The following is a 57,671-nucleotide window of genomic DNA, read 5'->3' on the forward strand; positions in this document are numbered from 1 at the left end:
TGGCATTTATATTTACGCCTTTCCTGTACAGCAAATAGTAATTAATATAATTACCCAGCGCTTTTGGTTAAGTATGGCTATTTCAGTGGCATTGACGATTTTCATCGCAATTCTGTCCTATCGCTTTGTAGAAAAACCATTTTTATACGCTAATGCGCGCAACAAAAAACGGGAGCAAGCTGTTGGTAAGATAGAACGAAGTGGTATGACCAATTTAAAGGCCTAGTTTGATTGCTACAGCAACTGTTTTGGAAAAGGAATTGAGGCAACCTAGTAGCAAATAACTAGGTTGCTTAAGGTTTATGCGGAAGCCTGAATCTGATTCCTTCGTGAGCGAATAAATGGTTCTACCAATAAAATGAAACCTGAGAGCAAAATACCAAAAACAATTCCTAACACCAGAATTAAACGCTTTTTTGGCTTAATTGGGGTAGTTTCCACAAAAGGTGTCCCATCAATATGGTAGGCCTTGACACTGGATAGATCAAAAGATAGAGCTTTAAGTCGTTTGATTTCAATTTGTTTGCCTATGATATTTTTGACATAGGGCTTATCATCAGTACGATTTTTTAATGCATAAATATGTTGATCATTTTTAATAAGCTGCATTTTTTCTTGAATTATAGATAACTTCTTGCCATAACTTCCCGTGTGTGCGCTTTTTTGCGCTAATGTAAGTGCATTTTTTAAATAAATTGTTCCTAACAAATATAAGTCATCACGGTTAATAAGATTTTGATCATCAGCTAAATCGGATGTTTTAGGCGTTGTAATTCCTAACGAACTAGCAAGCGTTAGCGCCTTATTTAGCTCTTGTATTTGTAATTGGCGATCACGGACATCGCGTTGCTTTAAGGCGTCGATTTGCGTGTTAATTTGGGCTAACTTTAGTGCTTGCTTATTTTCCAATCGCTTAAGCATTAAACTGCGCTTTAGAGCTTCTTCAGATAAAGCTATTTGAATTTGGCGTTCAAGTAGTTTAATTCTTTGCTCTGTTGCGGCACGTTGTTCGCGCGCAATTTCCTTTAAAACTTGCTCATTCGTATAAGCAATATAGGCTTTATTGTTTTTAGCACCTAAATCTAGCTGAGGGGACAGTGTAGTTAATATAGTCTCTTTACTATTATCTTTAAAGTTATCTCTTAGATCATCAACACGATGATGAATAAATGTAGTTTGATAATTAAGGGCCAGTTGATTTAATATATTTGTTTTAGTTTCCGATGAGATTGGTTTTTTGGCATTTTTTAGCGCTTCATCAAGTAGTTTACTATCCTCTAAGAACGACACAATATTGCCTCTTTGAGATAATTTTTTAGTAAAGATATGAAAGATTTCGTTATTTGTTAATGAGCTATCGGCATTCCAAAAAAGTGCTTTAAGTTGAGCATTACCTGGAACTGATAAGATAGTTTGCGTTCGATATTGTCCAGGCATCATATAAACAATAAAAGCAGCGAATAAAAAACTTAATGAGGTGACTGTCAAAATTAACTTGTATTTGCTCCGTATTTTAGAAAATAACTGTCCCAAAGTGGGTTCATTTATATGATTATTTTCAGCCAAGCGTTGCACTACTACGTTCAATGGCCCATTAATTTGAAGCGTAGATGGGTTTACATCATCTTTCATAGCACCTGTCCTTACAAAAAAGTTTATATCTAGTTTTTTTCCAATAGAATATTGTTATAATCCCCTCTAATTGCTAAAATCACACAGATGAAAGCAAAAAAAAGTTGATCTTTAAAACGGCGGCGGCATTTGAATGAATGAGCTGCAAGTCGCAGTAAACTCGCTCGCTTTTGCGAGGTCCAACCGCGTACAAATGAGTCATGGCCTAGGCCAATCAATTTGGCAACAAGATAAGCTTGCTGTAACCACCAACCACTGGTTATTTGTTTAATTCGTGTAAGACGTGCTTTGGTACCTACATTAACGCCAACCTGATTATTCCCGTGTTGCCTGTAAAGCATGGATGGATTTGGGTCTATGTACCAGTTATAACCTTTTGCACGGGCAAAAGCATAGCAGTACCAGTCATGCAATGTAACCTGCTGTACTATATCCCAATTTTCCCGCAAATTGGCCTTAATGGAACTCATGAGCTTGGTGCTCATCACATAGGTACATCCAGGACCAGCCGCCTCAAAAATAAAGTCCCATTTCTTTTGGGGTTGAGCTTTATTAATTAGCATTTGCCGGCCATCAGGCCAAAACGCAGTTACATTGCTTGAGTAAGCATCATAGTTTGATTCATGTAAAATTGTAGTGGCTTTATGTAACTTGTCTAAATGCCAAAGGTCATCTTGATCTGAGAATGCAACATAATCGAATGATGAGAAATCGACATCATGGATCAAACGAAAGAAGTTTCTGGCAGCGCCTCCAAATTTTTCACCATAGGGTAGTACAACGACGCGAGAATCCTTCATTGCCAGTTCTTGAAACCAAGATAAGCTATTATCTGAAGATACGTCGATGCTTACAAAAACGGTCACACAAAGTCCCGCCTGGTCAAGAATACTCTGTGTTTGGGCTTCAATATATTGCATGCCATTATAAACAGCTAAGAGAACAGCAATTTTGGGTTGTTGTGGAGGAGTTAATTCCATAAAAAACACTCTGCCAAGTAGAAATGTAAACTGATCCTAAAGAATGCGAAATTATAACTCAAGATTCAGCAAGAGTCGATTGGCAAAAGTAGGGATGGCTTGTTTTTACAAAATATAGTGCGCAAAAAATTAGGTAAAAACTGTAGTTGGTTGCATAGGCATAGGACAAGCCAATTAAGCCAAATTTATCCAGGAAAAAACAGGAAAATAAATAGAAACTTGTACCAAACAACAATTCCGATACCAGAAATATAGCCGTCCTACGTTTAACCAGCATATGATACGCAAATACCCAAGCGGCAATTTTGATTACACTTCCTATTAATTGAAACGCTAGAATATCTGCTACCACCGCAAAGCTACTTGAGAATAAAAGACTCACAATCCAGTGGCGAAATAAATAGATGCCTGCTGCTAAAAAACACGCGGCAAGGACACCTAGAACAAGCACTTCCTTAACGATATCCAGCTCAGCAAACTGGCTTTTAGCCTGGCTCAGTTTAGGGACATAATAGGTCATTAAGGCAGTAGTAATAACCAGCAAATACAATTCCGACAGTTTCCAGGAGGCTTCCCAGATACCTGCCGTCTCCCAACCTAAATTATTTGCAGTGTAACTCCTAACTAACATAAGAATTAATGGGGTTGAGATAAGGGTTACAAAACTCATTAACCAATAAGGTAAAAACTCTTTAAATACAGCAAAATTAAATGTAGGTTTTAACCATCCCCATCTAAAATCTTTGATTCGTGTTAGAAAGCCAATGCCAATAAATGCAGATAGTGCTTGCATGGCAATTAAGGCGACTAATCCTCCATACAAGCCATAAAGACTAACTAATAAAAGAGAGGACAGCAGCAATAATATGCTGGACATGGACTTGTATGTAATTAGTGTAGGTAACTCCCCCCAGCCGTTAAATACGGCAACGAGCACTTGGAAGATCATAATTAAGACGCCACATAGTGCAAGCAGATAAAAGATATTAGTATATTCTGATGATTTAAGGATGAGCATGGAGAGTTGTGGGGCAAACAAGCAAATGCCACCGCCAACGACTAGCGCGGCCAATAATCCTAAGCCCAACGCATTGCCTAAGTAGTTACGGGTATTATCGTGCCCCGATTTTTCCTGGGCGCTATAACGAACAAGGCCTGTTGTAAAGCCACCAGTAACTAAAATAACAAAGGCAGCAATAAAATTTTGAAATTGGCCAAAAAAAGCGACCCCCTCTGGACCTACTTGCGTTGCAATAAACTTAATTACTACAAAACCAGAGGCCAGTTTGATCGCTGTTTCAATCGCTGAAAGAAAAGAGGTTTTGACTATATTCATTGGAACTTATTTATCACCTCGATTACTGCCGTAACTTCTGCATCAGTATGTACAGGGCTCATCGGCAAGCTCAAAACCTCATTATGAATTTTTTCAGTAATCGGTAAGTGCAGCGTATTATATGCTGGATAAGCGGGTTGCTTATGTGGCGGCAGTGGATAGTGAATTAAATTCTGAATTCCCGCTTCTTTGAGATAATGCTGTAAGGCTTCGCGCTGTTGGCATGCCACGACAAATACGTGCCAGACATGATTCTCAGCTTCTAATTTAGGTAATTTAATAAGCGGATTATTAATGTTTTCAATATAAGTGCGAGCGATTTCTTGACGACGTTTGGTTTGTGCATCGAGATATTTTAGCTTAACGCGTAACATTGCCGCCTGTATTTCATCTAAGCGACTGTTGATACCTTGATATAGATTTTTATATTTTTCGTGGGAGCCATAATTACGTAAAGCACGTAAGACGTCCATTAACCTGGAATCATTCGTGGTAATGGCGCCAGCATCACCAAGAGCACCCAGATTTTTCCCGGGGTAAAAACTAAAACCGGACGCATGCCCCCAGTTTCCTGCTTTGCGTCCATCTATATGTGCTCCATGCGCCTGGGCTGAATCTTCTAACACTAAAAGATTATAACGTTCAGCAATGGCTAATATAGACGGCATATCGGCCAAACATCCATAAAGATGTACGGGTAAAATCGCTCGCGTTTTAGCGGTAATGTGCGCCTCAATCTGATTCACGTCAATATTGTAGCTGTGTACATCAGGCTCGATAAAAACCGGAGTTAATTTATTCTCCGTAATTGCTAAAATACTGGCAATATAAGTATTGGCGGGCACCAGAACCTCATCACCCTCGTGGAGGTAGCCTAGCTCTTTCCATGCACGCAGAGTAAGAATTAAGGCATCGAGTCCATTGGCTACACCGATACAATATTCAGTACCGCAGTACGCGGCAAATTCTTGTTCAAAGCATTCCAGCTCGTTTCCGGTAATATACCATCCAGACTTAATTACTCTGGAAGCGGCTTCACAAAGTTCTTCTTGCATTTGTTGATTAACCTTTGCAAGGTTTAAAAAATCAACTTTCATTTATGTTCACCTCATAAAAATCCAGAGCAACTGCGCGCGCTCCAAAGCTTTCCTTTTGCGCCACCAGCCCTTCATTTAAGTAACGCCCATTTTGTTCTGTAGATATGCCAAAATTAAAGTATTCAAATCCTTGGCTGGCACTTTCTTGGATGATGCTTTCTAGCAAATAATCAAGTGCACCTAAATCCTTGCCGATAGAGGAAACAGAAAGATATTGAGTATGAACTACATTCTTAAATTTGAATAATAATGCCGCGGCAATGATTTCTGCTTCATGTTCCACTACTTTAAGTTCAATATTTTGCGGGAATCGGCTATGTAATAAGTGCATTTCCGCAGCCGTATGTACCGGTCTTGCATCATGTTTATCAAGTACAGAGCATAATAAATCGTAAAAGGTATCCCAATTTGTTGAGGTAGATATACTCAGGTTACTCTTTTTGGCCCGAGCAATTAACCATTTCCGACCTTTTGATAAAGGCAGCCGTCGATCAAGTTGGATTACACTAGAAAGATCTCTACGAATTAATTTAGCATTGGCACGGTTAAAAAGTGCATAACTATCTTCTTGATTAGGCTGATGATGAAAGATATAAGGAATTGACTTATATACTATCTTCTTGAATCCGTTTTGCTGCGCGGTTACTAACAATTGCTCAACAATAGCAATTACCGTCTCAATGCGTACTTTGGGTGATAAAAGCAAGCCGCCATAAGTCAAGCCGCCATGAGACATCAAGGTATCATCATGCTTACTGGCAGGAAGAACGGCAACTAAAGCGCCTTCCACATAAAACATTAAGGAGTTATCGATAAAGCGATCGGCATGATACTCCATGAAGTCCCGTTTAAAAAAGAATAAAGGCGATTTACAAGACTCTATAAAGCGGTCCCAATCCCCTTTAACATTCTGCGTATAAACTTCACATGTTACCATTCTAAAAGCTCCGCTACACCAAAACCATCAACGCCCATGTTATTGCCGTTATAAAAGCAATATGTTTTATCCTCAGTCTGTACCAATCGTGGATAGCATAAATGGATTGAATCAAAATCAGCTGTAGATAAGCTCATGCCAAAGTCATCATCTTTTCTGGTCCAATTGACCCCATCTTTGGAGAGGGCAAGCCCTGGGAAATAATCTTTACCGCTAATACTACCCTTGGTATAAAACATGTAGTATTGATCATTTTTTTTATATACCGAAGGTCTTCCAATACGGTATTCTTCACCGTGTACATCCACACATAGGACACCGGGTTTGCTGATCAAAATACCATCCTCAGACTCTGTGTACCAAATGTTGTATTTTGGATAGGGTTTATCATCAATTAACTGCCAATCATCCCCTGCAGCATACCAAATCTTCCAGCGCCCATCTTCATAAATTGCGCTATGGATTGCTCTGATTGTTGTCGCCCCATGGGTGCGATCTAAAACGGGGGTTTCCATCAGGCGTACAAAAGTTTCGCCATTATCGGTGCTTTCAGCAATACCCGTAAATGCCAGAAACTTGACTTGTTTCACCAATTGAAAGCCAACGTAATACATACGTAGTACGTTATTATGACGAATGATATCCCCTAAGATGATGCCATTATCATCAAAGCAGCCAGCACGTCCTACATCTAAAACAGGTTGTTGTGAAACAGCTTTTACTTGGGTTGGATCATGGGCATCTACATCGACATAGCCAATACGGCTGACGCCTTGACTATCGCGAAATCCCGCATAGACACGAATCGTATCATCATCTAACAGAATGGGGGTCGGTGTTAGTGCTGAATTTTCTCGCCAGCTCTGTTCTCCTTGTTGGCGAAAAACAAGCCCTAGTTTGTTCCATTTCAACATTAAATCCTCTTACAATTTTGTAGTTAAGGCGCTTCGTTTAGGCATTTCTTTTGCGGGTGCGCCATAATAAATTTTCTCAGGTTCTTTTAAGCTTTTAGAAACTAAAGCTCCCGAAGCAATAATACAGTCACGCGGAATTTCAACATGATCATTAAAGGTTGAATTCACGCCAAGGAAGCAGGATTCACCAATGCGGCAATATCCAGAAACAACAACATGGGATGAGAGGAAGCAGTTATCTTCAATAACTGTTTGGTGGCCAATATGATTACCACTCCATAAAATGACGTTATTTCCAATTTTGACAAAAGGTTGTACGGTATTATTTTCAAAGATGAAACAGTTTTCACCTATTTCTACATTTCGCCAAACAAAGGCATGGGAACTAATGTAGGTTGCACAGGTGTAACCAAGTTGCTTCACTGCCTGATATAAGCGGGTACGCAAGCGATTTAGTTGTGATGCAGGGATCGCCACAAAAGCTTCATGAGTATCTGGGGAAAAATGCTGAGTTAATTCTTCAAAGGCAACAACAGGCTTCCCGTAAAGCGTTGTCTCTTTGAGGTAGTCTTTTTCTACAGAAAACCCGACAACCTCATAGTTTGAATCATAGGTAAAGTATTCATAAGCAATGCTTGCCAGTTCTCCGGCACCTACAATAACCAGCTTTTTATTTTTCTCCATTTGTTACTTCCTTAATAAATTGATCATAATCGCGAATATAATCGGACTCATTATAATGTTCACTAGCAAATACTACTAAAATACAATCTTCACTGAAATCATGCATTTCACGCCAGGTTAAATTGTTGATCAGCAAGCCTTTAGTTGGCGAATTCAGGACAAAATTCTCGCGTGTTTTGCCATCATCCAGTAGTATACGGCATTGGCCGGCGACACAAACAGCAACTTGCTGCAGGTTCTTATGGGCGTGATATCCTCTACTTACTTCGGGTTTGGTATCAAAAATGTAATAGGCTCGTTTAAGATCAAAAGGAAGATTAGAGCCATTTTCCAGGGCAATTAAACTGCCGCGCTCATCACCAATTACGCGTAAATCAAAAAGGCCTTGAACTTGCTGCTTTGCAGCAGGCATTTTTTTTACTGCTGAAAGGAATGGGGCTTCATTGTCCTTTTCATTGAGAAGAGGCTCTCCGTTTAAAGGCCAATCAATATTTAAATCTGCATCATTCCAATACAGGGATGCTTCCGATGCTTTATGGTAAAAATTGGTGGTTTTATAAAGAAAATCAACTTCTTCCAGTGCAAGGAAGCCGTGAGCAAAACCCTCTGGTATCCACAGCATGCGTTGATTTTCTGCACTTAAAGTCACTCCTACAGAACGTCCAAAGGTTGGAGATCCTTCACGAATATCCACAGCGACGTCGTAGGCAGAACCTTTGGTTACACGCACTAATTTACCCTGAGCATAGGGGGGTAGTTGATAATGTAATCCTCTTAATACCCCTTTTTTCGAGTATGAGTGGTTATCTTGTACAAAGCGGGGAGGGATTGGCAGCCCCAGTTGCTGTAGTTCGCGATGGAAGGTTTCCTCATTGAAACTTTCCATAAACCATCCGCGGTCATCATGAAACACGGCGGGCTCGATAATTACGACATCAGGTATCGCTGTCTGTATTAATTTCATACGGAGATTCCATCCAGTTGGCGAAGTAAATATTGACCATAAGATGTTTTCTTAAAGCGCTCTGCCTGTTGGCAAAGCATTTCGGCATCAATCCACCCCGCATGATAAGCAATTTCTTCCAGGCAAGCAATTTTTAAACCTTGCCGCTGCTCAATAGTATGCACAAAGTGGCTTGCCTCCAATAAGGAATCATGGGTTCCAGTGTCTAACCAGGCAAAGCCACGGCCAAGGAGTTCAACATCAAGGCTTTGATCTTCAAGATAAAAGCGATTTACATCGGTAATCTCTAATTCACCACGGGCAGAAGGCTTAATATTTTTGGCTATATCGACTACGCGATCGTCATAGAAATACAAGCCCGTTACGGCATAATTTGATTTAGGGAATTTAGGTTTTTCTTCAATGCTAATAGCACGGCCACTTTTGTCAAACTCTACGACCCCAAAAGCCTCTGGATTAGAAACATGATAACCAAAAATAGTTGCCTTGCCTTCATTGGACGCTGCTTTACGTAAGTTTTCAGAGAAGCTTTGACCATAGAAGATGTTATCGCCGAGGATGAGACAGCTATTATCACCATTAATGAAGTCTTCTCCAATAATAAATGCTTGGGCAAGACCGTCAGGTGAGGGTTGTTCTGCATAGCTCAGTTCAATACCGAACTGCTGGCCATCACCTAAAAGAGCCTGATATTTAGGCAAGTCTTCAGGGGTTGATATAACCAGTATTTCACGTATGCCAGCAAGCATGAGCACTGACAGTGGATAGTAAATCATGGGTTTATCATAAATCGGCAACATTTGCTTTGATACACCGAGAGTAATCGGATGCAGGCGAGTACCTGAGCCGCCAGCTAAAATAATACCTTTACGTTTCTTCATTATTACTTCCCTAAAATTTCTTTAATCATCCGACTCACGCCTAGCTCCCAGTCCGGAAGGTAGATGGAGAAGGCATCAATTAATTTTGTTGTATTTAATCGAGAATTCAGTGGACGCTTCGCCGGTGTAGGATATGCTTCACTGGAAATAGGAATAATCTGCTCAACGAGTAACTGCTCACCTGCGTTAGTGATTTCATCAACCAGAAACTTGGCATAATCATACCAAGAAGTTTCTCCTCGAGGGGCGAGATGATACACGCCCTTTAGTAAGGGGTTTTGTACTACCATCCGCAGTGTATGCGCCGTAATGTCTGCTAATAAATCGGCACCTGTTGGTACGCCAATTTGGTCATTAATAATACGTAATTCTTGGCGTTCACGGGCTAAGCGTAAAATTGTCTTTGCAAAATTAGCTCCGCGCGCAGCATACACCCAGCTTGTACGAAAAATAAGGTGCTTGCAGCCAGAGGCTTGGATGGCTTGCTCGCCTGTTAGTTTACTTTTTCCATAACAATTAAGAGGAGCTACAGGATCTGTTTCTTGCCAAAATTTGCTACCACTACCATCAAAAACATAATCGGTAGAATAGTGAATTAACCAAGCATCAAGGGCAGTTGCTTCGGTGGCTAAAACTTCTGTAGCAGTTGCATTCACAAGCATTGCTAACTCGGGCTCACTTTCAGCCTTATCCACGGCAGTATAGGCTGCCGCATTAACGATAACATCAGGAGCAAGATGGCGAATGGTCCGGGCTAATAATTCCGGCTTGGTTAAATCGCCACACAAGGGAGCGGCATTATTGCGATCCAGGGCAATGAGCTCTCCCAGTGGCGAAAGAGCACGTTGGAGTTCCCATCCCAGTTGGCCATTTTTTCCTAAAAGCAAGATTCTCATGCGGGAATACCACATGCGGAAGCATTTTGCTTGGTTTCAGTGGCATGAGCCTGTTCTTTAGTATTATTCACCCAACTAAGGTTATCAATATACCAGGCAACGGTTTTGCGCATTCCACTTTCAAACGTTTCTGCGGGTGTCCAATTTAAATCCTGCTGAATTTTGCTGGCATCAATAGCATAACGCTGATCATGACCTGGTCTATCTTTAACGTAGGTGATTAAATCAGTGTAATTCGCGACCCCAATAGGTTTTGTTGGTACTAATTCTTCTAAAAGAGAGCATATCGTGTGCACTACATCAATATTTCTTTTTTCATTATGGCCGCCGATATTATAAGTCTCTCCAACGGCCCCCTGTTTTAATACGTGATAAAGAGCACGAACATGATCATCAACATAGAGCCAGTCACGAATTTGCAAACCGTTACCATAAACGGGTAAGGGCTTGCCTGCGAGTGCATTAAGTATGACTAGTGGAATCAATTTTTCAGGGAATTGGTAAGGTCCATAATTATTCGAACAGTTGGTAATTAAAACCGGTAAGCCATAAGTTCGGTGCCAAGCTCGGACTAAATGGTCAGAGCATGCTTTGCTCGCAGAATAAGGCGAGCTTGGGGCATAGGGCGTGGTTTCCGTAAATAAGTCGGAGGTGTTTTCCAGATCACCATAAACTTCATCAGTAGAAATATGATGAAAACGAAAAGACTCTTTGCGTTCTAGTGGGAGTGACTGCCAATATTCAAGTGCTGCTTCCAAAAGCACATAGGTACCAATGATATTGGTTTGAATGAAGGCAGAAGAACCCGAAATGGAGCGGTCAACATGGCTTTCCGCAGCAAGATGCATAATGGCATCTGGTTGGTAGGTTTTTAATAGTTGTTTTATTTTATCAGCGGAGCAAATGTCCACTTTTTCAAAAAAAAACCGCTCATTGCCCGAAACACTTTCAATGGATGCAAGATTTCCAGCATAAGTCAGCTTGTCAACATTAACTACTACTTCAGATGTTTCATTGATAAGATGACGAACCAATGCAGAGCCAATAAAACCTGCACCTCCAGTAATCAGAATTTTCATATTGACCAACCAAAATATATTAGATAACGAATAAGTTATAGTTTCCTGAGCCGTCGCGTGGCACTTGCGGCAATCGGGGCGACTTTATCATACCGAATAAGCTGTCGCAAGGGTTAAAAATAAACCAAAATGAGTTGGTATAGCCTGGTTGCGTGCAACCAGGTAACCGTTAAACCGATGGCAAAGCTTCCGCTTTTTCACAATACTCAGGTACCAACTGCACCAATAATTTACGCAATTCCCGTTCATTCATGGTATGACATGCTTGCTCAATCGCATCAAAAGTATGAATTAATTGTTGCCAATCCATAACGCGATGTTTTGCTTGTAGAATTTTTTCATGCATTGTTGGACGTAATTGCTCTGTTTCATGAAAAAGCTCTTCATAAAGTTTTTCGCCTGGGCGCAGGCCTGTATATTTGATTTGAATATCGCGGTGTGGTTCTTTCCCGGCAAGCCTTATTATTTGCTCCGCCAGATAGTTAATTTTAACGGGATCACCCATGTCCAGCACAAAAACTTCTCCACCATGCCCATTCACCATTGCTTGCAAAATGAGCTGGCAGGCTTCCGGAATGGTCATGAAATAACGTGTAATATCCGGATGAGTTACTGTTAACGGCCCACCTTCTTTCAGCTGTTTTTTGAATAAGGGGACTACACTTCCTGCGGAGCCTAACACGTTACCAAAGCGCACGGTAATAAACTGAGTTGCAAAATGCCCATTGAGATTTTGGCAATAAATCTCCGCTACCCGCTTAGTCGTACCCATTATATTGGTTGGATTGACCGCTTTGTCAGTAGAAATCAGAATAAATTTATTTACATTAAAATCCACACTGGCTTCAGCAATCGCCTGGGTGCCAAGCACGTTATTCATGACCGCGATTCGTACTTGTTCTTCGAGCATGGGAACATGTTTATAGGCTGCGGCATGAAACACTATTTGCGGCTTAAATTTTTCAAAAAGCTGTTTAATCGCATGTTTATCCAGCACCGAAGTCAGGCTAATATGCAGCGGTAGATTTTCAAATGTGTGGCGTAATTCATGTTCAATTTGATAGAGATTGAACTCCGAATTATCAATGATGATTAATTTTTCCGGCTTAAGTTGCGCAATTTGTCGGCATAGTTCGGAGCCGATGGAGCCGCCGCCACCGGTTACAACCACTCGTTTTCCATAAACGGCAGTAGAAATTTCATTCCATGCTAATTCAATTTGCTCACGCCCCAGCAAATCTTCTAATTTAATCTGCTCTAGGGCCGTAGGGCTTGAGCCTTCAAGAATTTTCATTAATGACGGTAATATTTTTACCGGGTATGCGGTGGCGCTGCATTTTTTATAGATGGTTTGCAAATGCTCCTTAGGTAAAGATGGAATTGCAATTAATAACTCATCTGCGGGATAGCTTTGTATGAACTTAGGTGATAATAATAAGTCAGTGGAGCCGATAATGGGATAGTTTTGCATTAAGGTTCCATGCAATAAGGGATTGTCATCAAGTATGGCGACAATTTTGTAAGGTTTTAATCGAGTATCATTTTCTCGTAAAAATAAATTTGCTCCAGCCCCGGCGCCAATCACTATCAAACCGGTGCCCGTAGCACGTGTTCTAGGAGAGGATTGTAAATATTGCCGATAAAAATAACGGCTTGATAGAATTAAAATTAAGGTTAATTCTGGATAGAAAATAATTTCTGAACGTGAAATTAAGGTAAGTCTATTGCTGAGGAACTCTAGAAAGAAGAATAAAATCGAGCCAGACAATACGGTATAAATATTTCTTTTTAAATCTTTAGTGGAAACATTTTTCCAAATAACCGCATAGACACGAAAATATTTGATTGAAATAGCAAAGGCTACCGAAATACTTAACCATTGGGTTAGTGAAAATGTATCAAGTTGTCCTGAAATTAATGAATGAACAATAAACCAACTAAATAGTGCCATGGCTAAATCATGGCCCATGACGAACCAGGCCCTTGAATTCCTAATCAAACTTTTTTTCATCTATGTCTCTCTTGACGCCTGCATTTTCACTAGGGGCTATTTAGTGCCAACAGTCCCAACATCGCTTAATTTATGAGGTACTTTACCATATTCTTAATAGTTCTTGCGATTTTTTTAGAGGAGAGATCTTTATTTTATGCGGCATATCATGGGTTACAATAGATTAAGCTCTTGATTTTAAATTTAATTGCTGCACCAACTTACATTTACTCACAAAACGTTCACGGGGTAAATTTGTTGGTGCAGATGGTGCGCGCAAAATGAATGATTATTAACCTGCTAAAGTGACTCGTTGTGGCAGCTCCTCAACAAAGGCTTGAGTAGCGGTTTTCTCATCTTTGGGTGCAAATAATCGGTGCTGGTTATATGCCGAGTTAGTTTTGGCAGAAGTAAGTACCCCTTCTATATCTTTAGCATCAGCACGTAGTATTTGTTGCTGTAATGTTCGAAGCTCAGCTTTTTTCTTCTCCGCTGTTTCAGCACCAAACCATACGCCATTTAAATGTTTTTGTATGTGTTTTTCAATTAAGCCCACCGTATGTTCTGCTTGCCAAGTGTCAGATAAAGGAAGATTAAGCTCGGGTTGAGGATTTTCGACTACAGGTTCGATCAGTTGTGGTTCCATAGGAATTAACCAAGCAGCCAGAGAGTCCCATTTGGAGGCCAAAATATCCAATGGTATTGCTAGGGTAAATAATATTTTTGCCGGAATATCGAGCTCGTGGCTGTGCCCACCATGCCCACTGAATCGTTTTTTTAGTATTTTTTGGGTTACGGCATTTATATCGTCAGCATCGTCTTGCTCAGTTTTTTTCTGTTTGTGGCCATGGCCAATAAAGTAGTGCGCATCTTCAAAGCCCTCACTAATAAAGGCGATGAGTGCAGCCCAAATTTGCGGTACTCCAGGCATCCGATCTGCGGTTAAGGCAATGCTGACCAAATGCCCCATGAATAGCATGATGCGTAAGGGGGTAATCGTCAACGCCTTAATGATACGGAATGGATTGAATACCTGCAGCCAGTTTTTATTTTTCCAAAGGTCATTCCACGTTTCTTTTATTGAGTCATAGAAGCTGGTGGATGAATCTTTCTCTTCTGCATAGATGGATTTGTCAAGCTCTTCAATTGACTCAGCGGTATTTTGAATGTTAAAACTCAATGCTGACAGCCCAGTAATCAAGGGGTTTATGCCTCCCATGATAAACTTGGGCATTCTACCCATCCAGTCGAATAAGGGACGTGCATTCGTTGCAATAGTCCACCAGGTGCCGGCAGTGCAAACCGTAAGCGCAATGGCTAACCCAACCAAAAGCGCAGACATTGATGCCATAAATAGATTACGTAAAGAAAAGCGTTCTTCTTTAAAGTGCGTGTGAATTCTCGTAAGCCAATTGCTAATGGTGTTATTATTAATAAGGTCAGTAACGGTATTGAACGTTAGCAAACCGTAAGCAGCTCCCGCAACTACAGCCATAGGTACAATCATGAACGGCCAGTAGGCAAAGGGAATGACGGCAATCCAAGGAATGGCACTAAAGGCCTCCATAATAAGGTAAGTACTGCCTAACCCCATAAACAAGGCAGAAAGCGAGCTAAATACGGCAGCGATTTGGAAATTGCGACGGCGCTTATGGAAATCGGCTTGCCATGTTACTTGATTATTTTGGCTTAACCAGATGCGTAATTGTTCAGCAGCATTTGAAACAGGTGTATTCCCGTGCTCTGAATGGGAGAATAATTCTAAGGCGAGTTGTTGCTCCATCTCTTTGAGCAATTTCTGAATCTTTTTCTTTTCGGCTTTATTGGCCGGCTTTTTAAGTTTTAATTGTAAGGCTGCATAATTAACAAAGAATGATGGGCAGTCAGGGTCATTAATATCTTTAGGGAAGTGCTCCAGTAAAAACTCCTTCGCAAGTTGATTTTGTAAGTAGTTGTGCTTAAACAACTTTCCTAAGGCGCCTTTGATATTTTGTAAATAAATTTCAGCTTCATAAACTACAGAAAGCACGAATGTTGCAATCGCAAAAGGTAAAACGGGGATAAGCGCAAACATTCCGCTAAAACTTAAAAGACCAAGAATTAAGCTAGCACCGGCAGTAAGAAGGATTGGAATAAGGTTGTAAGGTTTTTTTTTTATATTCATTGTTAATCATTTAACCTGTTAGCGAGCGTGAATAGGACTGTATCGCAAATGAGAATGATTATCAATAGCATAAAGATTAAAAAAAGGGCATAATAGAGTGGAATTGCTCGAAAAAGCAGGCCGAGCAAAGGTTTTTATGGGTGTAGCTGTAGATTCAATAGATGATTTTAGGTAAAGTGAAACGTCATGATTTACCTCATGTAGTTTCTTTTGTTTGAAACTCAACATTAATTAGGAGAGGATATGCGTTTTAATCAATGGATGGGCTTTATTGTTGCTGGTTCAATGTTAGCAGGTTCCCACGTTTCTGCTGCAAGTGTTCCTGTGCATGAGCAATTGCAAGTTTCTCAATGTCTTGCTGCAAAAATAACTACTGCATATGATGTTTTGGCAGAAAACAAACAATTTCGAATTATAGATGTTCCCAGTGCCGATGTGGAATCACTCAGCCATTTAGCTGATAAGGAACATTGTGGTCGTTTTGTGAATGTGAGTCAGCGTATCGCAGGAAATTCACTGGTTGCAAAACAGCGTGCTGCTAAAAATCTTTTAGAAAAGAAAGCAGTGCAAGCACCCACCAAAGAAAAAGCTTCCTATGAAATTAAGCATCAAGATGAAGTAAATGCTGCGTTGCAAAATGTGGTTGCTGATAATATTTGGCAAACATTGACTCATTTGACTTCATATCATAACCGTTCAGCAACTAAAGACACAGGTGTTGATGCTGCAAAATGGTTAAAAGCTAAATTTGAAGCAATGGCAACCGAATATGGTCGTACCGATGTAGCCACTTATTTCGTTTCTACTGGCTACTATAAACAACCTTCTTTAGTGACCGTTATTGGCAAAGATATTAAGGCTCCAGGTATTGTTATTGGCGCTCATATGGATACTTTAGATGGTCGAATGCCAGGTGCTGGTGATGATGGTAGTGGATCTTCAAGTATCATGGAAATGGCTCGTGTTTTGTTGTCGTCTAACACCACATTTAAACGGCCTATTTACATTATTTGGTATGCCGCAGAAGAACGTGGCCTGGTTGGTTCTCAGCATGTAGTAGAGCATTTCCAAGCGCATGCGATTCCAGTTAAAGCTGCGATTCAATTTGATATGACTGGTTATCGTGTTGATCCTAAAGATCCAACCATGTGGGTGTTTACTGATTACACTGACAAAGGATTGAGCAATTTTGTGGCGAAGTTAATTGATACTTATGTGAAGGTCCCTGTTGATTATTCACGCTGTGGCTATGGTTGTAGTGATCATGCTTCATGGACTGAAATCGGCGTTCCTGCAGCATTCCCCTGTGAGTCAAACTTTGACGATCACAACCCCTATATTCATAGCTCTTCAGATACTATGGCGCTTTTGAGCTTAGAGCATATGACTAATTTCAGTAAGTTAGCGGTAGCTTTTGCTATTGAATTAGCATCTGAGTAATTTCCTCTAGCCTCTTTGGTTAAGCCAGAGAGGCTTCTTAATTGAAACAATAAGTTTCCATCTTTCTATTTAAGTCTTGGAGTAGATCATGAGCAAGTTCGCCATTAAGGCCCAGTTATTTTTAGCGATACTTTTTTGTTTTTGGGTAAATACCAGCTTATTTGCGGCAATCCACAGGTTAACTCCGCCTTGGGAATTATTACACAGTCAATTAAGCGCAGCTTTAGAAGCTGACCCATGTGTGCACGTGAAGCCATTAACCGGACAAGGGCTGGATATGGAAATTAGTGTGATGGTTTGCAATGATAAAAAAGCTTTAGCCCTTGCTGCCTTTCTAACTAAACGCCATGAATTTGGTGAGCACTTGGCTGTTACGGTGAATGTATATGCACCGAATTTACTGCCAGTAAATGCAACACTTCCAAGTGATCTTGAAGCTACTGCCAAGCTGTTAAGTCGAGCGTTGAACGGAAATAAATATTTTATAAAAACAGGAATGGGGACTGGCCCAATGGCTCAGCCAGTAGCCTATGCAATTTTTCAACCTGTTGTCATCCAGTATTTTTCTGATGATATTAGCGATTGGTATTCCAATACGAATGAAGTCGCCGCAAAAGTCTTTGGTGAGGTGTTTAATTTACATCCTTTTGATGATACCGCAATACAAATATTTCCTACGACGGCACCGATCCCGAAAAAGTAATTTTGCATTGTTTAAAAATTGCCGTTATGGACAAGATAATAGCTAAGCTCAAATGTTTTAATTTAAATTCCCATGCTGTCATTGCGAACGAAGTGAGGCAACCCAGGGTTCTGTGCTTTGACCATTAGATTGCTTCCTCCCTTCATTCAGGTCGTTCCAACAACCCTTTCAATTTTTCATACTTCGCCGTTAACCGCGCAATTAACTTTTCCGGCTGATGCTGCTGTAACTGTGTCTCTAATTGGCTAATCCCCAAATTTAGCTTTTCTAGCTTTCGGGCTAAGGCAGAGGAAGGGTTGGTTTCATATTCTTGGGTGAGTTGCTCATAAAGAGCTTGTTGTTCGTTTAAAAAAGTATTGATGCCCTGAAGTTTATTCACTCGGTAATCAATATCTTCTTTTAATTTCTGCAGGGTCTGTTCAGCATGGGTTACACGCTTCCTGCGTGTAACATGCTCATTGTGTTGTATTAACTTTCGGGAAATAGAGGCTCTCTTTTTATCATCAAAAAAAATAGCCATTTCTACCTCACTTTTTAACGTACGCTAATCAGGTTATTGAGTGTAGACGAGTCAGCGTGTTCCACGGTTGAGGTTGATGTTAGATCCCGTTGCTGTTCTTGACTAGCAACCACAATCTCGTGCGCATGTTCTTCCTGCTGAATCACTCTATCTACTTCTCTTTCTAAAGAACCATCCACCACACTGATTTCTTCTACCAGTTGTGTCTGAGATTCAAATAATGAGCTTATAATGCCATACACTTCATCATTATCATTAACCAATTCATCACCTGGTTGTGGACTTGGTTGCATTTTCTGAGCTAGTTTTTCGAACTCTTGCTCACTGAAATTGGCATGGAGTACTGCTTGCACCAGCTGGGTTTGGAAATTAGCAGCTTGAAGCGCCTCATCTTCTGGAAGTTGTTCCATTGCTGTGAGCGTGTTGATGCTTTTTAATTTCTGATTATAAATTTCTTTCGAACTCCATTCCATGTGCGCCTTTTCAGCTTGGTATGTAGATAGACGGTGCTCATTAAGCCCTATTTGGGTGGCACTTGTAATGGTAGCAGTTAACGCCAAGCCTGCACCAACGGCACCTAAAATTAGCTCAGTAGTGCCAACCAAGGCAATACCTAGTGGCGCAAGTACCCCTGAAAGTACTAACGCAAAACCGATTAAGGTGACTACTGCCGCCACTGCTGCAAAAATGCTACTGCTATTCCTACGCCAAAATGACTGTTTACTTACTGTGTCTAAGACTGGATCAGTTACGCTATTTATTTGCTTAGTATGCCATTGAGCATACCATTCATTCAATTGCTCTATGTTTTTTTGGCGTTTTTCTACTAAAGCTGCTTTAACATGACTGAATTGTTGTTTCGTAAGATCCCAAGTTTTCACTTTCTTTTTTTGTTTTTCTAACTTATCAACCACAGCAGTATCGTAAGGATATTTGCCTGTGTGGTATTTGGCATGAAGCTTATCCAAGTTATCAAGATTGAGCTTTCCATCTTGAGTGAATAGGCCGCAATCCTTTATTTGTTGAGCTAAAGTTTTTGATTTCAAAAAATCAAAAAGAGCTTTTTGAGCCTCATTAGTGCTGACCAATCCCTTTTTGCCCAGATCAAGTATTTCTGCTGATGAAAGCAAGAACACTTGTCTCTCTTCAGGGGCTGCGGTGGTATTACGGATGATGCTTATAGTCCATAGATTAGGATCCAGAATGGAATAATCAATGGATATTCCGCAGGGGACACCATTGTCATCAAAATAAGCAAGACCAATGTCTCTTTTATTGTCTCTGTGAACGTATGTGAGGCGATCTTGTATACGATCAGGGGCACCCTCAGCTGTTTCGTGCTCTTCAAAGCGAGGCTCAAGCTGTATGTAGAAACCTAGTAACATGCTAAAGAAGGACGCGGTTAAATTGCCTTGGTTATAAGCAACTGATGTTGCTGGGTTCATCCAAGTGGCAACGAACTCGTCAAAGCTTCTATCATTAGTAGATACATATTGGTCACGATCCAAGTCCAAAAGCAACTGTCCTGTGAGGTCTGAACTGGGGCTAGTATAATTTTCAACATGTCCTTCTTCTGTGGGATAAAACGGCATTACAGGATACATTACTTTTAATATATCTACGTAATTTCCTGTTAACTTTCTAACTTTAGCCATAATCACATTACCCCTTTCGTTTCATTGATACTATAAATAATACCATGAAAATCTTAACTGAACATTAAATGGGCATATTTACTGGAGTTTATTTGTTTGAGTGTAGGGCTGAGCGCAGGAAGCTACGCTCAACAATTTATCAGGGTAACTTATTTTTCATAACCTTCAGGTTTTGACTGGCTCACTGGCGGGCAATGGTATTCCGCCGAAATTTTATTATCATCATCAACCGCTTGCAAAATTACCGGGAATTGCCACAAGCTATGAAGATGTTTTAACACTGCTGAAGTTGTCTCTCCTAGGGGGATGCGATTCTGTTGTGTATATCTTAGGGTGAGTGAACGATCCCCTTGCAAGTCCACTGAATAAACTTGGATATCTGGTTCAAAGGTACCCAAATTATATTGTCTGGATAAGGCTTCTCTAATTTTTTGATAGCCGGCACTATCATGAATGGCATTGACATAGAGTTCGGGGCTACGATCATCATCTACAATATGAAACAATTTTAAATCGCGTATTAATTTGGGCGATAAATATTGGGCGATAAAACTTTCGTCTTTGTAATTCCGCATAGCGGTATCAAGACTTTTTAACCAGTCGGTGTTTGCTAGATAGGGGAACCAGGCTTTATCTTCATCGGTGGGATCTTCGCAAATACGTTTGATGTCTTGCATCATATGGTATCCCAAAGTATAGGGGTTAATCCCACTATAATAAGGGCTATTATAGGACGGTTGCATAATAACATTTGTATGACTTTGCAACACCTCCAACATAAACTCATCAGTGACTAAGCCTTCATCATACAAAGCATGGAGCAAGGTATAATGCCAGAAACATGCCCATCCCTCATTCATTACTTTGGTTTGCCCTTGAGGGTAAAAATATTGCGCCATTTTGCGAACAATGCGCACGATTTCTCGTTGCCAGGGTTCAAGCAGAGGCGCATTTTTTTCAAAGAAGTATAAAATATTTTCTTGTGGTTCGCTGGGGAAGCGTTTTTTCTTGCTTGTTTCTACTGCGTGTTTGCTTTGTGGAATAGTTCGCCATAATTCATTAATTTGCGATTGCATGTAAATTTCACGGTTTTGCTGGCGAATTTTCTCTTCCTGAATGGATAAGGGAGCCGGATGTTTATAGCGATCAACGCCATAATTCATGACTGCATGACATGCATCCAGAATCGACTCAACCTCATCGATGCCATAACGCTCTTCGCAATCAGCAATGTATTTTTTTGCAAAGACTAAATAATCAATAATGGCATCGGCCGAAGTCCACATTTTAAAAAGATAATTATTTTTAAAAAAAGAATTATGACCATAACAGGCATGTGCAATAACCAATGCCTGCATGGCAATGGTATTTTCTTCCATTAAATAGGAAATACAGGGATTTGAATTAATGACCATTTCATAGGCCAAGCCCATTTGTCCCCGTTTATAACTTTTTTCTACCCCAACGAAGTGTTTACCAAAAGACCAGTGGTTATATCCTATAGGCATGCCCACAGAGGAGTAGGCATCCATCATTTGTTCTGCAGTAATAACTTCAATTTGATTGGGATAAGTATCCAGGCCAAAATCTTTGGCGATACGTGCAATTTCACGATCATAATCCTGGATTAATTCAAAGGTCCACTCAGCACCAGTGGATATAGGCTTCTTCTTTCTCATGCCGTTTTCCTTTTAAATAATTCATGAAATACTGGATAAATATCTGCAACAGTATCAATATTTTCCATCGCAAAATTAGGGTATTGTTCTTTAACCAATTGATAGACTTCCCATAAGCTTTGATGATGGCGTGGCATAATTTCAATATACGCAAAATACTGTAGTAGAGGCATGATTTTTTCTTGCAGCAATTCCTGGCAATAAGGCGAATCAGCATTCCAGTTATCACCATCAGAAGCTTGAGCCACATAAATGTTCCAGGCTTCTGGTGGATAGCGTACTTCAATAATGTTATTCAATAATTCCAGCGCGCTAGAAACTACTGTACCCCCGGTTTCTCGCGAATAAAAAAACTCCTCCTCATTAACTTCTTTTGCTGAGGTATGATGACGGATAAAGACCAATTCGATTTTCTCGTAATTTTTAGTAAGGAACATGTACAACAGAATGAAAAACCGTTTGGCTATATCTTTTTTTGCCTCATCCATAGAGCCTGAAACGTCCATAACGCAGAACATAACCGCCTGCGTAGAAGGAGAGGGGACGCGTAGTCGGTAATTGTAGCGTAGGTCAATCGTATCAATAAAAGGCACGGCCTGTATTTTCTTTTTTAAATGTTCAATATGTAGCTTTAATTCTTTTAGGACAACCGTATCAGGTACCGGTTCTTGTAATAGCTGCTCTAATCGTGTTTCTGCATCTTTTAATTGGCGTTTATAAGGCGAGGCTAAGGCAATACGACGACTGGTTGCTTGCTTCATTGAGCGCAACACATTAATGTTATTAGGAATACCACTGGTAGTTACGCCAGCACGAATGGTTTTAAAGGTACTAATACGCGCGAGTTCTTTTTTTACTAAATCAGGTAATTCCAGATCTTCAAAATATAAATCGAGGAATTCTTCGCGCGATAATTCAAACACAAAATCATCTTCGCCTTCACCGCTATTACTGGCATCCCCATCACCGCCACCATCGCCACTACCGCTGCCGCTAGGTCTTTTAATGCGGTCACCGCTAATAAAATTATCGTTTCCTGGCAAAACACGCTCGACGTGCCCACCTCGTCCTTGATGAAATCGTGGTTCGGAAATGTCTTTAGCAGGAATAGAAATCTGTTCGCCTTGATCAATTTCCGTAATACTGCGTTTGCCTACCGCATCGGAGACTGCTCTTTTTATTTGGTTTTTATAACGACGGAGGAAGCGCTGGCGATTCACCGTGCTTTTTTTCCCCGCATTTTGTCGTCTATCAATCAATTGCGACATGATTTTAACTCCGCGACTTTACGTGCCAATTTGTTCTCTCCTCTGGGGCCCAATGTCTGCTTCATAAGGGAGCAAACATTGGCCATTATCCTTGAGCCCCCGCATTATCGCGGGGAAAGAGAAGAGGATTATTGAGTCGTTTTTATTATTGTGATTTACGTACTCGTAAATACCATTCACAAAGCAGGCGAACCTGTTTGCGTGTATAGCCTTTCTCGATCATACGAGAAATAAACTCCTCATGTTTTTTCTTGTCATCTTCTGATGCTTTGGCATTGAAGGAGATGACTGGCAGTAAATCCTCTGTGTTGGTGAACATTTTCTTTTCAATGACCGATCTGAGTTTTTCATAACTATTCCACACGGGATTTTTACCGCGGTTATTTGCCCGTGCACGTAAAACAAAGTTTACCACTTCATTACGGAAGTCTTTAGGATTAGAAATACCTGCAGGTTTTTCAATTTTTTCCAATTCTAAATTAAGCAAGCTGCGGTCAAAAATTTCGCCGGTATCCGGATCGCGATAATCTTGGTCCTGTATCCAGAAATCAGCATAAGTAATGTAGCGGTCGAAAATATTTTGTCCGTATTCAGAATAAGACTCTAAGTAAGCTGTTTGAATTTCCTTACCGATAAACTCAACGTACTTGGCCGCTAAATATTCTTTAATGAAGCCCAAATAAGTTTCTTGAACTTCTTGCGGGAATTGTTCTTGTTCAATTTGGCGCTCCAATACATACATTAAATGTACGGGGTTAGCCGCAACTTCGCTATGATCAAAATTGAATACTTTTGATAATATTTTGAAGGCAAAACGAGTCGAAACCCCACTCATTCCTTCATCAACACCGGCAAAATCACGATATTCTTGATAGGATTTTGCTTTAGGATCAGTATCTTTTAAGCTTTCACCATTATAAACGCGCATTTTTGAATAAATGCTGGAGTTTTGTGGTTCTTTTAAACGGGTCAATACTGAAAATTGAGCCAGCATATCCAAGGTTCCTGGAGCACAATGAGCCTGAGTTAATGAGCTGTTATCAATAAGTTTTTGATAAATTTTTATTTCTTCAGAAACACGTAAACAATAAGGAACTTTTACAATATTAATACGGTCAATAAATGCTTCATTATTTTTATTGTTTCTAAATGTTTGCCATTCTGACTCATTCGAATGCGCTAGAATAATTCCTTCAAAGGGTATGGAAGATAAGCCTTCAGTGGCGTTATAGTTCCCTTCCTGGGTGGCCGTAAGCAAGGGATGCAGCACTTTAATTGGCGCTTTAAACATTTCCACAAACTCTAATAGGCCGCGGTTAGCTCGGCACAGGCCTCCAGAGAAACTGTATGCATCGGGGTCATCCTGGGAAAACTCTTCTAATTTACGAATGTCAACTTTCCCTACCAGTGATGAAATATCCTGGTTGTTTTCATCGCCAGGTTCAGTTTTTGCCACCGCAATTTGCTTCAAACGAGAGGGTTTGACTTTAACCACTCTGAATTTGCTAATATCACCATTGAATTCATGCAAGCGTTTTACGGCCCAAGGGGACATTAGGTAGCGTAAGTGACGTGCAGGAATACCAAAGCGCTCCTGCAATAATTCGGCATCTTCAACTGGATTAAATAAAGATAAGGGTGACTCAAATACGGGGGAGCCTTTAATTGCATAAAAAGGAATATTTTCCATTAAATCCTTTAGCTTTTCGGCAATAGAAGATTTACCGCCGCCCACTGGGCCAAGCAGATACAATACTTGTTTTGTTTCTTCCAAACCTTGGGCTGCATGTTTTAAGAAGCCAACGATTTGTTCAATGGGCTCTTCCATGCCATAAAAATCTTTGAAAACATTATATCGTGGAATTATTTTATTGGAAAAAATACGTGATAATACAGGGTCGTGTCGTGTATCCACCATTTCAGGTTCGCCTATGGCCATCAATAAGCGTTCCGCTGGATTAGCATATGCTGATGGATCGTTTTTACACAATTCCAGATACTCATCCAAGCCCATCTCTTCTTCTTTGTTATCAACAAAGCGCTTGGTATAGCCGGCTAAAAAATCTTGAGTGTTCATGAGCCATCCCCTTAACTTATCCCTCGGCAGGATATAACGTGATTTCCGGTATCTCTGCTTCTTTTTATTTGCATTGCAAAGAAACTTCTTACATCAAGTATAGGCATTAATTTAAGTAGTTTTCCAGATAACTCAATAAACTTAAATGTTTTTTTATGAGCGGAATGCTAACTACATTAATACAGCAATCGATTTTTGCATTCTCTGACCTATAATTGACAAATATTTCTATTATTGCTCAATGCTTTTTTACGATGCACTCATTGATTTATAGACGACTTTAGGTGATTCTTATCCACAATTCGCGTTATAAGGGAAAATGATGACCACATCAGACAACACTATTTATTTAAAAAATTATCAGCAACCTCGGTTTGTCGTTAATACGGTAAATTTAAATTTCGATTTATATGATGATCATGCTTTAGTGAGCAGCGAACTTAAATTAACGCGCCAGCATGCAGGCGCTTTGCATTTACAAGGTGAAGAGCTGGAATTAGTGAGCTTCCATCTGAATGGCCAGCAATTGGAGCCATCAGCCTATCAGCTCTCTGATGATGGGCTAATCATCGAGCACTGCCCTGATGAGCTGACTTTAAAAATCGTTACCCGTATTTACCCCCAAAATAATACGCAATTATCTGGGCTCTATCGTTCTAACCATCTATTTTGTACTCAGTGTGAGGCGGAAGGTTTTCGTCGTATTACCTATTTTCCTGATCGCCCCGATGTGTTGGCAACATATACCACACGTATTTCTGCAGATAAAAAGCAATATCCCATTTTATTATCTAATGGAAATTTAATTGATTCCGGGAATGAGGATAATGGACGCCACTGGGTTGTATGGCAGGATCCCTTTAAGAAGCCTTCTTATCTTTTTGCACTAGTTGCTGGTAATTTGGCTCATATTCATGATCAATTTGTCACGTGTTCTGGAAGAACCATTGATTTATACATCTATGTTGAGCCAGGCAATGAGGATAAATGCGGCCATGCAATGGAGTCGTTAAAAAATTCCATGCGTTGGGATGAAGAGGTTTATGGTCGCGAGTACGATTTGGATATTTTCATGATCGTGGCAGTAAGCGATTTCAATATGGGGGCGATGGAAAATAAGGGATTAAACATATTTAATTCTAAATACATCTTAGCTCGTCCTGATACGGCAACAGATCAAGATTTTGCTGATGTGGAAGGTGTTGTCGCGCATGAGTATTTCCATAACTGGACCGGAAATCGTGTTACCTGCCGTGACTGGTTTCAATTAAGTTTGAAAGAAGGATTAACGGTTTTTCGCGATCAAGAGTTTTCTCGCGATATGAATTCACGTGATGTGAACCGAATTACCGATGTAAAGGTTCTGCGTAGCAGTCAATTTCCAGAGGATGCCAGCTCTATGGCACATCCTGTAAGACCCGAGTCATATCAAGAGATTAATAATTTTTATACGGCCACAGTTTATAATAAAGGGGCGGAAGTTATTCGCATGCAACATACCTTATTAGGTAAAGAGCGTTATCGCAAAGGGATGGATTTATATTTTGAGCGTCATGATGGCCAGGCGGTGACGATTGATGATTTTGTTGCAGCAATGGAAGATGCCAATGGTGTTGATTTAACGCAATTCAAACGCTGGTATAGCCAAGCAGGAACTCCAGAAGTTAAGGTAAGTAGTCATTTTGAGCAAGGGCAGTTAACCCTGAAGATGATGCAAACTTGTCCAGCAACACCGGAATGTAAAGAGAAAAAGCCATTTCATATCCCTATTCGCATGGCATTATTTGATGCCACTGGGCAATTAATGCCAACTGAGCAAGAAATTCTAGAGTTAAAAGAAACCGAACAAAGCTTCACTTTTACTGGTTTACGTGAAAAGCCCGTAATTTCTTTATTACGGGAGTTTTCAGCGCCAATTAAGTTAAAACATGAGCTCAGTTGCGATGAATTAATTTTCTTAGTGCGCTATGAAACAGATGGCTATGCAAAATGGGATGCGGCTCAACGCTTGGTATTAAATTGTCTGAGCGAGTGCTTAAATTCATCCGCAGATAAATGGCAAATATCAGAGCCGTTAATTGGCGCATTGCGACATGTGCTATTAGATGCCTCTTTAGATGCTGATTTACGAGCAGAATTACTCACGCCTCCAGGCTTTGAAGAGGCCGTCTTATTATTAGACGCTGTGGACGTGAGTAAGGTCGAAGCCGTGCGTGATTATTTTAGAGCCCAATTGGGGACAAAGTTATATGCTGAAATCCAATCGCTTTATCAACAGTTGTGGCAAGTAGAAGACCATAGTATGAATGGCCTAGCTTATGGCCGTAGAAAGTTACGCAATGTGTGCTTGTGGCTCATGATGAAGGCGAACGAGGCGGCGGCGATTGATGCCTGCCAACAACAATTTATACATGCCAAAACCATGACGGATCAAATTGCAAGTTTTGCATTATTAGTTAATTGTTCGAACCAAAAAATGCGTGAGCAGGCCATTAATGATTTTTATAAGCAATGGTCTAAAGATGAGCTGGTTTTGGATAAATGGTTTGCCATTCAAGCTACCAGCGAGCTTCCGGATGCTTTAGAACGGGTGCGAAAATTATTACAGCATCCTGATTTTAGTATTAAAAACCCCAATAAGGTGCGTTCGGTAATTGGTGCATTTTGTATGGCTAATCCACGTAATTTCCATGCTCCCGATGGCAGTGGCTATCAATTTTTAGCGGAGATGTTGGTGACTTTGGATAAGCTTAACCCGCAGGTTGCCGCTCGAATGGCTAGCCCATTCACCCGCTGGCAGCGGTATGACAAACCACGCCAGCTACTAATGCATCAACAACTAGAGCAATTAGCCAAGCAGTCTTTATCACGTGATCTTGCTGAGGTCGTCTCTAAAAGCTTAGTAACAGAAATATAATAATCTAACCTGGTTGCGTGCACCCAGGTTTTCCTTAAACAGTAACCAGATTGCGACCCGTATTAGACCGCGTAATACGGGAGCAGCGTCTACTCCAATGTAAATGATTTCAACTCTTTTACAATTTGTCCTTGCGAATCCGCAATTCCCACTCCAATAGCAAATGCGGTAGCGCGCACCTGAATTTGATGATTTTTAGCAAATTGAGAAATTAATTTTTGCAATTGATTATACAATTGCCCGCTTTCAAACTTATTCAAATGATCCGCCGTAAGCACGGAAAAATGTGGATTATAATAATTTAAAACAGCGGGGCTGCCATATTGATTAAAGAGAATTTGCCGCTCAACATTTCGAGCTGCCCAAGCAGGAATATGGGCTTGTTTATCCCGTAAATGTGATAATGCCTCTAAAGCTTTGTTACTTAAGCCTTGTATTTGTGGATCATTGGTTACGGAAAGCATAACATAACCATTAGTTGAAGGTACCAGGCGTGAAGTTAGGAGAGGAACTTGCTTTTCTTGTTTCGCTAAATTTTCCGCACGTTTAATAATATTAGGAATTTGCTCATCGTTATAATTGGCCATGTATAAGGTAATATGCAAAGGGCTTTTGTCAATGTGGGGCGTGATTTGATAGGTATCAAAGATCTGTTCCTGGGCTAAAAATTGATTAAAATCTTTTATTAAGGCGACTACATCGTTATCCGGTTTCAATTTAAGATAGACATTAATTGATTGACTGCCGGCAAAAGATGTGCTGGCTAAGAAAGAGCAGATTAAGAGGAGGGCGTAGTGTTTCAGCATTTTGCAGTGATGGGTAATCCTATAGACCATAGCTTATCTCCAATAATTCATCAGTATTTCGCAAAGCAAGCGGGTATTCAACTTACTTATGCAAAAATTAAAGCAGAGGAACAGTCCTTTGAACAGCAGCTAACAGATTTTTTTCACCAGCAAGGCGTAGGTGTTAACGTTACTTTACCTTTTAAACAGCGTGCTTTTGCCATGGCCCAGCAGACTACAGAGCGCTGTAAACAAGCAGGGGCGGCCAATACTCTCTGGATGGATGCCAATCAATTGTGTGCGGATAATACTGATGGAGTTGGCTTAATTCGTGATTTACATCACCATATTGATTTGCCTGGCAAGCGGGTAGCCATCCTAGGGGCTGGGGGGGCGGTTCGCGGTATCATTCATCCCTTATTACAAAATAAACTGGCTGAATTAGTTATTGTCAATCGCACTTTAGCTAAAGGTATGGAGCTGCAACAGCTATTCCCAGAAATTCAAGTATTGAGCATCAATGAGCTAGCCGGAGCCTTTGATCTAATCATCAATGCAACTTCCGCAAGTCTCGCAGGGGAGTTACCGTCTTTGCCTCACGAATGTTTCGCCAACAAACCTTTTTTCTATGATTTATCTTATAAAAAACAAGAAGATACGGTATTCGTACATTATGCAAAAGAAATGGGATGCAGGGCTGTCGATGGCCTGGGAATGCTCGTCGAACAAGCAGCAGAAGCATTTTTTATTTGGCATGGCTTTAAACCAGAAACCAAAACTGTTTTAGAATTATTAAGAATCTAGAGCATAGCCCGTATTAGCGCAGCGTCATACCGGCTACAATCAAAATGTAATTGTCTATTACTCAAAAAAATTCTCAACCGTCTTGGCATTGTTAATTGTATCTTGAAAACCCAACTCCAGCAGTTCCCGCGTAAATTCTCGCTCAAACAATAAGAAGCTTAAGAGATCCCCCGAATGATTTTTAGCGCCTAAAATATTAAGCAAATAACGCAGTAGTACCGGTAATGAAGTAAAATGGGCTTGCGCAATAGAGGCAACATCAGTACTCGGACGTAAATGTACCGTATTGATTGGTCTCCAGGGAGAATAACGTTTTCGCCACATGGATAAGAGCATGGAGATCTCGTTCATGCGATTAACCATTTCAATATCGCGGTCCAGGTTGTCCAGGAATAGGCCATTTAACATGCTGCCAAGGATATGCGCAAAAGGAATGTCGCTGTGATTAGGCATCTCATTGGTATCAGCAAATGTTGGTAAGGCACGAGTGCCTAAAATCATAATTTTGTCTACTTCAAAGCGAATCGCTCCACGTAAGGGAGATACCAAGCCAATACTGCCATCACCATAATGAAAACCATCCAGGGAAACAGTTGGAAAGAATAAAGGTAAGGCGCTGGAGGCTAAAATATGCTCAGCTTTAATTTCTGTCCGTTGACTGCTGTGTCGGGGATAATGCCAATCGGTAAAGTCGGGGCTATTATGCGCATAAAAAGAAATGGTTTGGTTGGTTTGGTAACAATTACTAATGATTTCCAAGGTATTAAGATGCCCCTCGCTAATGTTTTTAGCAATGCGAGAAAAATCCAAAGTTTCTTCAATAAGCTCCTTTAAGGGGGTGGTATCCAGTAAATGTCCCGTTTCACGCTGCTTTATAATTAAAGTGCTCACATTGCGCATTACGGATTTACTCAACTCATAATTGCTGGCTTTATAGATTTGTTGGCAATGAATTTCACTCCAAATCATTTCTAGTTTATCCAGGGCTCTAGGAAAGTCATCAGCATTTTCTGCAAGAATAACCGCATTAATGCTGCCCACGCTAACACCACTGACTAGGCTAAATGGCAAATTTTTAACTTGTAAAATATGGCCTATAGCTTTAAGAACACCTGCCTGATATGCTCCGCGAGCACCACCACCTGCTAGATAAAGGGCTTTTTTAGCCGTCATATTATTTTTACTACTGTTAATGATTTCTAAGAGAAATATAGTTGAGATTGCAGCGGATTAGCAAGCATCATCAGATTTTCTTAAGTTTTTATTGCTATATTAGAAATGAAGATAGCTATTTTTAGGTGAACCATGGAACCTGAGAAGGTGAGTGATGCTGTTAGTTCAGCAGAACAGGCAAACGACTTGTTAATACAAATGCAAGCACCTGTACTTTATGATATAAAAAAACCAACAGTATTTGTGCCTCTTTTGAAAAGAATACCTTTTCTCTCGCAATTTGTTAAAAATGCCAGTGAAATAGGCGAGCAGGCAATGCATGTAGGACGTTCGTTCACCGAAATACCTAGTATAAAAGCTCCTAGTGAGTTGGGGCATGGATTTCACTGGGGGGCGGCGGGATTAGCTGCGCTGGATTTTCTTCTGATCCCCATGATTTATTTATCCTCCTATATTTATGGTGAGAAAGTTCCCTTTACCTTAAATAATAATGCGCGTTGGATGTATTCAGGCGTATTACTCGGCCTTACCCTTACCGCCCTTTTGGTGCCCGCAGCCGCATCCCCAATAGGCCTTATCCTTGGGGGGGCAAGCTTAGGCTTAAGTACTTTTTTATTGGGAAAAGCCATTTACGAACGATATCACTTAGGGAAAGAAAGAAAAGCGTTGGTTCACGAAATCGCTCATGCCGAAGAGGAAATGTCTCAGTTGCAAGAACAGGCGAAAATACTGCAGGAATCTCTAGCTCGGGCAACAACTCCAGCACAACAGCAGGCGATTTGTGCACAGGTTGATTTATTGAAAAAGCAATACGATGAGCAGAAAGATAAAATCATTGCATTAAAAGAGCGAGAAGCAGTAGTTAATGAAAAAGTTAAAAAATTAGGATTCATCCATATTTTAGATAAAGGACTGGGAGTTGGTTTTGCATCCATTGCGATGGTGGGTTTGGTGGTGTCTTTATTTTTCCCAGCAGTTGGCTTCCCCATATTAGCCGGAGTCGGAATTGCGAGTACTGCTTATCTTGCCGCACGCATTTTTGGTCCTCTGCTTCGTGATGCGGGGGGATGGATAATGGATAAAATACGCAACGTCTTTGGCCAGAGTGAAGTGGAAAAAACAGAAACGAATAGTTTAGAAAATACTCTTACGCATACGGATGCTGATAGAAAGCAGGTCACAAATGAAGCACAAGAGCACGAAAGTTTAGAGCATACAGAAACGCATCATGCTGAATTAAATTCAACTGGTGCGATGTTGGAGCATTTTTTAGGGACCAAAGAAGCAGTTATTGCTAGCCTGAGCCATGAGCAGACAACATCGTTGACGAATGATTTACTTGATGCTGATGAGGATTTACAGATCGATCGTGACTCCCACGTTAAGGAGCTTGCAAATGAGGCAGAGGATACCGAACGCGAAGGAGAATCTAAGCGCGAAGAGGGCTCTAATCATGAGGACGATTCGGAATCAGAGAGTGAATCCAATAGTGAAGAGGAAGAAAACCGCCTTACCTCTTTTTAGATGTGATTTGTTAGCTATTTTCCCTCTAGGCGGATAGGAATGCAGCCGATTTATTAGCGTTAGTGGTTTACTCCCCCAGTGTTCTTGCCAAGGCTATATTGCAAAAAGCAAAAAATTATTTTAAGTTAAAATATTATCTTCTAGGGAAGGAAGACTCATGCTGAACCTACTTCGTGAACAGCCACGTGCATTTCACATGATTTTTTTGTTAGAGCTATGGGAGCGGTTTGGGTTTTATACAGTACAGGGGATTTTAACGCTGTATTTCATCCGTCATTTAGGTTATAGCGATATTGAGTCCTATTATACGTTTGGTGCTTTTTCCGCGCTAGTCTACGGGATGGTAGTGATTGGCGGCTATTTAGGCGACTCCCTCTTAGGGACTAAACGAACCATTGTATTGGGTTTAGGGGTTTTATCGGCTGGGTATTTTGCTTTAGCGATTACTGATAAAGAGCATGTGTTTCTTGCTTTAGGATTAGTTTGCGTGGGTAATGGCTTATTCAAGGCAAATCCTTCTAATTTATTGGCTAAGTGTTATAAGCCCTACGATTCGCGTTTACATGGTGGGTTTACCTTATATTACATGGCCATTAATCTGGGTAGTATGATTGCTTTAGTAATTGGGCCAGTGATTGCTAGTCGCTATGGTTATTCTTATGCTTATCTAATGAGTGCGCTAGGATTGTTGTTGGGTTTAGGTAATTATTGGTTGCAGCGCAAGCATGTTGCCCATATTAATACTCTGGCTGACCAACGTAAGATATCTTCTGTGCAGTGGTTGGTGATTCTCATTAGTATTTATCTGCTTAGTGAGCTTTCAGCATATTTGTTGCAACATGTTGCTTTAGCAAAAAATTTATTTTGGCTCCTCACCTGTCTGGTTATGTTGTATTATGGGTATATAGCCTGCAAAGAAAGCAAAGCGGCTATGCTGCGAATGTTTGTGGCCTTGGCTTTGATGATGGAAGCGCTTATTTTCTTTGTTTTATATCAGCAAATGCCTACCTCACTTAATCTATTTGCCGTGAACAATGTAATTCCTGACTTTTTGGGAATTACCATTGATGCCCAAAGTTTCCAAGCTTTAAATCCAATTTGGATCATCGTGATGAGCCCGGTATTGGCTTCTTGTTATTCTCGATTAAATCAAAAAGGGATTCCCTTTTTAACCCCTTATAAATTTGCCCTTGGCATGACTATGTGTGCTTTCAGCTTTTTAGTATTGTATTTTGCACGCTATTTTTATACTGAGAATGGCATGGTATCTTCATGGTGGCTTATTATCAGCTATTTATTTCAAAGTGTTGGCGAGCTCTTGGTTTCTGCATTAGGAGTGGCGATGGTGGCTGAGTTAGTACCAGTGAACATGACAGGTTTTGTCATGGGCATTTGGTTTTTAACTACGTCTATTTCTGGTTTTATCGGAGCAAGTGTTGCATCCTATACCGCTTTGCCAGAGCATATTAAGCCTGGGGTGCAATCACTTATGATCTATACCAATGTTTTTGCCTGCATTGGCTTGATTACCTTAGCAATAGCCTTTTTAATGTGGCTAATCTCACCTTATTTAAGCCGGTATATTCTATTAAAAAAAGAAGTGGCTAATGCAGAAATAGAGCATGCGGAATATTCAGTCATCTAATAAAAATGGTACTGGATGCGATATTTTGCACTCCAGTACCATTCTCCTAGTTTAAAATAGCTTAGCGATGTCGGAAACCGCCACCGTGCCAACCGCCGCCACGATGCCAACCACCATGATAACCCCAGCCACCATGATGTCCCCATCCGCCTCTCCAGGCACTATTTCTGTACCATGCGTTACGATAGCCACCCCAGCCACCGCCCCATCCACCGCGATAATAAGTAGTATTCCAGCCAGGGTAATAACCGGTATAGCCTGAATAATAATAATTATTGGGAGTGGTGGTTGTGGTTACATAACAGCCACTTAAGAATAGAGTGGGTACAAACACTAATATTGCGATAATTGTTTTCCTCATGTTCGCCGTCCTTGATCAATGTTCGTCTTTTAATTATATGACATGATTTTTATTTGGGCAAAGAGATGGAAAAATATAGTGGTTTGCGAAAATAATTACCTAGCCGTATTCGCGGTGCGTAATACGGCTATAGAGACTAATCTAACGCGCGTGAGCCTTCGCCTGAAACCTGCACATTGCCAAAGGTTCCTCCAGACATACTTTGAATTTTGACCGCAGACGAGCCTTTAACCATGGCAATTACAACGTCTAAGTTTTGATCTTGTGGAGTGAAGTTTGCTTGGTGACGAACGCAATTAAGAGAAATCATTGATGAACAGTCGCTATTGGTGTAAGTGCAATTATAACTTGCTGGACCTGATGGCAGTGCAGTAGATAGATCACTGCTAACGATATTTACGGTTGCATTGGCGGTTACATTACCTTTGCCGTCAGATGTAAAAACACCCACTTCAGTGACTTTTCCTGCACCAAGGGAGCTATTAAATTCACCATTTACCAAGTATGAAAAACTACCTTTAAACCGTGGACCTTGATGCTTTTTTAATCTACATTGAGTGTTATCTGCAAAAGAGTTCAGTGAAACGACAGTCAATGAGGTTACCAGTAAACAAAAGAGAGTCTTTTTCATTACATTTTCCTTAATAAGCCGCAATTTGATATAAACGCATATCTCATTGACGGAATGATAATAGAACAGTTTCTTAAGCACTTTATATTTTTTAACTGATAAGGTATCTCCTGATACTCAAACCAGCAGCGAAACTATCGTAAAACTCTGCTGCTAAATTTAAGTCAAATTATTCTACGATATTGAGCTAAGGACTACTATAAAGAAATAACCTTAATGAAAAGCTATGGTAACTGATTGTCTGGCTATGGTTTCCGATAGGATAAAGTAGCAGAAATATGAACAAGGAGGTAAAAACCCACATAAAAAATGTACAAACTATGTACAATTTAGTTTTTATTAGTGTATAATTGCCTCGTTAACAAGTTAGTGGGGATTAACCATTGGTTGATATATATGTAGATCTCAGTTCGCATTCTCAGGAATTACTCGGTAAATTCCAGATTGCTTGCGGCTTGGGACAACAGGAACCAATACCTAGTTCTCTTGAACTGACTGCCTTTTTATCATGGTTTCATGACCAGCCGACTGCGATGCTTTCGCCAACTCACTCGCAGCAAGAAATGGAATTTCTTCTCCTTTCTTTGCGTACCGAACTTTTACATGATTTATGTTTGGCGATGAATGGTGATTTGAACATTGCTAATAAAGCTAAAAATAATTTATCCTGGCCTAACACAGTAAAGCTCGGACTACTTACGACGGCAGGTATTTTAGTTGCGGCGTGCGAGGGCTTCGATTGCGTGGTCACCATAATGAGCATTTTTGCCCTGCCCTCTGCGCTTATCCTTGCAAGTGGCTTTATTTTTTCTACCTTATCAATTATTGCTTTTTGTGGTTTAGAACTAGCTAAGTTATCGGAAAGTTTGGACATTAAACTTACTGAGGCTTACAAGCTGCTGGATGTCTATTTACAGCAATATGATGAAATAAAAAATATACGGAAAAAAATAGCAAAGTACTCTTTTCTCAGGCTTCCAGAAGATGAGTTGCACCAGTTAGAGCAGATTATTACCTTATTGGAACAACGTTTTACCCAGCTTAGAACTGCAGGCAATCAATTCGAAGAGGTTCTTCATTGCGGCCAGATGCATTCTGCCAAAGTAGCGCTATCAACAATCTCTGCGGCACTACTTTTTGGTGGTAGTTTCTGCGCTGCGCAAACAGCTTCTTTGTGTCTTTTCGGCTTGATTATGACTACGGTTACTCCTGCATCCTTGCCCGTATTACTGTGTAGTACTTTGGTCGGCTTGGCAGCTTTGAGCTTATACTGGTATGTTGAATTTCCGGGTTTACAATCGGTGGTTGGTAGTTGGTTGGGGCTTGATGAGGCAAAAATTACTGCATTATGTGACTATGATTCTTTAAAAAGAGAACAAGAAAAACTAGGAAATTTAAAAGAGCACATCCATGAGGCAGCTGATGCAAAACAGCAATTGGCGATGCTAAAGCAGAATACAGAAACCGAAGAACAGGTTAAAGCCAGTACTAATCGTTACTCCTTCATAAAAAATAGACAGCCGATAGAACGTGATACAGTTCGCCCATCAATGGGAGCAATCGGTCAAACAACCGCATTTTCGTTGTAGGTTGATTCGTGACCCAACATTGAGCTCTAAATACCTAAAATATTTTTAACAAAAGGAATGGTCACTTTGCGTTGTGCCGCCAGAGAGGCATCATCCAGGCGATTAAGTAATTGATGCAGGTCATGCATATTACGTGAACAGCGGCTAATGAGGAATTGCGCCACACTTTCTGGTAAATCAAAGCCGCGTCGGGTTGCATGCAATTTTAAAGTGTTAATTTTATCTTCATCACTCAGCTCCATTAGCTGAATCACTAAGCCCCAACTTAATCGAGAACGTAAATCAGGTAATTTAATCGGCAATGTAGTTGGAGATTGATTTCCTGAAATAATTAAAAGGCTTTTTTCCATGTCTTTGATTCTATTGTATAAATGGAAAAGCGCTTCTTCCCAGGCAGAGTCTTGAGCAATGGCATCAATATCATCAATACAGATGAGGGCTTGCTCTTCTAAACCTTCAATTGCTTGCGGCCCCCATTCTTTAAGCAAATTTAAGGGAAGATAAATTGCTGATTCAGTCAAATTAACGGCTTGGCAAGAGGCTTGTAATAAATGCGATTTTCCGCTGCCCTTGCAGCCCCACAGATACAACAAACGTTCCTCTTTAAGTGTTAACATGCGCTGTAGTTGTTGCTGCAACAGCTTATTCTCACCCCAGTTAAAATCAGATAGGGTAGCTTCATCATTTAATTTAATCGCTAAGGCCAACTGCTTATTCATTGAGACAATTCTTTTTTAGGCCAGGCTTTTCTGCTCCAGGTCCAAATATAGTCAACATAAGTTGTGGCTGTAGTGAACGTGGTTAAGCCAATAAGAATATTTAAAATATAATTAGGGAATTGAAAATAAGCCAACTCAAATAAACATGAGGTAACTAGCGTTAATTGGAGTGCCGTATTAATTTTACTTAATAGGGTAGGTTTAAAGTCCAGTTTACGGCGAATAAAGTGGTACCAGGCTAGAACACCCATAGAAATAGTTAAGTCCCGGAGAAAAACTAATAAAACCAACCACCAGGGAAGCACATTCAGTACCGCTAAAGCAATAAAGCTTGAAGCAATAAGTAATTTATCCGCTAAGGGGTCGACAAAGGAACCAAAAAAACTTTGCCAATTAAAACGCCGAGCCAAAAATCCATCTAACCCATCTGTTAGTCCGGCAAGAATAAACGTGTAAAAGGAATGAACGTATTCATGACGATACAAAAACATGAGAAAAGGAATGATCAGTCCTAATCGAAATAAGGTTAATGCGTTAGGTAAGTGTTTTAGTATCATAGGCCAGACAATAAATTAGTACCCTTTATTTTAGGGCTGTTTACAGACCCCAGATTTTTGCCAAGAAAATACATTGCATCAAATGATACACCCGAACAATCCGCGGCTGCAAGTTGACGGAATGAATGAACGTCATATTCTATGCTATCATTGGCAATAAATAAACAGCTTGCTTGTTTTAAGGAAAGCTAAAGCTCAATATTTAAATTATATACTCTGCCTGAGGAACAAACTAAATAATTAGAAGAAGAAAGTTATTCGTCTGTTTAAAAAGAAAAATACAGGTAAACATTGAGTTAAAGAATGCGCGGCTAAGCTGCTTGAAGTGGCAATGGGCCACTGGCAAATCCGGTATAAATGATGATGCATCTTTGTTATGAGCAAGCCCATAGCTAGAAGCTATGGGGATATCTGTAGGTAAAGCGATTACTTATCTTCATTCTTACGATAAATAATCGCGGTATTTCCGATTAATTGCACCAGCTCAGCGCTTAACTGTTGGCATAATTCATTTGCCATAAGTATGCGGTCTTCACGTTCTGCGCCATTAATCTTAACTTTAATTAACTCATGGGCAAGCAAAGCAACATCAGTTTCTGCGGTTACCGCTTCAGTTAAACCTTTGGCACCAATAAGAACTACAGGCTTTAAATGATGGGCTTGGGCTTTAAGTGAGCGTCTAAATGAGGTGTCCACTGCAAAGTATTCCTTAAAACTAAATAATAAAATGGCAAATTATTGCACGTTTTGCTGGGAATAGGTAGTGAAATTCAGTATTATAAGTTAAATTGATATAAAATTATAAACAGTATAGTACTAATTATGAGCCGTACCAAAAGCAGTAAACGCTGGTTGCAAGAGCATTTTGACGATGTTTACGTAAAAAAAGCTCAGGCGGAAGGATATCGCAGCCGTGCCGTATATAAACTTAAAGAAGTTGATGAAAAAGAATCTTTGCTTAAACCAGGCATGACCGTGGTTGACTTAGGAGCCGCTCCAGGAGGTTGGACTCAATATGTTTCTGAACGCCTGCAAGGGCGCGGGCGTATTGTGGCCTTGGATATTTTGCCGATGGATTCTCTTCCTGATGTCGATATTATTTTGGGCGATTTTCGTGAAGATGATGTCTTGCAACAGCTCATGGATTTAATCCCGGAGCGCAGCGTAGACTTGGTTTTATCGGATATGGCCCCAAATATGAGTGGTACCACTGCAATTGATATTCCGCGAGCGATGTACTTAGTGGAGTTAGCTTTTGACTTTGCAGATAAAATGTTAAAGCCTGGCGGCTCTATGTTGGTTAAAATATTTCATGGCTCTGGTTTTGATGATTTGGTAAAACAGGCAAAAGCTTCTTTTGATAAAGTGGTTATTCGTAAACCGGCTGCCTCACGAGCACGCTCAAAAGAAACCTATTTGCTGGCAAAGGGATACAATTTATAGTAACTTTATATATTAAGAATTTTGTCCTCTTAAATATAAAAGCTTTACGCACTAACGAGGTTAATACTTTGAACGACATGGTTAAGAATTTGTTTTTATGGCTGATTATAGCGATCGTACTGGTCTCTGTGTTCAGTAATTTCGGGCCTCGAAACTCTGTTGCCGAGAAAATTTCCTACAGCCAATTTCTGAAAGAAGTCGATCAGGGTATGGTCAATACGGTGACTATTGAAGATGATAAAATCATTAAAGGGATCACTAAAAATAACAAACGCTTTGTGACCTACATGCCAATGCAAGACAATGCATTGCTTGGCGAGCTGTTAAAGAGCAAGGTAGACGTTAGCGGGCAAGAAAAGCAGCAAGAGAGCTTTTTATTGCATCTATTTGTAAACTGGTTCCCTATGCTCTTATTGATTGGTGTCTGGGTATTCTTTATGCGTCAAATGCAAGGCGGAGGCGGTCGTGGAGCTATGTCTTTTGGTCGCTCTCGTGCACGCTTATTAGGCGAAGATCAAGTCAAAGTTACTTTTGCTGATGTGGCTGGTGTTGATGAAGCCAAAGATGAAGTAAAAGAATTGGTTGATTTCCTACGCGACCCAACCAAATTCCAAAATCTTGGTGGACGTATTCCTCGCGGTGTTTTGCTTGTGGGTTCTCCTGGAACGGGTAAAACTTTATTAGCAAGGGCAGTTGCCGGTGAAGCGAAGGTACCTTTTTTCACTATTTCAGGTTCTGATTTCGTAGAAATGTTTGTGGGTGTGGGTGCATCTCGTGTTCGTGACATGTTTGAGCAAGCGAAGAAGCACGCGCCATGCATTATTTTTATTGATGAAATCGATGCAGTGGGTCGCCACCGTGGCGCAGGTCTTGGCGGCGGTCACGATGAGCGCGAACAAACATTGAACCAATTATTAGTTGAAATGGATGGTTTTGAGGGAAGCGAAGGCGTTATTGTTGTTGCCGCAACGAACCGTCCTGATGTATTAGACCCTGCATTATTACGTCCAGGCCGTTTTGACCGCCAGGTGGTTGTGCCCTTACCTGATATTCGTGGGCGTGAGCAAATCTTAAGAGTACATTTACAAAAAGTTCCTGTAGATAGCGATATTGAAGTAATGGATATTGCACGAGGTACCCCAGGTTTTTCCGGAGCTGATTTATCCAATCTCGTGAATGAAGCTGCATTATTTGCCGCAAGAGCAAATAAGCGCAAAGTCAGCATGATTGAGTTAGAGAAAGCAAAAGATAAGATTATGATGGGGGCTGAACGTCGTTCTATGGTAATGGATGATAATGAGAAAAAGCTAACTGCTTACCACGAAGCAGGACATGCGATTGTCGGTTTATCTGTTCCCGAACATGATCCAGTATACAAGGTATCCATTATTCCACGCGGACGCGCCTTAGGGGTTACGATGTTCCTTCCTGAGCAAGACCGTTACAGCCATAGCAAACGCCGCTTGGAAAGCCAATTATCAAGCCTGTTCGGTGGCCGAATAGCTGAAGAGCTGATTTTTGGATTAGAAAGTGTGACCACCGGCGCTTCAAATGACATTATGCGTTCAACCGAAATCGCACGCAAAATGGTTACTTCTTGGGGATTATCTTCTCTTGGCCCGCTTACTTTTGGCGAAGAAGAGGAAGAAGTATTTCTTGGTCGTTCTATGAATAAACATAAAGAAATGTCAGACAGAACGGCTCAGCAAATTGATGATGAGGTTCGGGCCATTATTGATAGAAACTATCAACGAGCTAAAGAGATATTGGTTGCCAATATGGATAAACTGCATCTTATGGCACAAAGCTTGATTAAGTATGAGACGATTGATACACAACAAATTCAGGAAATTATGTCGGGCAAAGAACCCTCCCCCCCTCAGGATTGGGGAACGCCCTCGAAGCCTTTAGATAAAGCTGATGTAGTCAATGATGCTCCTGCTAAGGCAAATGATGCTGAGGTAAGCGTTAATCCTGCTGAAGAACACTAGCTGTTTGAGCGAGAAACACTAAGTGAATGCAGAGCAATTCTTAAGCTGGCTTGCACGCCGCAGCCAGCTTCCCACCGGATATTATTATGAAAAACCTTTGATTATGGGAATCTTAAATGTAACCCCTAATTCTTTTTCTGATGGTGGTAAGTTTTTATCCCCGGCACGTGCCTATGAACATGCCTTTCATTTAATTGGCCAAGGAGCTGATTTAATTGATATAGGCGGTGAATCCACAAAGCCTGGAGCTGAACCAGTGACGGTAGAGGATGAGCTCAATAGGGTGATACCTATTATTGAACAAATTCGAGTCCATTCTGATGTTTGTATTTCAATTGATACAAATAAACCCGAAGTAATGGCTGCGGCAGTTAAAGCTGGAGCAAATATAATTAATGATATCAATGCATTACGTACAAAAGGTGCATTGGAAGTAGCCGCAAAGCTAGCGGTTCCAGTATGTTTGATGCACATGCAGGGTGAACCACGAACAATGCAGCAAAACCCTCATTATCCAGATGGGGTTTATGAAACGGTGAGACGGTTTTTTATTGAACGTATCAATGCCTGTATAGATGCAGGCATCGAAAAGCAACATTTGATTTTGGATTTTGGATTTGGTTTTGGCAAACAAACGCAAGATAACTTATATTTAATAAATATGCTTGAGCATTTTGCTGAGTTTGAAATGCCTTTTCTTTTAGGTGTTTCACGCAAAAGTTCAATTGGAGCCGTTCTCAACAAAGAGGTGGATGATCGTTTAATAGGAAGTATTACCCTGGCGGTGTATGCAACATTAAAGGGCATAGGAATTATCAGAACGCATGATGTTGATGAAACCCATCAGGCGTTAAAAATGATCGATTTAGTGGAACGAGCGCAACAGTCTAAATAATAAGGTAGGAAAAGGATGAGTCAACGTAAATATTTTGGTACCGATGGTATACGTGGACACGTAGGATTATCAAATATTAATCCTGAATTTGTTTTAAAATTAGGTTGGGCCGTAGGACGTGTGCTGGCAAATGGCCATCGGAAAAAGGTCGTTATAGGTAAAGATACTCGAGTATCTGGTTATATGCTGGAGTCGGCGTTAGAAGCAGGCTTATCTGCGGCAGGTGTTGACGTGGCCCTATTAGGCCCAATGCCTACTCCCGCAATTGCCTACTTAACGCAAACACTTCGAGCTAATGCTGGAATAGTGATTAGCGCCTCACATAATTTGTTTGAAGATAATGGCATCAAATTCTTTTCTGCGGAGGGAGGTAAGCTCCCTGATAGTGTAGAGCTTGATATTGAAGCCGAATTAGATAAAAAAATGGAAACGGTTCCTTCAGAACAATTGGGTAAAGCAACCCGTATTAATGACGCAACGGGCCGATATATTGAGTTTTGTAAATCTACTATCCCTTCGATGACTCGTTTATCGGGTTTAAAGATTGTGGTTGATTGCGCTAATGGGGCTACTTATCACATCGCCCCTAATGTTTTTGCTGAATTGGGAGCACATGTTACGGCAATTGGAAACAAACCTGATGGCTTTAATATTAATCAGGACTGTGGGTCAACTTCTCCGGCACATCTAATTCAGAAGGTACTCAGCACCGGGGCCGATATTGGTATTGGTTTAGATGGTGATGGTGACCGCGTATTGTTAGTCGATGCTAAAGGTAATTTAGTTGATGGTGACCAAATCCTTTACATCATCGCTAAGGATCGTCATGAACGTGGAGTTTTACATGGCGGCGTTGTTGGTACCATCATGAGCAATTATGGCTTGGAAATGGCAATTACCGAATTGGGCATACCGTTTATTCGCTCCAATGTAGGGGACCGCTATGTCCTTGAAGCCCTACGAGAAAATAATTGGAAGATTGGTGGTGAAACTTCTGGCCACATCGTTTGCCTTGATAAAACCACAACAGGTGATGGTATCGTTGCGGCACTGCAGGTTTTATCTATTATGGTAAAACAAGGAAAGAGCCTACAGCAATTAACGGGCGGTATTTCATTATTACCACAAAGCCTGGTTAATTTAAAAACCACTCACGCCTCGGTACTGGCTAATAACTCAGAAGTAATTCGCGTGGTAAAAAATTTAGAAACCAGCTTGCAAGGTGAGGGCAGGGTTTTATTGCGCCCCTCAGGCACCGAGCCCCTATTGCGTGTGATGGTTGAAGGCCAAGATCAATCTTTAGTTATGCAACAAGCACAAAAACTATGTGATGATATCAGTCAAATTGAAAAAAACCTCCACCATTAACCCTTTTACCGCGCTCAACAGTATATCTTATCGAACTCCTCACCGGCAGGGGAGTTCCTTTCCCTTGGCTGTGAAAATACTATTGCGATTTTGTAACGAGCTTTTTTAACCAAAAAATGAAGAAAATTTAGTGCTGGTAATTCATTTACTGGTTTGATGAAATATGCAGCAATAAAGCAGGGCACCCAGCACAAAATAAAGGTTAAACTGCTTTTTTTAGAAAAAAACTATAATAGGACTACACATCTGAACCGAGTTTGGGTATAGTCGCGGGGTTGAACGCGAGAGGACAGCACATGAGGCATAAAATAGTTGCTGGTAATTGGAAGATGAATGGCCAGTTGCAGCAAGTGATTCAATTAACGAATCAGCTCAAGGAGATGTTAATCTTAAATGATACGCTTCATGTAGCCGTTATGCCACCTGCAATTTATATCCCTCAGGTCAACGAATTACTTGCGAGAAGCAAAATTAAGCTAGGCGCTCAGAATGTATATCCAAAAGATGCGGGTGCGTTCACGGGTGAATTGTCTGGGCCCATGTTAAAAGAGTTTAATTGTCACTATGTTTTAGTCGGACACTCTGAAAGACGACATATCTTTCAAGAAGATGAAAAATTTGTGGCACAAAAATTCCACCATGTAAAAGATCATGGTATGATACCTGTTCTTTGCGTCGGTGAAACGCTAGAAGAGCGTGAAAAAGGACACACTGAACAAGTAATTGCCAAACAAATTTTGGCCGTAAGTGAAAATAACAATAATTGCTTTCAAAACTGTGTTATAGCTTATGAACCTGTTTGGGCTATAGGTACAGGAAAAACAGCATCACCTAATGAAGCACAAGAAGTGCACCAGTTTATCAGGAAACTGGCTGGCGAAATTAATCGTGATGATGCAGAGCATTTATCTATCCTCTATGGAGGTAGCGTAAATGAAAATAATGCCGCGGCTTTATTTGCCATGCCCGATGTTGATGGTGGCTTGGTAGGTGGAGCATCGTTAAATGCGAAACAGTTTGTGGAAATTGTGAAATGTATCAATTGATCTTAGTTATACATGTGTTAGTAGCTATAGTCTTAATCGGCTTGGTTCTTATTCAACATGGTAAAGGTGCTGATATAGGCGCAGCTTTTGGTTCTGGTGCATCAAATACACTATTTGGTAGTCAAGGAACTGGTAGCTTTTTATTTAAATTAACTGGTGGTTTAGCACTAACATTTTTTGTTACGAGCCTATTGCTGTCTTACATGGTATCTGTACAATACCACAAAGCAGAGCAGCTTACTGCTCCGCAACAAACAAATGTACCGGTGAATTCAATCCCAGTACCAGTTGATAACAACAAGAAGTGATAAAAGAATAAAATACTTGGGGTGTTTACCGTTCACTAATATGATGGTAGACAAAACCTAATAATAAGAATTGCCGAAGTGGTGGAATTGGTAGACACGCCGTCTTGAGGGGGCGGTGGCGTAAGCCGTGCCGGTTCGAGTCCGGCCTTCGGCACCATTTAATCGAGCAAGGTGACATAATGCTATCTCAATACTTACCCGTTCTTGTATTCATAATCATCGGATTAGTTTTAGGCCTGGTGATGTTGGGAGCTGGTGCCCTGCTTTCAAAACATAGTCCTGATGCTGCTAAGAATGCACCCTATGAGTGCGGTTTTGGCGCATTTGAAAACTCTCATTTGCCTTTCGATGTGCGTTTTTATCTGGTGGCAATACTATTTATCATCTTTGATTTAGAAACCGCATTTTTCTTTCCTTGGGCTTTAGTCTTACGCAAAATTGGATGGTTTGGTTTTTCCGGAATGATGTTATTTCTCGGTTTATTAGTCATTGGCTTTATTTATGAATGGAAGCGTGGCGCGTTAGAGTGGGAATAATTTAGAAGCGTAACAAATAGTTTAACGAATCGTAACTTCTCTGTATGTTGTTTTGAATAAATAAGTGCCTCATAAATATAGTTGTTCTAATTTTGAGATTATTTATTAAATCAAAAGGGCTACGGAGACGTTACGAATGTTTTTTATTAATATTTAACTGCTTAGAGGCTAGCTATGGCGGTTGCAGAATTGCAAAAAAGTGGCTTTGTAACGACTTCGGTCGACAAACTTGTGGGTTGGGCACGTAGTGGTTCTATGTGGCCTATGACTTTTGGTTTGGCATGCTGTGCAGTCGAAATGATGCATGTTGGTGCTGCGCGTTATGATTTGGACCGATTTGGTATTATTTTCCGTCCCAGTCCGCGTCAATCGGACGTTATGATTGTTGCAGGGACCTTGTGTAACAAAATGGCTCCTGCTTTACGCAAAGTTTATGATCAAATGCCTGAACCACGCTGGGTTATTTCTATGGGTTCATGTGCCAATGGTGGTGGTTATTATCACTATTCTTATTCAGTCGTTCGTGGATGTGATCGCATTGTTCCGGTTGATGTTTATGTTCCCGGATGCCCACCAACCGCTGAAGCACTACTTTACGGTATTATTCAATTGCAGAATAAAATTAGACGTAAAAACATATTAGAAGCGTAAGATCATCAAAGGTGCAAATTAGATGACAAAAAATGATTATTTGGTTGAAAGACTAAAGACTGAGTTAGCAAGTCATATCGGTGACGTAAGTGTTGCATTTGACGAAGTAACCGTTGAATGCGATGTGGCTAACGTAAAAACATTAATGATGGAATTGCGTGAGGTTCCCGCTTTTTCACTTGATCAACTTATAGACCTTTGCGCAGTGGATTACCTGCTTTATGGCGAATACGATTGGGAAACTGATTCTGCAACAGAAAAGGGGTTTTCCCGTGGTGTAGAGCGCCAAGACGCTAAAGCCTATGCACTGAATAAGCCACGTTTCGCCGTTGTTTACCACTTACTTTCAACACAGAAAAATCATCGCTTACGCGTGAAAGTGTTTCTTGATGAAAAACATTTAATTCTTCCTTCAGTACATCATCTTTGGAAAGGTGCAAATTGGTTTGAGCGTGAAGCTTACGATTTGTACGGCGTTTTATTTGATGGGCATCCAGATTTAAGACGTATCTTGACTGATTATGGCTTTATTGGACATCCATTCCGTAAAGATTTCCCTCTAAGTGGTGAGGTTGAAATGCGCTACGATGCTAAATTACAAAAAGTTATTTACGCACCTGTTGATATAGTGCCCAGAGTATTGGTGCCCAAGGTTATTCGGAATGATAACCGTTATTTAGTTAATGAGAAGGGCGACGAATAATGATTGAACTAAAGAATTACACCTTAAATTTTGGTCCACAACACCCCGCAGCACATGGGGTTTTGCGTTTGGTTCTTGAGCTGGAAGGTGAGACTATTGTTCGCGCCGATCCCCATATTGGCTTATTGCACCGTGCAACTGAAAAATTAGCTGAAACGAAACCATACATCCAAAGTATTGGTTACATGGACCGTTTAGATTATGTGTCCATGATGTGTAATGAACATGCTTATGTTCGTGCAATCGAAAAGCTTTTAGGTATCGATGTTCCTTTGCGAGCGCAATACATTCGTACCATGTTTGATGAAATTACTCGGGTTTTAAACCATCTCTTATGGTTAGGTGCAATTGCTCTTGATATTGGGGCAATGACCGTCTTCTTGTATTGCTTCAGAGAGCGTGAGGATTTATTTGACTGCTATGAAGCCGTATCTGGGGCACGCATGCATGCCACATATTATCGACCTGGTGGGGTTGCCCGTGATTTACCGGATACTATGCCCCAATATAAAGCTTCAAGATGGCATAGTGATCGTGAAGTAGAAAAAATGAATGAAGATCGCAGCGGTACCCTGCTGGATTTTATTTGGGCGTTTACAGAGCGTTTCCCACGTTGTGTTGATGAGTATGAAACTTTATTAACCGACAATAGAATTTGGAAGCAACGCACGGTGGATATTGGTGTTGTTTCTCCTGAGCAGGCACTCCAATGGGGCTTTACCGGCCCAATGCTACGCGGTTCTGGCATTGCTTGGGATTTGCGTAAAAAGCAAAGCTATGCAGCTTATGACCAAGTCGATTTTGATGTGCCAGTGGGTAAAACTGGAGATTGCTATGATCGCTATTTGGTTCGTGTTGAAGAGTTAAGACAATCAAATCGAATCATTAGACAATGTGTTGAATGGCTAAGAAAAAATCCAGGACCTGTACGTCTTGATGATCATAAAATTACACCACCACGACGTGTGGAAATGAAGCACGATATGGAAGCCTTAATTCATCATTTTAAATTATTTACGGAAGGCTTTTGCTTACCTCGTGGCGAAGTATATAGCGCTGTTGAAGCGCCAAAAGGCGAATTTGGTATTTATATGGTATCCGATGGCGCTAATAAACCATACCGATTGAAGATTCGTGCTCCGGGTTTCGCGCATTTATCCAGTTTTGATGAAATGGCTAGAGGGCATATGCTTGCAGATGGTGTGGCTATTCTGGCAAGTCAGGATATCGTGTTTGGTGAAATTGATCGTTAGATCAAACATAAATTCAGTTCGATATAAAAATACTATATTGAATTTACACTAGTGTAATGTATTAAACATAACCTGGGCGCAAGAGAACGGCGACCAGGATTTATTGTTTGTACACTTGAGATAAAGGTTTAGATATGTCTGATAATTCAGCAAAAATATTAAATCAATTGATATCGAAAGAGCGCATGCAAGATATTGATCATTGGATAGCAAAATATCCTCCGGATCAAAAACAGTCTGCAGTGATGAGTGCTTTAAGGATTGTTCAAGAAGAGCACAATCATTTAACTCCAGAATTAATGGATGCTGTCGCTGATTATCTTGAAATGCCAGCCATTGCTGTATACGAAGTTGCAAGTTTCTATACCATGTATGAGCATAAACCTGTTGGAAAACACTTATTAAATGTTTGCACCAACATATCTTGTCTATTACGTGGTTCAGCTGGTGTGGTTGAACACCTAGAGAAAAAATTAGGGATCAAATTAGGTGAAACCACAGATGATGGACGTTTTACCTTACGATCTGTTGAATGCTTAGGAGCATGTGTTAATGCGCCAATGATGCAGGTAGATAAAGATTATCACGAGAATCTAACTCCTGAGTCGATAGATAAAGTGTTGGGCCAATACGAATAAAAGATAGAGGTGGTTGCCGTGGTCGAATTAAATCAAGTTTGTTACCGAACAGTTCATTTACCAGAGCCTTGGACTCTATCTGCTTATGAAAGTATTGGTGGATATAGTGCCTGGAGAAAGATATTAAAAGAGCAAACTTCTCCCCAATTAATTATTGATGAATTAAAAACCTCTGCATTGCGAGGCCGTGGTGGTGCGGGTTTCCCTACCGGATTAAAATGGAGTTTTATGAATCGTAATTCTCCCGTACAAAAATATGTTGTATGTAATTCGGACGAGGGCGAGCCAGGTACCTGTAAAGACCGTGAAATTTTAACTCTAAATCCTCATCAATTGATTGAAGGGATGGCTATTGCCGGTTATGTCATGGGTGCTACGGTTGGTTATAACTACATCCGCGGTGAGTTCTGGCTTCCTTATGAACACACTGAAGCGGCACTAAAGGAAGCTTATGCAGCAGGTTTATTAGGGAAAAATATTTTAGGTTCCGGTGTTGATTTTGATTTATATAATCATTTAGGAGCTGGCGCATATATTTGTGGTGAGGAAACTGCCTTACTTAATTCCTTAGAAGGCAAAAAGGGGCAGCCACGCTTTAAACCTCCTTTTCCGGCAAACTACGGTTTATACGGAAAACCGACAACGATTAACAATACAGAAACTTTCGCTTCTGTACCCGTCATCCTGGAAAAAGGTGGCGATTGGTTTTTAAAACTTGGCAAACCCAATAATGGCGGTGCTAAGTGCTTTAGCGTTAGTGGTCATGTAAATAAACCGGGCAATTTTGAAATTCCATTAGGCACTCCATTTAAAACATTATTGGAACTTGCTGGTGGCATGCTCCACGACCGCAAAATCAAAGCAGTGATTCCTGGTGGTACTTCCATGCCCGTATTACCTGGCGATGTAATGATGGGGCTAGATATGGATTACGACAGTATTCAAAAAGCTGGCTCTGGGCTAGGTTCCGGTGCTGTAATCATTATGGATGAAACAACCTGTATGGTTGATGCTTTATATCGAATTTCAGAATTCTATATGGATGAGTCTTGTGGTCAGTGTACTCCTTGCCGTGAAGGTACAGGTTGGTTGGTGCGCTTATTACATCGAATCAAAGAGGGCCATGGAGAGCCAGGTGATATAGAGAAATTAGTCAATGTTGCAGACAACATCGAAGGACGAACCATTTGTGCGTTAGGAGAAGCAGCTGCTTGGCCAGTACAAAGTTTCGTTAAACACTTTTATCATGAATTTGATTACTTCATTAAGCATAAACGCTCGATCGTCGCAGCATAATTAGAAGGTTTTAACCATGACAACTACTATTGAAATCGACGGTAAAACATTTGAGGCAGAAAACGGTAAAATGATCATCGAAGTTGCTGATGAGGCCGGTATTCATATCCCCCGTTTTTGCTACCATAAAAAACTTTCTGTAGCCGCAAACTGCCGTATGTGCTTAGTTGAAGTAGAAAATGGCAGAAAGCCTGTCCCTGCTTGTGCTACGCCAATTACTAATGGCATGAAAGTATATACTAAATCAGAGCAAGCACTTCACTCGCAAAAAGCGGTAATGGAGTTTTTGTTAATCAACCATCCTTTGGATTGCCCAATATGCGACCAAGGTGGTGAGTGTGAGTTGCAAGACGTTTCTATGGGCTTCGGCGCCGATCAATCTACTTACGAGGAAGCCAAGCGTTCAGTTAACGATGATGATTTAGGTGCCTTGATTGCCACCGAAATGACTCGTTGCATCCATTGTACTCGCTGCGTTCGTTTTGGTGATGAAATTGCCGGAGTTCGTGAATTAGGCGCCACGGGCCGTGGTGAAAAGATGCAAATTGGAACCTACGTGCAACATAGCCTTAAGTCAGAGGTTTCCGGTAATATTATTGATTTATGCCCAGTTGGCGCATTAACGTCAAAACCTTACCGCTTTACTGCAAGAGCTTGGGAAATGTCCCAGTACGATAGCTTAGCCCCTCACGATTGCTTAGGTTCAAACGTATTTGTGCATACTCGTAGAAATGAATTGATGCGCGTTGTTCCTAAAGAAAATGAATCAATTAATGAAACTTGGTTGTCTGACCGCGATCGATTTAGTTATTTAGGCTTAAAAAGCGAACACAGAGCAGGTAAACCACAAATAAAGCGCAATGGTCAATGGGAAGAAGTTGATTGGGAAACTGCCTTAAAATTTACTGCTGATGGTTTAAGCCGAGTAATTAAACAGAATGGCGGCGAACAGGTTGCCGCATTCGCATCCAGTTCTTCCTCATTAGAAGAGCTTTATTTATTGCAAAAATTAATGCGTGAACTCGATGTGCATAACTTGGATCACCGTTTACAGCAAGTTGACTTCAAAGATCAAGAAAATCAAGCAACAATGCCCGTAAACTCCCTGGCTTATGCTGAGATTGAAAACCAACAAACAATTATATTAATTGGTTCGAATATCGAGCGTGAAGTACCTCTTGCTGGGGTGCGCGTGCGTAAGGCCTTCCGTAATGGCGCTAAAATTTATGCCATTAACTCAGTTGATTATGATTATCATTTTGATGTTCAAGAGCGCTTCATTGTTTCTCCTTTAGAAATGCCAATGCAATTGGCTAAATTGGTTAAGGCGCTTGCTGATGATGCCAAAGCATTACCAGCAGAAGTACAAAAATTATTAATTGGTTTGAATACAGACACAGTAATAGAAGGCGTCGCCAAATCACTGAAAGAAGAAAAGGCTTGCCTAATTACCGGCGCTCTTTGTGAAAACCATCCTGAAGCTGCGTTAATACGTACCATGGTTCATTTGGTTGAAAAATTAAGTGGTGCTAAGGTGGTTCGATTAACTCAAGGTGCGAATACGGCTGGGGCCTGGATGGCTGGTATGGTTCCTCATAGAACTGTGGCAGGTAAGGCAGATGCAAAGGCTGGTTTAGATGTGCAAGCGGCACTAAGTGCTAAGCTAAAAGCCTACGTATTAATGGGGGTTGAACCTGGCTTTGATTTTGCAAATCCTTATGGTGCACGTCAATCGATGCTTGCGGCTGAGTTTGTCGTTTTAATGTCTGCTTTTAATCATGAGTCAATGCATGATTACGCCGATGTTATTTTACCGATAGCACCGTATGCTGAAACTTCGGGTACTTACATCAATATTGATAATACCTGGCAAAGCGTGAAAGGGGCATTACCTCCATATGATCAAGCACGACCAGCGTGGAAAGTGCTACGCGTTTTAGGCAACTTGTTCCAGTGCAAAGATTTTGAATATACCTCAACAGAAGATGTTTTATCTGAGATTAAAGCTGCTGCTGCAATCGCTGTAGAGCAAGACTATACCCCTTATTATCCTGAGAGCCTGCCATTGATTAATGAATCATTGATTCGAGTTGGTGAGTGGCCTTTGTATCGCGTTGATTCAATTGTAAGAAATGCTAAAGAGCTGCAATTATGTGCTGCTGCTGATACGGCATGCATACGAATGAATCCTGCAACAGCAGATCGATTGCAATTAGATGAAATTGCCACTGTATCTCAGGGAGATATTGAGATAACATTGCCGCTTAAACGTGATGAGCGAATTGCGGCAGATGTTGTATGGGTAGCAAACGCGATGCCTGAGACAGTTGATTTAGGTCATTCATTTGCTGCAATAACTATTAAGCGCTAGGCAGGTAAGAAAATGCTGCATGATATTAGCATATTAATTTGGGTTGTTCTTAAGATACTAGTAATTGTTGTTCCATTACTATTATGTGTGGCGTATTTAATTTATGCTGAGCGTAAGGTTATTGGTTACATTCAATCGCGTATTGGTCCTAACCGAGTTGGGGTAAAAGGCTTATTACAGCCTATAGCTGACTTGATTAAGTTGATCACGAAAGAAATTATTATTCCAACGCGGTCAAACAAGTATCTTTTCATTGTTGCACCACTTTTTGCTTTGGTACCTGCCTTGGCTGGATGGGCGGTGGTTCCTTTTCAGGAAGGAATGGTTCTTGCGAATATTAATGCAGGGATATTGTATGTTTTTGCAATGAGCTCACTAGGTGTCTATGGAGTGCTTATTGCTGGTTGGGCATCTAACTCGAAGTATGCAATGTTTGGCGCACTAAGAAGTACCGCCCAGACAGTGTCGTATGAAATTGCGATGGGATTTGCATTAGTAGGGGTTTTATTAGCTGCAGGTAGTATGAACCTTACTGACATTGTTAACTCACAGAAGGGCGGCATTCTCCATTGGTGGTTTATACCTTTGCTTCCTCTATTTTTAGTGTTTTGGATTGCAGGTATTGCTGAAACAAATAGAGCGCCTTTTGACCTTGCTGAGGGTGAGTCAGAAATTGTTGCGGGATTCCATGTTGAGTATTCAGGAATAGGGTTTGCGTTATTCTTCTTATCAGAATACGCGAGCATGATTCTGATTTCGGTCATGTTGAGTATCATGTTCTTAGGCGGATGGATGTCTCCATTTGAAGGAATTCCCGTCTTAGAAGATATATTCTTCGTTGTACCTGGCTTTGTGTGGTTGCTCGCGAAAATCAGCTTTTTCCTCTTTGTTTATCTATGGGTAAGAGCGACGTTTCCACGGTATCGTTATGACCAACTTATGCGTTTAGGTTGGAAAGTACTCATCCCGGTTACCATTGTTTGGATTATAGTAACAGCCGTAATGGTAGTTGCTCAGGTTAAACCTTGGTTTTGATGGTTAAAAGAGAAGCCGATGAAAAAAGTATATCAAAATATTAAGTATTACCTACGAAGTTTCCTTTTAGTGGAGCTATTGGCTGGTTTAAAGCTAACTGTTAGATATTTTTTCAAGAAAAAAATAACAGTGCAATTCCCTGAAGAGCAAACACCTCTTTCGCCACGATTTAGAGGTTTATTAGCGCTTCGTCGCTATCCCAATGGGGAAGAGCGTTGCATCGCCTGTAAATTATGCGAGGCGGTTTGCCCTGCGTTGGCAATTACCATTGAATCAGAGCCACGCGAGGATGGTTCGCGCCGCACAACTCGCTACGATATTGATGTATTCAAGTGCATTAACTGTGGTTTATGTGAAGAGTCTTGCCCAGTTGATTCTATAGTGGTTACCCCAATACATCACTATCATATTAGCGAGCGTGGTCAGAACATTATGACTAAAGAAAAGCTCTTGGCTCTTGGTGATTTAATGGAGCCTAGACTTGCAGCAGATCGAGCTGCTGACGAAAAGTACCGATAATGGGGTAATGTAATGCATGACTTATTAATTCAAACTATTTTTTATATTTTTGCAGCGCTAACTGTGGGTTCTGCACTATTGGCAGTTACTCAGAGTAACCCGGTTCGTTGCGTACTGTTTCTCGTATTTACCTTTTTTACGAGCTCGGTGTTATGGATATTGGCAGAAGCTGAGTTCTTAGCGCTAATTCTGGTTCTGGTTTATGTTGGCGCAGTAATGACCCTATTTTTATTTGTGGTGATGATGCTTAACATTGATGTTGAATCAGTAAAGGGGCAATTAAAACGTTATCTTCCCTTTGGCTTGATTGTTATTGCATTATTTATTGCCTTATTAATGAAAGCAATTCCAGAAGGTTCACTTAAAAGCAACGTGGAGACGAAGCCTCCAGTTGCGTCGTCGGCTTCTCAGTCCAGTAGTGCCGAATCTCAGCAGAAACCGGAGCCAATATTAGTTGAGGCTTCGAATACTGAAGCATTGGGTATGGTTCTTTATACTGATTATTTCCTGGCTTTTGAGCTTGCAGCAGTACTTCTGTTAGTTGCGATTGTATCAGCAATTACTTTAGTACACCGTGGTGCAAGATACTCGAAGAGACAAGATGTTAAACAGCAGATTATGACTCGCAGTAGTGATCGAGTTGAATTAGTTACTATGAAGGCAGAAAAATAAGTATTGGGGAATACCATATGATACCGGTTAATAATTACCTGATATTAGGTGCGATTGTGTTTGGTTTAGGCCTTGTTGGAATGATGCTAAATCGCAAAAATATCATTTTACTCCTTATCTGTGTTGAGCTGATGTTACTGGCAGTAAACACAAACTTTATTGCGTTTTCTCATTATTTTAATGAGATTGGAGGACAGGTTTTTGTCTTTTTCATTTTGACCGTTGCTGCTGCAGAAGCTGCGATTGGTTTGGCCATAGTAATGTTGCTTTATAGAAATCGAGGCAACATCGACGTAGATAAGATGAATCATTTAAAAGGTTAACATTGTGAGTATACAACAACTGTGTTTGATAATTGTTTTAGCTCCTCTTGCAGGCTCGGCCATCTCTGGTTTTTTCCGAAACCAAATAGGACGTGTTGGAGCACACTCAGTGACGATTCTGGGTGTTAGCATTTCTTTTATTGCGTCACTATATATTGCATGCCAGATATTTTCGGGTGCAATGCCTTCAGAAAATACGGTTCTTTATCATTGGGCCACGGGTGGTGCATTAATTCCCTATGAATTTAACCTAGGGTTTTTAATTGATCCGCTAACGGCAATTATGCTGGTTACAGTAAATTTCGTATCCTTGTTGGTGCATATATACAGTATCGGTTATATGGCAGATGATGACGGTTACCAACGTTTCTTTAGTTATATTTCGCTTTTCACCTTCATGATGTTGATGTTGGTAACTTCAAATAACTTTTTACAGTTATTCTTTGGCTGGGAAGGCGTTGGTCTTGTGTCTTACTTACTTATCGGCTTCTGGTACCAAAAGGAGTCGGCAATTGAAGGAAGTCTTAAGGCCTTTTTGGTTAACCGTGTCGGGGATTTTGGTTTTGTTATCGGGATAGCCTTAGTTTTTGCCTATACGGGCAGCATCGACTATGCTACGGTATTTCAAAGTGCGAAGTATCTAGCGAGTCAAAACATTGAATTATTCAGTGGTCACTCCTGGTCTGTAATGACCGTTACTTGTTTGGCTTTATATGTGGGTGCTATGGGTAAATCAGCTCAGGTGCCTTTACATGTCTGGTTACCTGAATCAATGGAAGGTCCTACACCCATTTCTGCGTTAATTCACGCGGCAACAATGGTAACGGCTGGGGTGTTCATGCTGGCACGTATTTCGCCACTACTTGAATTATCAACGACAGCCTTGTCTGTTGTATTAGTAATTGGCGCTACTGGTGCACTCTTTACCGGTATTCTCGCCCTGGTGATGAACGATATTAAACGTGTCGTGGCCTACTCTACTTTATCTCAGTTAGGATATATGATGGTAGGTATTGGTGCTTCTGCATACAGTGCCGGAATGTTCCATCTGATCACTCATGCCTGCTTTAAGGCACTATTATTCCTTGGTGCCGGTTCTGTGATTATTGGTATGCATCATGAGCAGGACATGCGCAAAATGGGTGGTTTATGGAACAAAATGCCTATCACTTATGTGACCTATATTATAGGAACATTAGCATTATGTGCTATTCCTCCTTTTGCTGGATTCTACTCTAAAGACACAATTATTGAAGCTGCTCAGCTTTCACAAATACCTGGCAGTAGTTATGCTTATTTCTGTGTTGTGGTCGGGGCAATGGTTACAGCAATTTATAGCTTTAGATCACTCTTTATGACATTCCATGGTAAACCACGCATGGACCAGCACACCTTAGATCACGTGCATGAATCTCCATGGGTTGTGTGGTTACCTTTAGTAATCTTAGCAGTTCCTTCCGTAATTTTAGGTTATGTACTGTATATGCCTATGCTGTTTGATAATCCAACGTTATTAGGCTCATCCTTGTTTGTTCTTCCTGATCATAATGTTATGGCAGAGTTGGCACATGAAGTTACATCACCTTTTGAAAGTATGATTCACTCCGTGTCATCTCTTACTTTCTGGATTACGTTAACAGGTATTGCTATTGCCTGGGTTTGCTATATTGCTGTTCCATCTATTCCTGGTTACTTGGCTCGTCATATGAAGCTTATTTACAAGCTACTTATGAACAAATATGGATTTGATGCCTTTAATAACCTGGTTTTTGTAAAAGGCACCAAAGGTCTGGGAAGCGCTTTTTATAGTGTTGGTGATCAAGGGTTAATTGATGGAATGGTAGTTAATGGTAGTAGTCGACTGATTAGATGGTTTTCCAGTAAAGGTCGAGCCATACAAAGTGGTTATCTAAATCACTACGCGACAGTTATGGTTCTTGGATTACTCGGATTCTTGTGCTGGTTGATACTAGGCTGAATATAAGGTGAGGGTATGCATTATTTGCTCAATTTGCTAGTTTGGTTGCCAATATTAGGCGGTGTGTTTGTTCTTCTCGCAGGAGATGATCGTAACCCTAACAATGCACGCTATTTGGCTTTATTCACAGTAGTGCTCTGTCTACTGCTTTGTGTGCCTTTAGTTGCAGGCTTTGACACGAAAGCTTTAGGGATGCAATATGTGGAAGAGTTTCCCTGGATGCCTTCACTGGGCATTAGCTACAGCCTTGGTATTGATGGTTTGTCATTATTACTTATAGTGCTAAGTATCTTCACTAACTTAGTGGTGATTCTTGCTACATGGGAAAGTATTACCAGCAGGGTGTCTCAATATCTAGCCGCATTTTTAATCATGCAGGGCTTATTGGTTGGGGTATTTTCTGCACTTGATTCCATCTTGTTCTATATTTTCTGGGAAGCTACACTGATTCCTATGTACCTGATTATTGGTATTTGGGGTTCCGATAATCGCGTTTATGCGGCAATTAAATTCTTCCTATATACCTTCTTAGGTTCAGTGTTAATGCTCGGTAGCTTCTTATACATGGGGTATATTGCCGGAACCTTTAATATAGAAGCATTCTATGCAATTAAACTGAGTATGACTGCGCAAACCTTAATTTTCATTGCCTTCTTCCTTGGTTTTGCGATTAAAATCCCAATGTTTCCGGTCCATACCTGGTTACCGGACGCCCACACCGAGGCACCGGCGGGAGGCTCTATCGTTTTAGCTGCAATTCTCTTAAAGCTTGGAGCGTACGGGTTCATACGTTTTTCATTGCCGATCGTTCCAGATGCCTGTAACCAGTATTCTGGTTTGATGATTGCCCTATCCTTAATAGCTGTAGTTTATATTGCTTTAGTTGCGATTGTGCAAAAGGATATGAAGCGTTTAATTGCTTACTCATCAATTTCACATATGGGGTTTGTCACCTTAGGCTGTTTTGCAATTTTCAGTATTGCCAAACAAACAGGCTTAAGTAATGCCGGACTTATTTTAGAAGGCGCTATTGTGGTAATGATT

General features: G+C 40.7%; 52 protein-coding genes, 1 tRNA gene and 1 pseudogene (2 of these 54 running past the window's edge). 28 read left to right on the forward strand and 26 right to left on the reverse strand.

What is annotated here, in order from left to right:
• Positions 1–226, forward strand: the 3' end of a protein-coding gene (locus BN3124_RS08730; RefSeq protein WP_058534413.1) for an acyltransferase family protein. It extends 827 nt beyond the left edge of the window; 226 of the gene's 1,053 nt are visible here — the last part of the coding sequence; its start codon lies off the left edge, out of view; it ends in the stop codon at positions 224–226.
• A gap of 74 nt (positions 227–300) precedes the next feature.
• On the opposite strand, the gene BN3124_RS08735 is transcribed toward BN3124_RS08730, so the two are convergent.
• The 14 genes and pseudogenes from BN3124_RS08735 to BN3124_RS08795 all read right to left on the reverse strand — a co-directional run bounded on the left by BN3124_RS08735 (position 301) and on the right by BN3124_RS08795 (position 15,554).
• The gene (locus tag BN3124_RS08735; protein ID WP_058534414.1) at positions 301–1,632 is read right to left on the reverse strand and encodes a Wzz/FepE/Etk N-terminal domain-containing protein; all 1,332 of its coding nucleotides are present in this window, start codon (positions 1,630–1,632) and stop codon (positions 301–303) included.
• Positions 1,633–1,661: 29 nt separating this feature from the next.
• Positions 1,662–2,612, reverse strand: coding sequence for a glycosyltransferase (locus BN3124_RS08740; RefSeq protein ID WP_058534415.1), 951 nt, complete (start codon positions 2,610–2,612; stop codon positions 1,662–1,664).
• 58 nt (positions 2,613–2,670) lie between these two features.
• Positions 2,671–3,948, reverse strand: coding sequence for an O-antigen translocase (locus BN3124_RS08745; protein ID WP_058534416.1), 1,278 nt, complete (start codon positions 3,946–3,948; stop codon positions 2,671–2,673).
• The gene (locus BN3124_RS08750) at positions 3,945–5,045 is read right to left on the reverse strand and encodes a DegT/DnrJ/EryC1/StrS family aminotransferase (protein ID WP_058534417.1); all 1,101 of its coding nucleotides are present in this window, start codon (positions 5,043–5,045) and stop codon (positions 3,945–3,947) included. Before BN3124_RS08750 ends, BN3124_RS08745 begins: the two co-directional genes overlap by 4 nt.
• Positions 5,035–5,982 (reverse strand): GNAT family N-acetyltransferase, encoded by a 948-nt coding sequence (locus BN3124_RS08755; RefSeq protein ID WP_058534418.1) that lies wholly within the window; start codon positions 5,980–5,982, stop codon positions 5,035–5,037. Before BN3124_RS08755 ends, BN3124_RS08750 begins: the two co-directional genes overlap by 11 nt.
• Positions 5,976–6,896, reverse strand: coding sequence for a glycoside hydrolase family protein (locus BN3124_RS08760; protein ID WP_058534419.1), 921 nt, complete (start codon positions 6,894–6,896; stop codon positions 5,976–5,978). Before BN3124_RS08760 ends, BN3124_RS08755 begins: the two co-directional genes overlap by 7 nt.
• 9 nt (positions 6,897–6,905) lie before the next feature.
• The gene (locus BN3124_RS08765; RefSeq protein ID WP_058534420.1) at positions 6,906–7,580 is read right to left on the reverse strand and encodes an acetyltransferase; all 675 of its coding nucleotides are present in this window, start codon (positions 7,578–7,580) and stop codon (positions 6,906–6,908) included.
• The gene (locus tag BN3124_RS17375) at positions 7,567–7,992 is read right to left on the reverse strand and encodes a sugar 3,4-ketoisomerase (RefSeq protein WP_230849126.1); all 426 of its coding nucleotides are present in this window, start codon (positions 7,990–7,992) and stop codon (positions 7,567–7,569) included. Before BN3124_RS17375 ends, BN3124_RS08765 begins: the two co-directional genes overlap by 14 nt.
• A gap of 15 nt (positions 7,993–8,007) precedes the next feature.
• A pseudogene (gene rfbC / locus BN3124_RS17380) lies at positions 8,008–8,544 on the reverse strand (dTDP-4-dehydrorhamnose 3,5-epimerase); the annotation flags it as partial.
• Complete coding sequence (rfbA, locus tag BN3124_RS08775) at positions 8,541–9,425, reverse strand: glucose-1-phosphate thymidylyltransferase RfbA (RefSeq protein WP_058534422.1); 885 nt, start codon at positions 9,423–9,425, stop codon at positions 8,541–8,543. The gene rfbA and the pseudogene rfbC, both read right to left, overlap by 4 nt.
• A 2-nt stretch (positions 9,426–9,427) precedes the next feature.
• Positions 9,428–10,321, reverse strand: a complete 894-nt coding sequence (rfbD, locus tag BN3124_RS08780) for a dTDP-4-dehydrorhamnose reductase (protein ID WP_058534423.1) — start codon at positions 10,319–10,321, stop codon at positions 9,428–9,430.
• Complete coding sequence (rfbB, locus tag BN3124_RS08785) at positions 10,318–11,400, reverse strand: dTDP-glucose 4,6-dehydratase (RefSeq protein ID WP_058534424.1); 1,083 nt, start codon at positions 11,398–11,400, stop codon at positions 10,318–10,320. Before rfbB ends, rfbD begins: the two co-directional genes overlap by 4 nt.
• Positions 11,401–11,569: 169 nt before the next feature.
• On the reverse strand, positions 11,570–13,411 hold the full coding sequence (locus BN3124_RS08790) for a polysaccharide biosynthesis protein (RefSeq protein WP_078061523.1): 1,842 nt from the start codon (positions 13,409–13,411) through the stop codon (positions 11,570–11,572).
• A 271-nt stretch (positions 13,412–13,682) separates the two neighbouring features.
• Entirely contained in the window at positions 13,683–15,554 is a 1,872-nt protein-coding gene (locus BN3124_RS08795) for a hypothetical protein (RefSeq protein ID WP_058534426.1), read from the reverse strand.
• Positions 15,555–15,797: 243 nt separating this feature from the next.
• Between BN3124_RS08795 and lapA the strand changes: the two genes are divergently transcribed.
• Both lapA and BN3124_RS08805 read left to right on the forward strand, forming a co-directional pair.
• Positions 15,798–16,994 carry an aminopeptidase LapA gene (gene lapA / locus BN3124_RS08800; RefSeq protein ID WP_058534427.1) on the forward strand — a complete coding sequence of 399 codons (1,197 nt, stop codon included), beginning with the start codon at positions 15,798–15,800 and terminating at the stop codon, positions 16,992–16,994.
• 88 nt (positions 16,995–17,082) lie between these two features.
• Positions 17,083–17,697, forward strand: coding sequence for a hypothetical protein (locus tag BN3124_RS08805; protein ID WP_058534428.1), 615 nt, complete (start codon positions 17,083–17,085; stop codon positions 17,695–17,697).
• A 142-nt stretch (positions 17,698–17,839) separates the two neighbouring features.
• Here the strand turns inward: BN3124_RS08805 and BN3124_RS08810 are convergent, their stop codons facing one another.
• The 5 genes from BN3124_RS08810 to BN3124_RS08830 all read right to left on the reverse strand — a co-directional run bounded on the left by BN3124_RS08810 (position 17,840) and on the right by BN3124_RS08830 (position 24,896).
• The gene (locus tag BN3124_RS08810; protein WP_058534429.1) at positions 17,840–18,217 is read right to left on the reverse strand and encodes a hypothetical protein; all 378 of its coding nucleotides are present in this window, start codon (positions 18,215–18,217) and stop codon (positions 17,840–17,842) included.
• 14 nt (positions 18,218–18,231) lie between these two features.
• Entirely contained in the window at positions 18,232–19,872 is a 1,641-nt protein-coding gene (locus BN3124_RS08815; protein WP_058534430.1) for a hypothetical protein, read from the reverse strand.
• A 149-nt stretch (positions 19,873–20,021) separates the two neighbouring features.
• Entirely contained in the window at positions 20,022–21,551 is a 1,530-nt protein-coding gene (locus BN3124_RS08820; RefSeq protein ID WP_058534431.1) for a SpoVR family protein, read from the reverse strand.
• Complete coding sequence (locus BN3124_RS08825) at positions 21,548–22,819, reverse strand: YeaH/YhbH family protein (RefSeq protein ID WP_058534432.1); 1,272 nt, start codon at positions 22,817–22,819, stop codon at positions 21,548–21,550. The genes BN3124_RS08820 and BN3124_RS08825 overlap by 4 nt, the downstream gene beginning before the upstream one ends.
• A 145-nt stretch (positions 22,820–22,964) precedes the next feature.
• The gene (locus BN3124_RS08830; RefSeq protein ID WP_058534433.1) at positions 22,965–24,896 is read right to left on the reverse strand and encodes a PrkA family serine protein kinase; all 1,932 of its coding nucleotides are present in this window, start codon (positions 24,894–24,896) and stop codon (positions 22,965–22,967) included.
• A gap of 322 nt (positions 24,897–25,218) precedes the next feature.
• Here BN3124_RS08830 and pepN point away from each other — a divergent pair, with 322 nt between their 5' ends.
• Complete coding sequence (pepN, locus tag BN3124_RS08835; protein ID WP_058534434.1) at positions 25,219–27,813, forward strand: aminopeptidase N; 2,595 nt, start codon at positions 25,219–25,221, stop codon at positions 27,811–27,813.
• Between the two features lie 89 nt (positions 27,814–27,902).
• Here the strand turns inward: pepN and BN3124_RS08840 are convergent, their stop codons facing one another.
• Entirely contained in the window at positions 27,903–28,619 is a 717-nt protein-coding gene (locus BN3124_RS08840) for a 2'-5' RNA ligase family protein (protein ID WP_058534435.1), read from the reverse strand.
• On the opposite strand from BN3124_RS08840, the gene aroE reads away from it, so the two are divergent.
• Positions 28,608–29,402 (forward strand): shikimate dehydrogenase, encoded by a 795-nt coding sequence (aroE, locus tag BN3124_RS08845; RefSeq protein WP_058534436.1) that lies wholly within the window; start codon positions 28,608–28,610, stop codon positions 29,400–29,402. The two genes, BN3124_RS08840 and aroE, sit on opposite strands and share 12 nt — an antisense overlap.
• 57 nt (positions 29,403–29,459) lie before the next feature.
• Here aroE and BN3124_RS08850 read toward each other — a convergent pair whose 3' ends face one another.
• Positions 29,460–30,575, reverse strand: a complete 1,116-nt coding sequence (locus BN3124_RS08850; RefSeq protein ID WP_058534437.1) for a patatin-like phospholipase family protein — start codon at positions 30,573–30,575, stop codon at positions 29,460–29,462.
• A 132-nt stretch (positions 30,576–30,707) separates the two neighbouring features.
• On the opposite strand from BN3124_RS08850, the gene BN3124_RS08855 reads away from it, so the two are divergent.
• Positions 30,708–32,099 (forward strand): hypothetical protein, encoded by a 1,392-nt coding sequence (locus tag BN3124_RS08855; RefSeq protein ID WP_058534438.1) that lies wholly within the window; start codon positions 30,708–30,710, stop codon positions 32,097–32,099.
• 157 nt (positions 32,100–32,256) lie between these two features.
• Positions 32,257–33,744, forward strand: coding sequence for an oligopeptide:H+ symporter (locus tag BN3124_RS08860; RefSeq protein WP_058534439.1), 1,488 nt, complete (start codon positions 32,257–32,259; stop codon positions 33,742–33,744).
• 61 nt (positions 33,745–33,805) lie between these two features.
• Here the strand turns inward: BN3124_RS08860 and BN3124_RS08865 are convergent, their stop codons facing one another.
• Positions 33,806–34,105 (reverse strand): hypothetical protein, encoded by a 300-nt coding sequence (locus BN3124_RS08865; protein WP_058534440.1) that lies wholly within the window; start codon positions 34,103–34,105, stop codon positions 33,806–33,808.
• 136 nt (positions 34,106–34,241) lie between these two features.
• Positions 34,242–34,736 carry a hypothetical protein gene (locus BN3124_RS08870; RefSeq protein WP_058534441.1) on the reverse strand — a complete coding sequence of 165 codons (495 nt, stop codon included), beginning with the start codon at positions 34,734–34,736 and terminating at the stop codon, positions 34,242–34,244.
• 383 nt (positions 34,737–35,119) lie between these two features.
• On the opposite strand from BN3124_RS08870, the gene BN3124_RS08875 reads away from it, so the two are divergent.
• Positions 35,120–36,325 carry a hypothetical protein gene (locus BN3124_RS08875; RefSeq protein WP_058534442.1) on the forward strand — a complete coding sequence of 402 codons (1,206 nt, stop codon included), beginning with the start codon at positions 35,120–35,122 and terminating at the stop codon, positions 36,323–36,325.
• Between the two features lie 26 nt (positions 36,326–36,351).
• On the opposite strand, the gene hda is transcribed toward BN3124_RS08875, so the two are convergent.
• From hda to yhbY, 3 genes are all read right to left on the reverse strand, one after another.
• On the reverse strand, positions 36,352–37,044 hold the full coding sequence (hda, locus tag BN3124_RS08880; RefSeq protein WP_058534443.1) for a DnaA regulatory inactivator Hda: 693 nt from the start codon (positions 37,042–37,044) through the stop codon (positions 36,352–36,354).
• Positions 37,041–37,601, reverse strand: a complete 561-nt coding sequence (locus BN3124_RS08885; protein ID WP_058534444.1) for a CDP-alcohol phosphatidyltransferase family protein — start codon at positions 37,599–37,601, stop codon at positions 37,041–37,043. The genes hda and BN3124_RS08885 overlap by 4 nt, the downstream gene beginning before the upstream one ends.
• Before the next feature lie 426 nt (positions 37,602–38,027).
• On the reverse strand, positions 38,028–38,297 hold the full coding sequence (gene yhbY, locus BN3124_RS08890) for a ribosome assembly RNA-binding protein YhbY (RefSeq protein WP_058534445.1): 270 nt from the start codon (positions 38,295–38,297) through the stop codon (positions 38,028–38,030).
• Between the two features lie 126 nt (positions 38,298–38,423).
• Here yhbY and rlmE point away from each other — a divergent pair, with 126 nt between their 5' ends.
• From rlmE to BN3124_RS08990, 20 genes are all read left to right on the forward strand, one after another.
• Entirely contained in the window at positions 38,424–39,044 is a 621-nt protein-coding gene (gene rlmE, locus BN3124_RS08895) for a 23S rRNA (uridine(2552)-2'-O)-methyltransferase RlmE (protein WP_058534446.1), read from the forward strand.
• A gap of 77 nt (positions 39,045–39,121) precedes the next feature.
• Positions 39,122–41,035, forward strand: coding sequence for an ATP-dependent zinc metalloprotease FtsH (ftsH, locus tag BN3124_RS08900; RefSeq protein WP_058534447.1), 1,914 nt, complete (start codon positions 39,122–39,124; stop codon positions 41,033–41,035).
• A 22-nt stretch (positions 41,036–41,057) separates the two neighbouring features.
• The gene (gene folP, locus BN3124_RS08905; protein ID WP_058534448.1) at positions 41,058–41,930 is read left to right on the forward strand and encodes a dihydropteroate synthase; all 873 of its coding nucleotides are present in this window, start codon (positions 41,058–41,060) and stop codon (positions 41,928–41,930) included.
• A 15-nt stretch (positions 41,931–41,945) separates the two neighbouring features.
• Positions 41,946–43,298 (forward strand): phosphoglucosamine mutase, encoded by a 1,353-nt coding sequence (gene glmM / locus BN3124_RS08910; RefSeq protein WP_058534449.1) that lies wholly within the window; start codon positions 41,946–41,948, stop codon positions 43,296–43,298.
• Between the two features lie 296 nt (positions 43,299–43,594).
• On the forward strand, positions 43,595–44,344 hold the full coding sequence (tpiA, locus tag BN3124_RS08915) for a triose-phosphate isomerase (RefSeq protein WP_058534450.1): 750 nt from the start codon (positions 43,595–43,597) through the stop codon (positions 44,342–44,344).
• A complete protein-coding gene (gene secG / locus BN3124_RS08920; RefSeq protein WP_058534451.1) occupies positions 44,332–44,652 on the forward strand; it encodes a preprotein translocase subunit SecG in 321 nt (106 codons plus the stop codon). Before tpiA ends, secG begins: the two co-directional genes overlap by 13 nt.
• A 72-nt stretch (positions 44,653–44,724) precedes the next feature.
• Positions 44,725–44,809 (forward strand) — tRNA-Leu (locus BN3124_RS08925).
• Between the two features lie 22 nt (positions 44,810–44,831).
• Complete coding sequence (locus BN3124_RS08930; protein WP_058534496.1) at positions 44,832–45,188, forward strand: NADH-quinone oxidoreductase subunit A; 357 nt, start codon at positions 44,832–44,834, stop codon at positions 45,186–45,188.
• A 174-nt stretch (positions 45,189–45,362) separates the two neighbouring features.
• Positions 45,363–45,839 (forward strand): NuoB/complex I 20 kDa subunit family protein, encoded by a 477-nt coding sequence (locus BN3124_RS08935; protein WP_058534452.1) that lies wholly within the window; start codon positions 45,363–45,365, stop codon positions 45,837–45,839.
• Positions 45,840–45,861: 22 nt separating this feature from the next.
• On the forward strand, positions 45,862–46,542 hold the full coding sequence (locus tag BN3124_RS08940; RefSeq protein ID WP_058534453.1) for an NADH-quinone oxidoreductase subunit C: 681 nt from the start codon (positions 45,862–45,864) through the stop codon (positions 46,540–46,542).
• Positions 46,542–47,795, forward strand: a complete 1,254-nt coding sequence (locus BN3124_RS08945; RefSeq protein WP_058534454.1) for an NADH-quinone oxidoreductase subunit D — start codon at positions 46,542–46,544, stop codon at positions 47,793–47,795. The genes BN3124_RS08940 and BN3124_RS08945 overlap by 1 nt, the downstream gene beginning before the upstream one ends.
• A gap of 134 nt (positions 47,796–47,929) precedes the next feature.
• Positions 47,930–48,433, forward strand: coding sequence for an NADH-quinone oxidoreductase subunit NuoE (nuoE, locus tag BN3124_RS08950; RefSeq protein WP_058534455.1), 504 nt, complete (start codon positions 47,930–47,932; stop codon positions 48,431–48,433).
• A gap of 18 nt (positions 48,434–48,451) precedes the next feature.
• Positions 48,452–49,729 (forward strand): NADH-quinone oxidoreductase subunit NuoF, encoded by a 1,278-nt coding sequence (nuoF, locus tag BN3124_RS08955; protein WP_058534497.1) that lies wholly within the window; start codon positions 48,452–48,454, stop codon positions 49,727–49,729.
• A 16-nt stretch (positions 49,730–49,745) separates the two neighbouring features.
• Entirely contained in the window at positions 49,746–52,100 is a 2,355-nt protein-coding gene (gene nuoG / locus BN3124_RS08960) for an NADH-quinone oxidoreductase subunit NuoG (RefSeq protein WP_058534456.1), read from the forward strand.
• Positions 52,101–52,112: 12 nt separating this feature from the next.
• Positions 52,113–53,135, forward strand: a complete 1,023-nt coding sequence (nuoH, locus tag BN3124_RS08965) for an NADH-quinone oxidoreductase subunit NuoH (protein ID WP_058534457.1) — start codon at positions 52,113–52,115, stop codon at positions 53,133–53,135.
• An 18-nt stretch (positions 53,136–53,153) separates the two neighbouring features.
• Positions 53,154–53,654 carry an NADH-quinone oxidoreductase subunit NuoI gene (nuoI, locus tag BN3124_RS08970; RefSeq protein WP_058534458.1) on the forward strand — a complete coding sequence of 167 codons (501 nt, stop codon included), beginning with the start codon at positions 53,154–53,156 and terminating at the stop codon, positions 53,652–53,654.
• A 12-nt stretch (positions 53,655–53,666) separates the two neighbouring features.
• The gene (locus tag BN3124_RS08975; protein ID WP_058534459.1) at positions 53,667–54,326 is read left to right on the forward strand and encodes an NADH-quinone oxidoreductase subunit J; all 660 of its coding nucleotides are present in this window, start codon (positions 53,667–53,669) and stop codon (positions 54,324–54,326) included.
• A 17-nt stretch (positions 54,327–54,343) separates the two neighbouring features.
• On the forward strand, positions 54,344–54,649 hold the full coding sequence (gene nuoK / locus BN3124_RS08980) for an NADH-quinone oxidoreductase subunit NuoK (RefSeq protein WP_058534460.1): 306 nt from the start codon (positions 54,344–54,346) through the stop codon (positions 54,647–54,649).
• 4 nt (positions 54,650–54,653) lie between these two features.
• Positions 54,654–56,627, forward strand: coding sequence for an NADH-quinone oxidoreductase subunit L (gene nuoL, locus BN3124_RS08985; RefSeq protein ID WP_058534461.1), 1,974 nt, complete (start codon positions 54,654–54,656; stop codon positions 56,625–56,627).
• A gap of 15 nt (positions 56,628–56,642) precedes the next feature.
• On the forward strand, positions 56,643–57,671 hold the 5' portion of the coding sequence (locus tag BN3124_RS08990) for a complex I subunit 4 family protein (RefSeq protein ID WP_058534462.1). The gene runs 477 nt beyond the window's last position; only the first 1,029 of its 1,506 coding nucleotides appear in the window; it begins with the start codon at positions 56,643–56,645; its stop codon lies beyond the right edge, outside the window.

The organism is Legionella saoudiensis, from assembly GCF_001465875.1.
GTDB classification, from domain to species: Bacteria; Pseudomonadota; Gammaproteobacteria; order Legionellales; family Legionellaceae; genus Legionella; species Legionella saoudiensis.

Coding starts and splice junctions, on each gene's coding strand:
- BN3124_RS08765 (WP_058534420.1), bottom strand. CDS start 7,580: ATGGAGAAAAATAAAAAGCTGGTTATTGTAGGTGCCGGAGAACTGGCA.
- BN3124_RS08850 (WP_058534437.1), bottom strand. CDS start 30,575: ATGACGGCTAAAAAAGCCCTTTATCTAGCAGGTGGTGGTGCTCGCGGA.
- BN3124_RS08830 (WP_058534433.1), bottom strand. CDS start 24,896: ATGAACACTCAAGATTTTTTAGCCGGCTATACCAAGCGCTTTGTTGAT.
- BN3124_RS08825 (WP_058534432.1), bottom strand. CDS start 22,819: ATGTCGCAATTGATTGATAGACGACAAAATGCGGGGAAAAAAAGCACG.
- lapA (WP_058534427.1), top strand. CDS start 15,798: ATGCGTTTTAATCAATGGATGGGCTTTATTGTTGCTGGTTCAATGTTA.
- BN3124_RS08935 (WP_058534452.1), top strand. CDS start 45,363: ATGGCGGTTGCAGAATTGCAAAAAAGTGGCTTTGTAACGACTTCGGTC.
- rfbB (WP_058534424.1), bottom strand. CDS start 11,400: ATGAAAATTCTGATTACTGGAGGTGCAGGTTTTATTGGCTCTGCATTG.
- BN3124_RS08790 (WP_078061523.1), bottom strand. CDS start 13,411: ATGAAAAAAAGTTTGATTAGGAATTCAAGGGCCTGGTTCGTCATGGGC.
- pepN (WP_058534434.1), top strand. CDS start 25,219: ATGACCACATCAGACAACACTATTTATTTAAAAAATTATCAGCAACCT.
- BN3124_RS08795 (WP_058534426.1), bottom strand. CDS start 15,554: ATGAATATAAAAAAAAAACCTTACAACCTTATTCCAATCCTTCTTACT.
- secG (WP_058534451.1), top strand. CDS start 44,332: ATGTATCAATTGATCTTAGTTATACATGTGTTAGTAGCTATAGTCTTA.
- glmM (WP_058534449.1), top strand. CDS start 41,946: ATGAGTCAACGTAAATATTTTGGTACCGATGGTATACGTGGACACGTA.
- tpiA (WP_058534450.1), top strand. CDS start 43,595: ATGAGGCATAAAATAGTTGCTGGTAATTGGAAGATGAATGGCCAGTTG.
- BN3124_RS08870 (WP_058534441.1), bottom strand. CDS start 34,736: ATGAAAAAGACTCTCTTTTGTTTACTGGTAACCTCATTGACTGTCGTT.
- rfbD (WP_058534423.1), bottom strand. CDS start 10,321: ATGAGAATCTTGCTTTTAGGAAAAAATGGCCAACTGGGATGGGAACTC.
- BN3124_RS17375 (WP_230849126.1), bottom strand. CDS start 7,992: ATGCCTGCTGCAAAGCAGCAAGTTCAAGGCCTTTTTGATTTACGCGTA.
- BN3124_RS08930 (WP_058534496.1), top strand. CDS start 44,832: ATGCTATCTCAATACTTACCCGTTCTTGTATTCATAATCATCGGATTA.
- BN3124_RS08840 (WP_058534435.1), bottom strand. CDS start 28,619: ATGCTGAAACACTACGCCCTCCTCTTAATCTGCTCTTTCTTAGCCAGC.
- nuoH (WP_058534457.1), top strand. CDS start 52,113: ATGCTGCATGATATTAGCATATTAATTTGGGTTGTTCTTAAGATACTA.
- BN3124_RS08940 (WP_058534453.1), top strand. CDS start 45,862: ATGACAAAAAATGATTATTTGGTTGAAAGACTAAAGACTGAGTTAGCA.
- ftsH (WP_058534447.1), top strand. CDS start 39,122: ATGGTTAAGAATTTGTTTTTATGGCTGATTATAGCGATCGTACTGGTC.
- BN3124_RS08745 (WP_058534416.1), bottom strand. CDS start 3,948: ATGAATATAGTCAAAACCTCTTTTCTTTCAGCGATTGAAACAGCGATC.
- BN3124_RS08805 (WP_058534428.1), top strand. CDS start 17,083: ATGAGCAAGTTCGCCATTAAGGCCCAGTTATTTTTAGCGATACTTTTT.
- BN3124_RS08975 (WP_058534459.1), top strand. CDS start 53,667: ATGCATGACTTATTAATTCAAACTATTTTTTATATTTTTGCAGCGCTA.
- BN3124_RS08820 (WP_058534431.1), bottom strand. CDS start 21,551: ATGAGAAAGAAGAAGCCTATATCCACTGGTGCTGAGTGGACCTTTGAA.
- nuoK (WP_058534460.1), top strand. CDS start 54,344: ATGATACCGGTTAATAATTACCTGATATTAGGTGCGATTGTGTTTGGT.
- BN3124_RS08760 (WP_058534419.1), bottom strand. CDS start 6,896: ATGTTGAAATGGAACAAACTAGGGCTTGTTTTTCGCCAACAAGGAGAA.
- BN3124_RS08740 (WP_058534415.1), bottom strand. CDS start 2,612: ATGGAATTAACTCCTCCACAACAACCCAAAATTGCTGTTCTCTTAGCT.
- nuoI (WP_058534458.1), top strand. CDS start 53,154: ATGAAAAAAGTATATCAAAATATTAAGTATTACCTACGAAGTTTCCTT.
- BN3124_RS08855 (WP_058534438.1), top strand. CDS start 30,708: ATGGAACCTGAGAAGGTGAGTGATGCTGTTAGTTCAGCAGAACAGGCA.
- BN3124_RS08815 (WP_058534430.1), bottom strand. CDS start 19,872: ATGGCTAAAGTTAGAAAGTTAACAGGAAATTACGTAGATATATTAAAA.
- BN3124_RS08860 (WP_058534439.1), top strand. CDS start 32,257: ATGCTGAACCTACTTCGTGAACAGCCACGTGCATTTCACATGATTTTT.
- BN3124_RS08885 (WP_058534444.1), bottom strand. CDS start 37,601: ATGATACTAAAACACTTACCTAACGCATTAACCTTATTTCGATTAGGA.
- BN3124_RS08865 (WP_058534440.1), bottom strand. CDS start 34,105: ATGAGGAAAACAATTATCGCAATATTAGTGTTTGTACCCACTCTATTC.
- nuoE (WP_058534455.1), top strand. CDS start 47,930: ATGTCTGATAATTCAGCAAAAATATTAAATCAATTGATATCGAAAGAG.
- BN3124_RS08945 (WP_058534454.1), top strand. CDS start 46,542: ATGATTGAACTAAAGAATTACACCTTAAATTTTGGTCCACAACACCCC.
- nuoG (WP_058534456.1), top strand. CDS start 49,746: ATGACAACTACTATTGAAATCGACGGTAAAACATTTGAGGCAGAAAAC.
- rfbA (WP_058534422.1), bottom strand. CDS start 9,425: ATGAAGAAACGTAAAGGTATTATTTTAGCTGGCGGCTCAGGTACTCGC.
- BN3124_RS08755 (WP_058534418.1), bottom strand. CDS start 5,982: ATGGTAACATGTGAAGTTTATACGCAGAATGTTAAAGGGGATTGGGAC.
- BN3124_RS08750 (WP_058534417.1), bottom strand. CDS start 5,045: ATGAAAGTTGATTTTTTAAACCTTGCAAAGGTTAATCAACAAATGCAA.
- hda (WP_058534443.1), bottom strand. CDS start 37,044: ATGAATAAGCAGTTGGCCTTAGCGATTAAATTAAATGATGAAGCTACC.
- BN3124_RS08810 (WP_058534429.1), bottom strand. CDS start 18,217: ATGGCTATTTTTTTTGATGATAAAAAGAGAGCCTCTATTTCCCGAAAG.
- BN3124_RS08735 (WP_058534414.1), bottom strand. CDS start 1,632: ATGAAAGATGATGTAAACCCATCTACGCTTCAAATTAATGGGCCATTG.
- rlmE (WP_058534446.1), top strand. CDS start 38,424: ATGAGCCGTACCAAAAGCAGTAAACGCTGGTTGCAAGAGCATTTTGAC.